This is a genomic window from Streptomyces sp. NPDC041796 (genome assembly GCF_055590785.1).
In genome coordinates, this window is the sequence record NZ_JBVJAH010000001.1 from 625,909 (window position 1) to 682,393 (window position 56,485).

51 protein-coding genes (2 of these 51 running past the window's edge) are annotated in these 56,485 nt (G+C 72.3%); 31 read left to right on the forward strand and 20 right to left on the reverse strand.

Features of this window, described 5'->3' with window-relative positions; translation table 11 throughout:
- Positions 1 to 18 carry the final stretch of an ABC transporter permease gene (locus ACZ6C1_RS02840; RefSeq protein ID WP_469237177.1) on the forward strand. 1,587 nt of this gene lie to the left of the window's left edge, so the window shows 18 of its 1,605 coding nt (coding positions 1,588-1,605); its start codon lies beyond the left edge, outside the window; the stop codon is at positions 16 to 18.
- A gap of 2 nt (positions 19 to 20) precedes the next feature.
- Positions 21 to 1,037, forward strand: coding sequence for an ABC transporter ATP-binding protein (locus ACZ6C1_RS02845; RefSeq protein ID WP_469236981.1), 1,017 nt, complete (start codon positions 21 to 23; stop codon positions 1,035 to 1,037).
- Here ACZ6C1_RS02845 and ACZ6C1_RS02850 read toward each other — a convergent pair.
- From ACZ6C1_RS02850 to ACZ6C1_RS02865, 4 genes are all read right to left on the reverse strand, one after another.
- The gene (locus tag ACZ6C1_RS02850; protein WP_469236983.1) at positions 1,034 to 2,242 is read right to left on the reverse strand and encodes a sensor histidine kinase; all 1,209 of its coding nucleotides are present in this window, start codon (positions 2,240 to 2,242) and stop codon (positions 1,034 to 1,036) included. The genes ACZ6C1_RS02845 and ACZ6C1_RS02850 overlap by 4 nt on opposite strands.
- 36 nt (positions 2,243 to 2,278) lie before the next feature.
- The gene (locus tag ACZ6C1_RS02855; RefSeq protein WP_469236984.1) at positions 2,279 to 3,208 is read right to left on the reverse strand and encodes a DMT family protein; all 930 of its coding nucleotides are present in this window, start codon (positions 3,206 to 3,208) and stop codon (positions 2,279 to 2,281) included.
- 71 nt (positions 3,209 to 3,279) lie between these two features.
- Positions 3,280 to 3,957 (reverse strand): response regulator, encoded by a 678-nt coding sequence (locus ACZ6C1_RS02860; RefSeq protein WP_469236986.1) that lies wholly within the window; start codon positions 3,955 to 3,957, stop codon positions 3,280 to 3,282.
- A complete protein-coding gene (locus ACZ6C1_RS02865) occupies positions 3,951 to 5,117 on the reverse strand; it encodes a sensor histidine kinase (protein WP_469236988.1) in 1,167 nt (388 codons plus the stop codon). The genes ACZ6C1_RS02860 and ACZ6C1_RS02865 overlap by 7 nt, the downstream gene beginning before the upstream one ends.
- 142 nt (positions 5,118 to 5,259) lie before the next feature.
- On the opposite strand from ACZ6C1_RS02865, the gene ACZ6C1_RS02870 reads away from it, so the two are divergent.
- Complete coding sequence (locus ACZ6C1_RS02870; protein ID WP_469236989.1) at positions 5,260 to 6,420, forward strand: glycosyltransferase 87 family protein; 1,161 nt, start codon at positions 5,260 to 5,262, stop codon at positions 6,418 to 6,420.
- Positions 6,354 to 7,493, forward strand: a complete 1,140-nt coding sequence (locus tag ACZ6C1_RS02875) for a glycosyltransferase family 4 protein (protein ID WP_469236991.1) — start codon at positions 6,354 to 6,356, stop codon at positions 7,491 to 7,493. The genes ACZ6C1_RS02870 and ACZ6C1_RS02875 overlap by 67 nt, the downstream gene beginning before the upstream one ends.
- Here ACZ6C1_RS02875 and ACZ6C1_RS02880 read toward each other — a convergent pair.
- The 6 genes from ACZ6C1_RS02880 to ACZ6C1_RS02905 form a co-directional block, all read right to left on the reverse strand.
- Complete coding sequence (locus ACZ6C1_RS02880) at positions 7,487 to 8,695, reverse strand: serine hydrolase domain-containing protein (RefSeq protein ID WP_469236993.1); 1,209 nt, start codon at positions 8,693 to 8,695, stop codon at positions 7,487 to 7,489. The two genes, ACZ6C1_RS02875 and ACZ6C1_RS02880, sit on opposite strands and share 7 nt — an antisense overlap.
- A 131-nt stretch (positions 8,696 to 8,826) precedes the next feature.
- Positions 8,827 to 9,942: an LOG family protein gene (locus ACZ6C1_RS02885; RefSeq protein WP_469236995.1), complete on the reverse strand. Its 1,116-nt coding sequence runs from the start codon at positions 9,940 to 9,942 to the stop codon at positions 8,827 to 8,829.
- Between the two features lie 85 nt (positions 9,943 to 10,027).
- Positions 10,028 to 11,200 (reverse strand): hypothetical protein, encoded by a 1,173-nt coding sequence (locus ACZ6C1_RS02890; protein WP_469236997.1) that lies wholly within the window; start codon positions 11,198 to 11,200, stop codon positions 10,028 to 10,030.
- Positions 11,182 to 11,910 carry an ABC transporter ATP-binding protein gene (locus ACZ6C1_RS02895; RefSeq protein ID WP_469236998.1) on the reverse strand — a complete coding sequence of 243 codons (729 nt, stop codon included), beginning with the start codon at positions 11,908 to 11,910 and terminating at the stop codon, positions 11,182 to 11,184. Before ACZ6C1_RS02895 ends, ACZ6C1_RS02890 begins: the two co-directional genes overlap by 19 nt.
- A gap of 212 nt (positions 11,911 to 12,122) precedes the next feature.
- Entirely contained in the window at positions 12,123 to 13,502 is a 1,380-nt protein-coding gene (locus tag ACZ6C1_RS02900) for an aspartate aminotransferase family protein (protein WP_469237000.1), read from the reverse strand.
- Entirely contained in the window at positions 13,487 to 13,993 is a 507-nt protein-coding gene (locus ACZ6C1_RS02905) for an Lrp/AsnC family transcriptional regulator (RefSeq protein ID WP_351817875.1), read from the reverse strand. Before ACZ6C1_RS02905 ends, ACZ6C1_RS02900 begins: the two co-directional genes overlap by 16 nt.
- 187 nt (positions 13,994 to 14,180) lie before the next feature.
- On the opposite strand from ACZ6C1_RS02905, the gene ACZ6C1_RS02910 reads away from it, so the two are divergent.
- The 3 genes from ACZ6C1_RS02910 to ACZ6C1_RS02920 all read left to right on the forward strand — a co-directional run bounded on the left by ACZ6C1_RS02910 (position 14,181) and on the right by ACZ6C1_RS02920 (position 16,533).
- On the forward strand, positions 14,181 to 15,617 hold the full coding sequence (locus tag ACZ6C1_RS02910) for a gamma-aminobutyraldehyde dehydrogenase (protein ID WP_469237002.1): 1,437 nt from the start codon (positions 14,181 to 14,183) through the stop codon (positions 15,615 to 15,617).
- 98 nt (positions 15,618 to 15,715) lie between these two features.
- Positions 15,716 to 15,916, forward strand: a complete 201-nt coding sequence (locus ACZ6C1_RS02915) for a hypothetical protein (protein ID WP_469237004.1) — start codon at positions 15,716 to 15,718, stop codon at positions 15,914 to 15,916.
- Positions 15,917 to 15,999: 83 nt separating this feature from the next.
- Positions 16,000 to 16,533, forward strand: coding sequence for a hypothetical protein (locus ACZ6C1_RS02920; protein ID WP_469237005.1), 534 nt, complete (start codon positions 16,000 to 16,002; stop codon positions 16,531 to 16,533).
- An 18-nt stretch (positions 16,534 to 16,551) separates the two neighbouring features.
- Here ACZ6C1_RS02920 and ACZ6C1_RS02925 read toward each other — a convergent pair whose 3' ends face one another.
- From ACZ6C1_RS02925 to ACZ6C1_RS02935, 3 genes are read right to left on the reverse strand one after another with little or no spacing between them, the layout of a single operon-like run.
- Positions 16,552 to 17,325: an SAM-dependent methyltransferase gene (locus ACZ6C1_RS02925; RefSeq protein WP_469237006.1), complete on the reverse strand. Its 774-nt coding sequence runs from the start codon at positions 17,323 to 17,325 to the stop codon at positions 16,552 to 16,554.
- On the reverse strand, positions 17,322 to 18,014 hold the full coding sequence (locus tag ACZ6C1_RS02930) for a glycerophosphodiester phosphodiesterase (protein ID WP_469237008.1): 693 nt from the start codon (positions 18,012 to 18,014) through the stop codon (positions 17,322 to 17,324). Before ACZ6C1_RS02930 ends, ACZ6C1_RS02925 begins: the two co-directional genes overlap by 4 nt.
- Positions 18,014 to 19,039 (reverse strand): adenosine deaminase, encoded by a 1,026-nt coding sequence (locus ACZ6C1_RS02935; protein WP_469237009.1) that lies wholly within the window; start codon positions 19,037 to 19,039, stop codon positions 18,014 to 18,016. Before ACZ6C1_RS02935 ends, ACZ6C1_RS02930 begins: the two co-directional genes overlap by 1 nt.
- A 91-nt stretch (positions 19,040 to 19,130) precedes the next feature.
- Here ACZ6C1_RS02935 and ACZ6C1_RS02940 point away from each other — a divergent pair, with 91 nt between their 5' ends.
- Positions 19,131 to 19,751, forward strand: coding sequence for a DUF4190 domain-containing protein (locus tag ACZ6C1_RS02940; RefSeq protein WP_469237011.1), 621 nt, complete (start codon positions 19,131 to 19,133; stop codon positions 19,749 to 19,751).
- A 252-nt stretch (positions 19,752 to 20,003) separates the two neighbouring features.
- On the opposite strand, the gene ACZ6C1_RS02945 is transcribed toward ACZ6C1_RS02940, so the two are convergent.
- The gene (locus tag ACZ6C1_RS02945) at positions 20,004 to 20,564 is read right to left on the reverse strand and encodes an NADAR family protein (protein ID WP_469237012.1); all 561 of its coding nucleotides are present in this window, start codon (positions 20,562 to 20,564) and stop codon (positions 20,004 to 20,006) included.
- Positions 20,565 to 20,738: 174 nt separating this feature from the next.
- Here ACZ6C1_RS02945 and ACZ6C1_RS02950 point away from each other — a divergent pair, with 174 nt between their 5' ends.
- The 7 genes from ACZ6C1_RS02950 to ACZ6C1_RS02980 all read left to right on the forward strand — a co-directional run bounded on the left by ACZ6C1_RS02950 (position 20,739) and on the right by ACZ6C1_RS02980 (position 28,526).
- Positions 20,739 to 22,250: a gamma-aminobutyraldehyde dehydrogenase gene (locus ACZ6C1_RS02950; RefSeq protein WP_469237014.1), complete on the forward strand. Its 1,512-nt coding sequence runs from the start codon at positions 20,739 to 20,741 to the stop codon at positions 22,248 to 22,250.
- A 56-nt stretch (positions 22,251 to 22,306) separates the two neighbouring features.
- Positions 22,307 to 23,554: a polyamine ABC transporter substrate-binding protein gene (locus ACZ6C1_RS02955; protein ID WP_469237016.1), complete on the forward strand. Its 1,248-nt coding sequence runs from the start codon at positions 22,307 to 22,309 to the stop codon at positions 23,552 to 23,554.
- Between the two features lie 44 nt (positions 23,555 to 23,598).
- Entirely contained in the window at positions 23,599 to 24,750 is a 1,152-nt protein-coding gene (locus ACZ6C1_RS02960; protein WP_469237018.1) for an ABC transporter ATP-binding protein, read from the forward strand.
- Positions 24,747 to 25,670 (forward strand): ABC transporter permease, encoded by a 924-nt coding sequence (locus tag ACZ6C1_RS02965; protein WP_469237019.1) that lies wholly within the window; start codon positions 24,747 to 24,749, stop codon positions 25,668 to 25,670. The genes ACZ6C1_RS02960 and ACZ6C1_RS02965 overlap by 4 nt, the downstream gene beginning before the upstream one ends.
- A complete protein-coding gene (locus ACZ6C1_RS02970; protein ID WP_469237021.1) occupies positions 25,670 to 26,464 on the forward strand; it encodes an ABC transporter permease in 795 nt (264 codons plus the stop codon). The genes ACZ6C1_RS02965 and ACZ6C1_RS02970 overlap by 1 nt, the downstream gene beginning before the upstream one ends.
- A 22-nt stretch (positions 26,465 to 26,486) precedes the next feature.
- Positions 26,487 to 27,905, forward strand: coding sequence for an NAD(P)/FAD-dependent oxidoreductase (locus ACZ6C1_RS02975; RefSeq protein ID WP_469237022.1), 1,419 nt, complete (start codon positions 26,487 to 26,489; stop codon positions 27,903 to 27,905).
- A 156-nt stretch (positions 27,906 to 28,061) separates the two neighbouring features.
- Entirely contained in the window at positions 28,062 to 28,526 is a 465-nt protein-coding gene (locus ACZ6C1_RS02980) for a hypothetical protein (RefSeq protein ID WP_469237024.1), read from the forward strand.
- 130 nt (positions 28,527 to 28,656) lie between these two features.
- Here the strand turns inward: ACZ6C1_RS02980 and ACZ6C1_RS02985 are convergent, their stop codons facing one another.
- Positions 28,657 to 29,451 carry a phosphatase PAP2 family protein gene (locus tag ACZ6C1_RS02985; protein ID WP_469237025.1) on the reverse strand — a complete coding sequence of 265 codons (795 nt, stop codon included), beginning with the start codon at positions 29,449 to 29,451 and terminating at the stop codon, positions 28,657 to 28,659.
- Between the two features lie 96 nt (positions 29,452 to 29,547).
- On the reverse strand, positions 29,548 to 30,882 hold the full coding sequence (gene gabT, locus ACZ6C1_RS02990; protein WP_469237026.1) for a 4-aminobutyrate--2-oxoglutarate transaminase: 1,335 nt from the start codon (positions 30,880 to 30,882) through the stop codon (positions 29,548 to 29,550).
- Between the two features lie 251 nt (positions 30,883 to 31,133).
- Here gabT and ACZ6C1_RS02995 point away from each other — a divergent pair, with 251 nt between their 5' ends.
- The 12 genes from ACZ6C1_RS02995 (at position 31,134) to ACZ6C1_RS03050 (ending at position 48,784) form a co-directional block, all read left to right on the forward strand.
- Positions 31,134 to 33,176, forward strand: coding sequence for a type IV secretory system conjugative DNA transfer family protein (locus ACZ6C1_RS02995; protein ID WP_469237028.1), 2,043 nt, complete (start codon positions 31,134 to 31,136; stop codon positions 33,174 to 33,176).
- Positions 33,177 to 33,273: 97 nt separating this feature from the next.
- Complete coding sequence (locus tag ACZ6C1_RS03000; protein ID WP_469237030.1) at positions 33,274 to 34,836, forward strand: PucR family transcriptional regulator; 1,563 nt, start codon at positions 33,274 to 33,276, stop codon at positions 34,834 to 34,836.
- Between the two features lie 303 nt (positions 34,837 to 35,139).
- Complete coding sequence (locus ACZ6C1_RS03005) at positions 35,140 to 36,099, forward strand: EamA family transporter (RefSeq protein WP_469237031.1); 960 nt, start codon at positions 35,140 to 35,142, stop codon at positions 36,097 to 36,099.
- A 109-nt stretch (positions 36,100 to 36,208) separates the two neighbouring features.
- Positions 36,209 to 37,651 carry an aldehyde dehydrogenase family protein gene (locus tag ACZ6C1_RS03010; protein WP_469237033.1) on the forward strand — a complete coding sequence of 481 codons (1,443 nt, stop codon included), beginning with the start codon at positions 36,209 to 36,211 and terminating at the stop codon, positions 37,649 to 37,651.
- Positions 37,652 to 37,810: 159 nt separating this feature from the next.
- Positions 37,811 to 39,748 (forward strand): acyl-CoA dehydrogenase family protein, encoded by a 1,938-nt coding sequence (locus tag ACZ6C1_RS03015; protein ID WP_469237035.1) that lies wholly within the window; start codon positions 37,811 to 37,813, stop codon positions 39,746 to 39,748.
- Between the two features lie 54 nt (positions 39,749 to 39,802).
- Complete coding sequence (aroA, locus tag ACZ6C1_RS03020; protein WP_469237037.1) at positions 39,803 to 41,032, forward strand: 3-phosphoshikimate 1-carboxyvinyltransferase; 1,230 nt, start codon at positions 39,803 to 39,805, stop codon at positions 41,030 to 41,032.
- 47 nt (positions 41,033 to 41,079) lie between these two features.
- A complete protein-coding gene (gene dxr, locus ACZ6C1_RS03025; RefSeq protein WP_469237038.1) occupies positions 41,080 to 42,330 on the forward strand; it encodes a 1-deoxy-D-xylulose-5-phosphate reductoisomerase in 1,251 nt (416 codons plus the stop codon).
- Complete coding sequence (locus ACZ6C1_RS03030) at positions 42,327 to 43,628, forward strand: M50 family metallopeptidase (protein WP_469237042.1); 1,302 nt, start codon at positions 42,327 to 42,329, stop codon at positions 43,626 to 43,628. Before dxr ends, ACZ6C1_RS03030 begins: the two co-directional genes overlap by 4 nt.
- A gap of 136 nt (positions 43,629 to 43,764) precedes the next feature.
- Positions 43,765 to 44,919, forward strand: a complete 1,155-nt coding sequence (ispG, locus tag ACZ6C1_RS03035) for a flavodoxin-dependent (E)-4-hydroxy-3-methylbut-2-enyl-diphosphate synthase (RefSeq protein WP_469237043.1) — start codon at positions 43,765 to 43,767, stop codon at positions 44,917 to 44,919.
- A gap of 694 nt (positions 44,920 to 45,613) precedes the next feature.
- Complete coding sequence (locus ACZ6C1_RS03040) at positions 45,614 to 46,459, forward strand: GNAT family N-acetyltransferase (protein ID WP_469237045.1); 846 nt, start codon at positions 45,614 to 45,616, stop codon at positions 46,457 to 46,459.
- 22 nt (positions 46,460 to 46,481) lie between these two features.
- Entirely contained in the window at positions 46,482 to 47,021 is a 540-nt protein-coding gene (locus ACZ6C1_RS03045; protein WP_469237047.1) for a GNAT family N-acetyltransferase, read from the forward strand.
- A gap of 68 nt (positions 47,022 to 47,089) precedes the next feature.
- Positions 47,090 to 48,784, forward strand: a complete 1,695-nt coding sequence (locus ACZ6C1_RS03050; protein WP_469237048.1) for a proline--tRNA ligase — start codon at positions 47,090 to 47,092, stop codon at positions 48,782 to 48,784.
- Between the two features lie 421 nt (positions 48,785 to 49,205).
- Here ACZ6C1_RS03050 and ACZ6C1_RS03055 read toward each other — a convergent pair whose 3' ends face one another.
- The 4 genes from ACZ6C1_RS03055 to ACZ6C1_RS03070 all read right to left on the reverse strand — a co-directional run bounded on the left by ACZ6C1_RS03055 (position 49,206) and on the right by ACZ6C1_RS03070 (position 52,243).
- Positions 49,206 to 50,150 (reverse strand): slipin family protein, encoded by a 945-nt coding sequence (locus ACZ6C1_RS03055; RefSeq protein WP_469237049.1) that lies wholly within the window; start codon positions 50,148 to 50,150, stop codon positions 49,206 to 49,208.
- Between the two features lie 76 nt (positions 50,151 to 50,226).
- On the reverse strand, positions 50,227 to 51,120 hold the full coding sequence (locus tag ACZ6C1_RS03060) for an aminoglycoside phosphotransferase family protein (RefSeq protein ID WP_469237051.1): 894 nt from the start codon (positions 51,118 to 51,120) through the stop codon (positions 50,227 to 50,229).
- Between the two features lie 47 nt (positions 51,121 to 51,167).
- On the reverse strand, positions 51,168 to 51,590 hold the full coding sequence (locus tag ACZ6C1_RS03065) for a DUF4439 domain-containing protein (protein ID WP_469237053.1): 423 nt from the start codon (positions 51,588 to 51,590) through the stop codon (positions 51,168 to 51,170).
- On the reverse strand, positions 51,587 to 52,243 hold the full coding sequence (locus ACZ6C1_RS03070) for a hypothetical protein (RefSeq protein ID WP_469237055.1): 657 nt from the start codon (positions 52,241 to 52,243) through the stop codon (positions 51,587 to 51,589). Before ACZ6C1_RS03070 ends, ACZ6C1_RS03065 begins: the two co-directional genes overlap by 4 nt.
- 162 nt (positions 52,244 to 52,405) lie before the next feature.
- Here ACZ6C1_RS03070 and rimP point away from each other — a divergent pair, with 162 nt between their 5' ends.
- The 4 genes from rimP to infB form a co-directional block, all read left to right on the forward strand.
- Complete coding sequence (gene rimP, locus ACZ6C1_RS03075) at positions 52,406 to 52,903, forward strand: ribosome maturation factor RimP (RefSeq protein ID WP_469237056.1); 498 nt, start codon at positions 52,406 to 52,408, stop codon at positions 52,901 to 52,903.
- A gap of 2 nt (positions 52,904 to 52,905) precedes the next feature.
- Positions 52,906 to 53,910, forward strand: a complete 1,005-nt coding sequence (nusA, locus tag ACZ6C1_RS03080; RefSeq protein WP_469237058.1) for a transcription termination factor NusA — start codon at positions 52,906 to 52,908, stop codon at positions 53,908 to 53,910.
- A 129-nt stretch (positions 53,911 to 54,039) separates the two neighbouring features.
- Positions 54,040 to 54,318, forward strand: coding sequence for a YlxR family protein (locus tag ACZ6C1_RS03085; RefSeq protein ID WP_469237060.1), 279 nt, complete (start codon positions 54,040 to 54,042; stop codon positions 54,316 to 54,318).
- Between the two features lie 148 nt (positions 54,319 to 54,466).
- A protein-coding gene (gene infB / locus ACZ6C1_RS03090) for a translation initiation factor IF-2 (protein ID WP_469237062.1) crosses the window boundary here: on the forward strand, positions 54,467 to 56,485 show its 5' portion. Its footprint extends 1,044 nt past the window's final position; 2,019 of the gene's 3,063 nt are visible here — the first part of the coding sequence; its start codon is at positions 54,467 to 54,469; its stop codon lies off the right edge, out of view.

Sequence of the window (56,485 nt, forward strand, 5' to 3'; positions counted from 1 at the left end):
CGTGCCGGGGAGCTGTGACCATGCTCGCTCTTCAGGACGTGACCGTACGCTTCGGATCACGCGTCGCCGTCGACGCGGTGTCGCTGGACGTCGCCGACCACGAGATCGTGTGCGTCCTCGGGCCCAGCGGCAGCGGGAAGTCGACCCTGCTGCGGGTCGTGGCCGGGCTCCAGGACGTGGACGCGGGCCGCGTACTGCTCGACGGCGCCGACCAGGCCGGCGTGCCCGTGCACCGGCGCGGCGTCGGGCTGATGTTCCAGGACCACCAGCTGTTCCCGCAGCGGGACGTCGGCGGCAATGTCGCGTTCGGGCTGCGCATGCGCGGCGCGTCGCAGAAGGAACAGGCCGGGCGGGTCGCCGAGTTGCTGGAGCTCGTCGGGCTGCCGGGCGCCGAACGGCGGGCCGTCGCCGCTCTGTCCGGCGGCGAGCAGCAGCGCGTCGCCCTCGCCCGGGCGCTGGCGCCCCGACCCCGGCTGCTGATGCTCGACGAACCGCTCGGCCAGCTCGACCGGGGGCTGCGCGAACGGCTCGTCGTGGAGCTGCGGCAGCTTTTCGGACGGCTCGGTACGACGGTGCTCGCCGTCACGCACGACCAGGGCGAGGCGTTCGCTCTCGCCGACCGGGTCGTCGTCATGCGCGACGGGCGCATCGCCCAGAGCGGTACGCCCCTGGAGGTCTGGCAGCGCCCCGCCTCCGAGTTCGTCGCCCGGTTCCTGGGCTTCGAGAACGTGGTCGCAGCGACGGTGACCGGCGAGGCGGCCGACACCGTGTGGGGCAAGGTCCCCGTGCCGGCCGGGTCCGCGCAGGGGGCCGCCCGGGTGCTGGTGCGCCCCGCGGGCGTCCGGTTCGGCGACCCGGCCGACGGGCTGCGGTGCACGGTCGCGGGGCGGACTTTCCGGGGCCACCACGTGGCGGTACGGCTCCGGCCGGAATCCGGCCCGGCCCTGGAGGCCGAGTGCGCGCTGCGCGACGCGCCCGAGGAGGGGGCGGTGGTCGGCGTGACGTTCACGGCGGACGAGGTCGTGGTCCTCGGCTAGGGCGCGTCCCGGGGACCGGCCAGGTCCTCCCGGACGGCGCCCGACAGGTCCAGCACCGCGCACGCGCCGCCGTCCCGCGGGTTGGTGAACGTCAGGCGGGCGCCCAGCACCCGCGCCTGGCCCGCGGCGATCGTCAGACCCAGGCCCAGCCCCTTGCCCACCGCGCTGGTCTGGAACCTGCGCGGGCCGTGTGCCAGCAGGTGCTCGGGGAAACCGGCGCCCCGGTCGCGGACCCGGACGACGCCACCCTCGACCTCCACCACCACCGGTTCGGCGCCGTGCCGAAGGGCGTTGCTCACCAGGTTCGTCAGGACCCGCTCCACGCGCCGGGAATCGGTCTCCACCAGCGCGTCGGCAACGATGTCGAGACGGACCCCGGTGTGCTCCACCGCGCGCACCGCCCGGCGGGCGAGCCCGCCCAGCTCCACCAGCCGCAGGTCGGCCTCCTCCGCGCCGTTGTCCAGACGGGCGACCTCCAGCACGTCCTCCATCAGGTCCCGCATCCGCGCGACCCGCTCCTTCACCATCGACTCGGCCCGGCCGTCCGGCAGGAGCCCGGCCGCCGCGACCAGCCCCGCCACGGGCGTACGCAGCTCGTGCGCGATGTTCGCCGTCACCTCGCGCTCCGCGCGCAGCCGTTCCGCGAGCGCGTCCGCCATGGTGTTCACCGCCCGGGTGAGCGTGGCGATCTCGTCCCGCCCCGACTGGGGGAGCCGTGCGTCCAGGTCACCGCCGGTGATCTGCTCCGCCCGCCGCGCCGACAACCGCAGCCGCCGCCCCAGCCGCGTGGCGAGCAGCAGACCGATCAGGGTCGCCACCGCCGTACCGACGACACCCGCCCGGAACATGCCCGCCTGGAGCTGGCCCGACAGCGGATCCTCGAACCGCTTGAGCACCAGGACGTCGTCACCGACGCTCGTCGCCGCCCAGATCTGTCGGCGTTCCCCGTACGCCTGCACAAAGGTGGCGCGGCGCCCCGCCCGGACCGTGTCCCGCAGCTCTTCGGGCACGTTGGGCGGATTGACCTGGAGCCCGAAGACGGCCCGCCCGCTTTCCACGTACGTCCGCTCCGCGAACAGCAGCCGCTCCATGGCCTGGTCGCGGGCCCGGTCCTCCATCAGCCGCGGTACCTGCACACCCGTCACCAGTGCGGCGAGCGCGGCGGTCGCGGTGATCGTGGCACCTATCTTGAGCCGTAGCCCCATGTCTCATCTCCCTGGCGGGAGTCTACGAGGGGCACTTCAGCCGATGCGCGCGAGTTCCCTGGGGTCTTCCGCCGCCCGGCCGGACCCGGCGTCGTCCGGCTCGCCGCCCTCCGGCTGCCCGAACCACGCCACCGCGACCGCGCCCGCCACCGCCAGCACGAACCCCACGACCGCCAGCCACGCGAACCCCGGCCGTGACGCGTCCCCCAGCCACCACACGCCGATCATGCCCGGCAGCACCGTCTCACCGACCACCAGCGCCGCCGTCGCCCCGTTCACCGAACCGATCTGCAGCGCGACGGTGTGCAGGTACATCCCGCCCACACCGGCGACGAGGATCGCGTACAGCGCCGGATCCGCCAGCAGCGCGCCCAGGTCGAACGGGTCGACGCCGTTCAGTACGCGTACGCCGACTCCCAGCGCGCCGAAGCCGAGCCCGGACAGCAGACCGGCCAGGATGGCCGCCCGCGCGCCCAGCAACCGCACCACGACCGTCCCGCCCACCATCAGCAGCAACGACACCGCCAGCAGCCACCAGTGCGTCGCGATCGGCGTGTGCCCGCTGCCCTCCGGCCCCGCCGCCGAGGCCAGCAGCACCAGCGCCGAGCAGACCACACCGATCGAGGTCCACTCGGCGCGCGTCAGCCGGATCCCGAGCATCCGCACACTCAGCACGGCCGTGATCACCAGGTTCGCGCTGATCACCGTCTGGGACAGGAACAGCGGCAGCATCCGGGCGGCCAGCGCGCCCAGCCCGAAACCGACGAAGTCGAGGATCGTGCCGACGATGAACTCCCACGTCATCGCCGCCTTGGCGGTCGACGACAGGGACGGCCCGCCGTGCCGGTTCGTCAGGTCCGCCGCCGCCTCGCGGCGGGCGGACTTGCGGGAGCCGACGGCCTGCAGGACCGAGCCCGTGCCGTAGCAGATCGAGGCCGCGACGGCCGTCAACAGTCCTATGAGCACGTCCGGCTCCGTTCATCGGTCGGGTGACTTACGTCTGCCAGACGGGAGAACGGGCCCGGGCGTTGCCTCCGTCAGGCAGGTGTGGCCGAGTCGCGGCCGGGCAGCACCAGGCCCAGCTCGTACGCCAGGATCACCGCCTGCGCACGGTCCCTGAGGCCCATCTTCGCGAACAGCCGGTTGATGTGGGTCTTCACCGTGTGGTCGGTGATGGTGAGCGCGTCCGCGATCTCGGCGTTCGACAGGCCCCTGGCGATCAGCACCAGCACCTCCACCTCCCGGGCGGTCAGCCCGTCGACCGGCCGTGGCGGCAGCACCCCCGCCCGCTGCCGGGCGAACTCCGCGACCAGCCGCCGTGTCACGGCCGGCGCCAGCAGCGCGTCGCCGCGCGCCACCACCCGCACCGCGTGCAACAGTTCCGGGAACGTCGCGTCCTTCAGCAGGAAACCGCTCGCACCCGCCGCCAGCGCGTCGTACACGTACTCGTCCAGGTCGAAGGTGGTCAGCATCAGCACCCTGGTCGCCCCACCGGACGCGGCGAGGATCTCGCGGGCCGCCTGGATGCCGTTCTTCTGCGGCATCCGGATGTCGAGCAGCGCCAGGTCCGGCCGCTGCTCGGCCGCCACCCGGACCGCCTGCGCCCCGTCCTCGGCCTCGCCGACCACCTGGATGTCGTCCTGGGTCGCGAGGAGGTTGACGAACCCGGTGCGGACCACCGCCTGGTCGTCGGCGACGATCGCCCTGATCACCAAGGGAGTTCCGCCTCCACGAGAAAGCCGCCGTTCGGTCCCGGTCCGGTGGTGACGCTTCCCCCGAGCAGCGCGGCCCGCTCGCGCATGCCGGTCAGGCCGTGGCCCGTCCCGTCCGGGGCCGGGGACGGGCCCGGGCCGTCGTCCGCGACACATATCGTCAGCCGGTCCGTCCCGTACACCACGTCCACCACCGTATGCGCTCCCGGCGCGTGCCTGCGCGCGTTGGTCAGCGCCTCCTGCACGATGCGGTACGCGGACAGCTCCCACCCGGCCGGCAGCGCGACCCGCTCACCGCTCACCCGCAGATCCGCGCGGCCGCCCACGGCCCGGTGCTGCTCCACCAGCTCGTCCAGCCCCGCCAGCGTCGGCTGCGGAGCCGTGGCCGCCCTGTCGTCGGGGCGGGTGCGCAACACCCCCAGCAGACGGCGCAGTTCGGCCATCGAGGAGCGGGCGGTGCCCGCGATCTGCTGGAGCGCGTCGCGCGCCTCGGGGGACAGGCCCGGGGTCGTGTACGTGGCGCTCTCCGCCTGTACGGCGATCATCGACACCGAGTGCGCGACGACATCGTGCAACTCCCGTGCGATGGCGGCCCGTTCGGCCTCGGCCGCCTGTCGCCGCTCCATCGCGAGCAACCGCTCCTGCGCGGCGGCCCGTTCGTTGCGCGCCTCCTCGCGGGCGCGTACGGCGTCGCCCGCGCTCACCGCGGCCAGGACCACCACCGTCAGCAGCAGCGTCTCGGCGTACAGGCCCGGGTCCAGCCGGTGGCTCTCGACGAGGGAGGGGCCCGCACCGGGGTTCAGGTCCCCCCACTTGCGGATGTGCACCAGGTTCACCCCCAGCGACGCCAGGGCGCCCGCGCCGACCAGCACCGCCGGATGCTGCACCCGGTGGCGGCCCAGGGTGTACAGGCCCGTCAGGCCGCTGATCACCGTCACGAGATAGAGGCTGGTGTCGGCGCCGAAGCCGATGAACGCGGCGGCGACCGTCACCAGCGCCACCTCCGGCCGGGCGCGACGCCACATCAGGGACGCCGAGGAGACCAGGACCGCCCCCGCCACCCACGGCGTCCCCGGCACCAGCGCCAGCTCCACCACCGTGCAGCCCGTGAGGGCCGCCCCGGTGACCCAGGGGTATGCGGGACTTCCGGCAAGCGCGTGCATGGCCCGATTGTCGCGGGACGCGGGCGGGGCGCGCGTCGGAGCACGGGTTGATCCATGGGCGTGCCCTCATGCCACGGGAGGAGCCGGAAGACCGTATTCACGTGTGACGCCCGGGAGTTCGGGCCTTCCTAGCCTCGACCGCATGATCGAGCGGAGTGGGAGCGGCGTGGTGTGGGCGGGGTGCGCCGCCGTCGCCGGTGGCCTCGCCGTGGTCTCGGACCTGACCCCGCACCGGGTGTGGGGCGTGGCGGCGGCGCTCGGCTACGGGGCGGCGGCGACGCTCGCGGGCCGCCCGGGCGTCGCCTCCGGCGCGGCCCTGCTGGGGGCGGTGGTCGTGCCGTTCGTGCTGCTCGTGGCGACCGGCCGGGGCCAGTTGGAAGTGGCCGTCGTCGAACGGTCCGGCGCGCTGCTGACAGCGACCGGCGTCCCGTACGCCCCGGAACCCGACGGGCTCGCGGACTACAACCCCTACCTGCCGGGGATGGCGGTCCTCGGGGCGCTGCCGGGGGACCCCCGGTGGTGGTCGGGCGCGGTGTTCCTCGCGTCGGTGGCCGCGGTACGGGCTTCGCCCGCGGTGACCGGCCTGGTGGCGGCGTGCCCCCTGGTCGCCCTGCCGCTGGCCGTGGGCGGTGTCGACCTGCCGGTCGCCGGCCTCGTGTGCCTGGGCCTCGCCCTCGCCGGACGGGGCCGGGCCGGGTGGGCCGGGCTCGCCCTGGGTGTCGCGGCGACGCTGAAGTGGACGGCCTGGCCCGCGCTGCCGGTGGCAGTCGCGCTGTTGGCGGGGGTGGGGGGCGGTACCGGTCGGCGGGCCGGTGGCGGCGGGGACGCCGGACGCCGGGTGCGGAGCCGTGGGTGGGGTCGGTGTGCGGCTGTGGCGGTCGGGGTCGCGGGGGTGGGTGTGGTGCCGGTTGCGCTGGTGGATCCCGGCGCCTTCTACGAGCACGTCGTCGCCTTCCCGCTCGGCCTGACCGGCACCGAGTCACCCGCCGCCAGCCCCTTCCCGGGGTGGCTGCTGGCCACGTACGCGCCCGGGGGCGCCGTCGTCGCGGGGGTGCTGCTGGCGGTGAGCGCCCTGCTCCTGGCCGCCTCCCTGCTGGTCAGGCCACCCCGGACCGTGCCCGCGGCGGCCCGGCGGCTGGCTCTCGGGCTGACCCTCGCGATCGCGTTCATGCCCGCGAGCCGGTTCGGCTACCTCGTCGTCCCGTTCGTCCTGCTCACCTGCCTCAGGGAGACCCCGTGCACCGTACGCTCGTCGTCACCAACGACTTCCCGCCCCGGCAGGGCGGCATCGAGACGTTCGTGAAGGCCATGGCGGACCGCTTCCCGCCCGACCGGCTCGTCGTGTACACCTCGGCGGAGGCGGGCGCCGCCGCGCACGACACCGCCCTGCCGTACCGGGTCGTCCGCGACCACACCAGGATGCTGCTGCCCACGCCGAGGGCGACCGCCCGGGCCGTCGCGCTCGCCCGCCGGCACGGTTGCGGCAGCGTCTGGTTCGGGGCCGCCGCCCCGCTCGGGCTGATGGCCGGCCGGCTGCGGCGCGAGGCCGGCGTGCGGCGCCTGGTCGCCACGACGCACGGCCACGAGGTGTGGTGGGCCCGCACGCCCGGTGCCCGGACCCTGCTGCGGCGCATCGGTGCGGAGGTGGACGTCGTCACCTACCTGGGCGCGAGCACCCGCGCCCCCATCGGCGACGCGCTCGGCCCGGACGCCCGGCTGGCGCGGCTCGTTCCGGGCGTGGACACCGGGGTGTTCCGGCCGGGCGGCGACCCCGGCCCCGTACGCCGCCGCTACGGGCTCGGCGACGCGCCCGTCGTCCTGTGCGCCGCCCGCCTGGTCGCCCGCAAGGGCCAGGACACCCTGATCCGTGCCCTGCCGGAGGTCCGCGCGCGGGTACCGGGCGCCCGTCTGCTGCTCGTCGGTTCGGGCCCGTACGAACGCCGGCTGCGGCGCCTGGCCGCCGAGCACGGGGTGACGGGTGCGGTGGTCCTCGCGGGCGGGCACGCGCACGCCGAACTGCCGTCGTTCTACGCGGCCGCCGACGTGTTCGCGATGCCCTGCCGAAGCCGGAAGCGCGGCCTGGAGGTGGAGGGCCTCGGCATCGTGTACCTGGAGGCGGCCGCGGCCGGTCTGCCGGTGGTGGCGGGCGACTCGGGCGGCGCGCCCGACACCGTACGGGACGGTGAGACCGGCCATGTCGTCGACGGCCAGGACGCCGGGGCGGTCGCCCACCGGCTGGTGGACCTGCTGACGGACCGCCGGGCCTCCCGGCTGATGGGGGAGAAGGGCCGTGACCGGGTCCTTCGCGAGTGGACGTGGGACCGGACGTACGACACTCTCGCCGGAATGCTGGGAGGCGGCGGACCGCCTCAGTGACGGAGCAGCGCGCAGACGAAGTCCTCCTGGACGCCGCGCAGCCGCTGGAGGAGCTCCGGGGTGGTGACCTCGTTGATCTGGGAGGTGACCGACACCGTCACCGACCGCTTGCCGTCGGGTGTGGCGGCGGCGAAGTGGGTGTAGCCGAAGATGTTGCCCGTGTGGCCGTGGACCACGCCGCAGCGGGTCGAGTACCGGAAGAGCGCCAGACCGGCCTCGTTGTGTCCGGGGCCGGGCGGCCCGGAGATCCCGTCGACCCACCGCGTCTGCTGTGTACGGGTCTTGGGCGACAGCAGCCGCCCGCCCGCGTACGCGCGCATGAAGACGTTCAGCTCGTGCGGGGTGGAGACCACCCCTCCCGACGCCCACACGGCCGACGCGCTGAGGATGGTGCTCACGTCCTCCGGCGGCTGCCCCGGCTCGACCGCGTAGCCGTGCAGGTACGGCCTGGGGAGCTGGTACCCGCGCGGCAGGCTGGTCTGACGCAGGCCGAGCGGGCGGTACACCAGGCGGCGCAGCAGTTCCTCGTACGGGACTCCCGTCACCGCCTCCGCCATGAGAGCCACCGCGATGTTGTCGGAGTTGTCGTAGCGGTAGCGCGATCCCGGCGGGAACATCAGGGGCTGGCCGGCGACGATGTCCAGCAGGGTGTGCGGGTCGAACTCACGGCGGGGGTCGGACGCCAGCAACTCCTGGAACTCCGGGTCCTCGGTGTAGTCCGGCAACCCGCTCCGGTGCTGCAGCAGGTGGCGGAGCGTCACCTTGTGCCACGCCTTGGGCAGGTGCGGCAGCCGCTTGCCGATCGTGTCGTCGAGCCGGAGCTTGCCCCGGTCCACGAGCTGGAGCGCCACCGCGCCGCTGTACGCCTTGGAGACACTGGCCAGACGCATGTGGTCGTCGGGCCGGGGCGGCCGTCCGGACTCCACGTCGGCCACACCGGCACGGTAGACCTTCACGTCCCGCCCCCGCTGGAGCAGGGCGATGGCCCCGGGCGGCCCGTCGGGCAGCCGCACGAGTTCTTCCAGGGCGTTCCGGAGGTCGCGGTCACCCGGGCCGTCGGGACGGCTGCCGGGGCGGTGCCCATCCGCCTGCGCCGGCCCGGTGAGCAGGGCGGCGGCACACGCTCCGGCCGCCAGAAGAGCGGCGGTGAGTCTCAGCCGGGTACGGAAGGGGCGTCGGCGGTGGGTGGGCGCTGCACGCATACCGGTGTACCTCCTGGGGGTTCGGGGGCGCCCGGCCGGGCCGGGTCGCTCAGGCCCCAGCATCCGGCGACCCCCCGGGCAGCGCCCGCCCGGTGGGCCATCCGGCGTCACAGGAGGGAACGGGTGAGCCGTTACCGCGCGCCGAGCCGCCGCAGCGCCTCCGGGGCCTCGTCCACGCTGTCGACGAGGGCGATGTACGGCTCCATCGAGCGGCCCGCGGCCAGGGCCTTGAGCAGCGGCCAGGTGGGCAGGTGCTCGGTCCAGTGGGCCCGGTTGACCAGGACCATGGGGGTCGGTTCGCCACGGGACTCGTAGTAGTTGGGGGTGGCGTTGTCGAAGATCTCCTGGACGGTGCCGGCGGCGCCGGGGAGGAAGACGACGCCCGCGGTGCAGCGGGCCAGCAGGCCGTCCTCCCGGGTGGCGTTCGCGAAGTACTTGGCCATGTGGGACGCGAAGGCGTTCGGCGGCTCGTGGCCGTAGAACCAGGTCGGGATGCCCACCGAGTCGCCGCCTCGCGGCCAGCGGGACCGTACCTCGAACGCCACCCGCGCCCAGTCGCCCACCGACGGCACGAACGACGGCTCCTTGCCGAGCAGCAGCAGCGCCTCCTCCAGCATGGCGTCGTCATGGGGGGCGGCGTACGCGCCCAGGTTGGCGGCCTCCATGGCACCGGGCCCGCCGCCCGTCGCGACGGTCAGCCCGGCGCGGGCGAGGCTCCGGCCGAGACGGGCGGCACCGGCGTACGCGTCCGTGCCGCGCGCCATGGCGTGCCCGCCCATCACGCCGACCACCCGCGCACCGGCGAGGTGCTCGTCCAGCGCGTCGGAGACGGCGTCGTCGTGCACGGCGCGCAGCATCGACCCGAAGATGTCGCCGTCCGTCTTCGTCCGCTGGAACCAGGCGTACGTGAGCGCGTCCGGCGTCCGCTCGTACCCCTGCTCGGCGAGGCCCGCGAAGAGTTCGTCGGGGGAGTACAGCAGCCCCCGGTACGGGTCGAACGGCAGATCGGGGACGGGTGGGAAGACGAGCGCCCCCTCGGCCCGCACCTTCGCGGCCGCGTCCGGCTCCATGCGGCAGCCGAGGAAGACGGCGCCCGTCACCGGAAGGGCGAGCAACGCGCCCGTACGGCCCGTCAGGTCGACGGACTGCAGGCGGTGCCCCACGAGACTGCCGCGCGCGGCCACCTCGTCGAACTCCTGAAGCGTCTCGATCTCTCGGTCGTGGCCGTGCCGGGGTGTGTGCGCCATGCCGCCACGATAGCCACCCCCGTCCGGCCCCCGGCCCGGCAGTCCGTCCGGCCCCGGCCTCTGAGGGTCCGGCGGTCCGGCCGTCCTACCGTCGCAGCGGCAGCGCCGCGAGCTCCGCCACCGCCCACGTCAGCGGGGCGAACACCACCAGCAGCGCCAGGGCGCGCAGGGCCACCGCCGCCCGGAGCATCGAGGCCGAGGCGCCCAGCCGCAGCAGCGCGTCCTTCGTGGTGACGCGGGTCTGCCGGGACTCCAGCGCCGCGGTCAGCAGCGTCGCGGTGGTGCACGTCATGACGAGCGCCGCGCCCAGCCCCGTCAGCGGGCCGAACGGATGGTCACCGGCCCGCTCGTACAGCGTCGTCGCCCCGATCGTCGCCGAGGCCACCGCGCAGGCCACGCCCAGCGGGCGGCCGATGCGCCGCGCCTCGTCCATCAGCGCGCGCCCCGCCAGCAGCCGGGTCACTCCCGGCCGGAACGTCTGGAGCAGCCGCCCGGTCAGGTGGGTGAGGCCCGGCCCGGCGACGGCGAGGCCGACCGCGGTGAGCGCCCAGCCGACCAGGACGCCCACCGGGCCGCCGCCGAAACCGCCCGGCAGCGGCAGGGCCGCCGCACCGCCGCCCCCGCCCCGGGAGGCGTACGTCTCGATCGCCACGCCCAGCGCGACCAGGGCCACGCCCCACGGCAGCCCGGCCGGCGGGCTCGCCGGGGCGGGCTCGGCGGTGTCCGGGTCGTCGTCCAGGACGGCCTTGCGGCGCGGCCGCAGGGTCAGGGCGGCGGAGGTGGACGCGACGACCGGCACGATCGCCAGCAGTGTGAGGGCGGCCGCCAGGGGCAGCGGCCGGCCGGCTCCGAGCAGTTCGGCGGAGGCCCCGTCGAACGGCAGGCCGGTGAGGTCGCCGCGCAGGTGCAGGAAGACGAGCAGGGCGACCATCGAGCCGAGGGTGCAGGACACGGCGGTCGACGCGGCGGCGACGGCGGCGAGCCGGGCCGGTCCCAGGCCGATCGCCGACAGTCCCGGGCGCGGCCGGGTGGCGGGGTCGGTACGGGCGACGGCGACCGCGAAGTGCACGGTCGCCGCGAGCGGCAGGGCGCACCAGGCCAGCCGGGTCAGGGCGGCCCCCGACTCGCCGGGGTGCCCGATCGCGTACCCCAGGGCGCACAGCAGCAGGAAGCCGACCCCGGCGGACGCGGCCGCGACGAGCAGCCGGCGCAGCAGCACCAGGGGGTGGGCGCCGCGGGCTAGACGGAGAGCGAGCACGCGTCGCGGCCCTCCGCTCCGTTGAGCTGTACGGAGTTGACGCGCCGTCCGTCGAGCAGGTGCGCCGTGCGGTCGGCGAGTGCCGCCACCTCCGGGTCGTGCGTGGCGAGCAGCACCGTGATGCGGTGCGAGCGGGCCGCGGCCGTCAGGGTGCGCAGCACCTGCGCGCCGTCGGCGCGGTGCAGGGGCGCGGTCGGTTCGTCGGCGAAGAGCAGCGAGGGCATGGTGACCAGGGCGCGGGCGATGGCGACGCGCTGACGCTGGGCCTGCGGGAGGGCGCGCGGCCGCAGGCGCGCGCAGTCGCCGGCGTCGAGGCGCTCCAGCCAGTCGAGTGCGGCGGCCTTGGCGGCGCGGCGGGAGGTGCCCCGCAGCATCAGCGGCAGGGCGGTGTTCTCCCAGGCGGTCAGTTCGGGGACGAGGTCGGGCTCGGGGCCGATCCAGCCGAACCGGTCGCGGCGCAGCCGCTCGCGCTGGAGGGAGGTCATGGTGTGCACCGGGGCGCTGTTGAACCAGACTTCGCCCTCGCGTGGGACGAGCCGGCCGGACAGGCAGCGCAGGAGGGTCGTCTTGCCGCTTCCGCGTGGCCCGCTGACGGCGAGGATCTCGCCCTCGCGCACGCCGAGGGAGACACCTTGAAGCGCGGGGGAGCCGTTGTGGGAGTGGTGCAGGGCGCGTGCCCAGAGCACGTCGTTGTCCGGCGGGGCCACCATGGCGTACACCTCGGTATCGGTTCTGATGTGTCGTTTCCCCGTACGTTGTTCCCCCGTACGGCGGAACGATGGTAGGGCGGATCGGTCACAGGAACCGTAGGGAGTGCCGAGCCGGGTGTCAGGACAGCACACGGCCCGGGTCCGCCCATCTCACTCGGATGGGGCAGGACCCGGGCCGCGGTCAGCCTACGATCGGACGATCACGTCGAGGGTTACAGCTTCGTCCAGGCCTCGGTGAGGGTGGCCCGGAGGATCTGCTCGATCTCGTCGAACGTGGACTGGTCGGAGATCAGCGGCGGCGCCAGCTGGACGACCGGGTCGCCGCGGTCGTCGGCACGGCAGTACAGGCCGTTGTCGAACAGCGCCTTGCTGAGGTACCCGTACAGGACGCGCTCGGTCTCCTCGTCGTTGAACGACTCCTTGGTGACCTTGTCCTTGACGAGCTCGATGCCGTAGAAGTAGCCGTTGCCCCGGACGTCGCCGACGATCGGCAGGTCGTGCAGCTTCTCCAGCGTGGCGCGGAAGGCGCCCTCGTTGTCCAGCACGTGCTGGTTGAGGTTCTCGCGCTCGAAGATGTCGAGGTTGGCGAGGCCGACGGCCGCGGAGACCGGGTGGCCACCGAAGGTGTAGCCGTGCAGGAAGGTGTTGTCACCCTTGTAGAACGGCTCCGCCAGACGGTCGGAGATGATGCAGGCGCCGATGGGGGAGTAGCCCGAGGTCATGCCCTTGGCGCAGGTGATCATGTCCGGGACGTAGTCGAACTTGTCGCACGCGAACATGGTGCCGAGGCGGCCGAAGGCGCAGATGACCTCGTCGGAGACGAGCAGCACGTCGTACTGGTCGCAGATCTCGCGCACGCGCTGGAAGTAGCCGGGCGGCGGCGGGAAGCAGCCGCCGGCGTTCTGCACCGGCTCCAGGAACACGGCGGCCACGGTGTCGGGACCCTCCATGAGGATCTGCTGCTCGATCTGGTCGGCGCACCAGCGGCCGAAGGCCTCGGGGTCGTCGCCGAAGAGCGGGGCGCGGTAGATGTTGGTGTTCGGCACCTTGTGCGCGCCGGGGACCAGCGGCTCGAAGGGGGCCTTCAGGCCGGGCAGGCCGGTGATGGACAGGGCGCCCTGCGGGGTGCCGTGGTAGGCGACCGCCCGGGAGATGACCTTGTGCTTGGTGGGCTTGCCCACCAGCTTGAAGTACTGCTTGGCCAGCTTCCAGGCGGTCTCGACCGCCTCGCCGCCGCCGGTGGTGAAGAAGACCTTGTTCAGGTCACCGGGGGCGTGGTGGGCGATGCGCTCGGCCAGCTCCACGGCCTTCGGGTGGGCGTAGGACCACACCGGGAAGAAGGCGAGCTCCTGGGCCTGCTTGTAGGCGGTCTCGGCGAGCTCCGTACGGCCGTGTCCGGCCTGGACCACGAACAGGCCGGCGAGGCCGTCGAGGTAGCGCTTGCCCTTGTCGTCGAAGATGTAGGTGCCCTCGCCGCGGACGATGGTCGGGACGGGGCTGTTCTCGTACGACGACATGCGGGTGAAGTGCATCCACAGGTGGTCGTAGGCGGTCTTGGAGAGGTCCTTGCTCACGGCTATCGGGTTCCCCACATATAGGTCTGCTTCTTGAGCTTGAGGTAGACGAAGCTCTCGGTGGAGCGCACGCCGGGGAGAGTGCGGATGCGCTTGTTGATCACATCCAGGAGGTGGTCGTCGTCCTCGCAGACGATCTCCACCATCAGGTCGAAGGAGCCCGCGGTCATCACCACGTACTCGCATTCGGCCATGGCCGTCACCGCGTCCGCCACCTGCTCCACATCGCCCTCGACGTTGATCCCGACCATCGCCTGACGGCGGAAGCCGACGGTGAGGGGGTCGGTGACGGCGACGATCTGCATGACGCCCTGATCGAGGAGCTTCTGGACGCGCTGTCGCACCGCCGCTTCGGACAGGCCCACGGCCTTGCCGATGGCGGCGTACGGACGGCGCCCGTCCTCCTGGAGCTGTTCGATGATCGCCAGGGATACGGCGTCGATCGTCGGTGACGATCCGTTCCCGGCCCTGGGGTCTGCGCTTCGACTGGCCACGTCTTCACTCTGCACCGAGTCTCGTCACTCGCGCAACCCCAGATCGAGGAAATTCGTTGTTCAGGAGATCCAATCCCACTGAATCCGAAGTTGTGGGGCGTCGGGCCTGTCGGAATCGTCGCATCAGCGATTAGGGTGGGGCTGTCCACTCCTTGGACACATGAGTTACCGAGAACCACGAGACCGACAGGAGGGGTGGCAAGTGACCACCGAGCTGCGTCGTCTGCGCAACTACATCAACGGGGAGTTCCGGGACGCCGCCGACGGACGGACCATCGACGTGGTCAACCCGGCCACCGGCGAGGTGTACGCCACTTCTCCGCTCTCCGGCCAGGCCGACGTCGACGCTGCCATGGAGGCCGCCGCGGCCGCCTTCCCCGCCTGGCGCGACACCACGCCGGCCGAGCGCCAGAAAGTCCTCCTGAAGATCGCCGACGCCTTCGAGGAGCGCGCCGAGGACCTCATCGCCGCCGAGTCGGAGAACACCGGCAAGCCGATCGAGCTCACCCGCACCGAAGAGATCCCGCCGATGGTGGACCAGATCCGCTTCTTCGCGGGCGCCGCCCGGATGCTCGAGGGCAAGTCCGCCGGCGAGTACATGGAGGGCATGACCTCGATCATCCGCCGCGAGCCGGTCGGCGTCTGCGCGCAGGTCGCGCCGTGGAACTACCCGATGATGATGGCCGTGTGGAAGTTCGCCCCGGCGCTCGCCGCGGGCAACACCGTCGTCCTCAAGCCGTCGGACACCACCCCGGCCTCCACCGTGCTGATCGCCGAGATCATCGGTTCCATCGTCCCCAAGGGCGTCTTCAACGTCATCTGCGGCGACCGCGAGACCGGCCGCGCCATGGTCGAGCACCCGACCCCCGCGATGGCCTCCATCACCGGCTCCGTACGCGCCGGCATGCAGGTCGCCGAGTCCGCCGCCAAGGACGTCAAGCGCGTCCACCTGGAGCTCGGCGGCAAGGCGCCGGTCGTCGTCTTCGAGGACACCGACATCGCCAAGGCCGTCGAGGACATCTCCGTCGCCGGCTTCTTCAACGCCGGCCAGGACTGCACCGCCGCCACGCGCGTCCTCGTCCACGAGTCCATCCACGACGAGTTCGTCTCCGCGCTGGCCAAGGCCGCCTCCGAGACCAAGACCGGTCAGCCGGACGACGCGGACGTGCTGTACGGCCCGCTCAACAACGCCAACCAGCTCAAGCAGGTCACCGGCTTCATCGACCGCCTCCCCGCCCACGCCAAGGTCGAGGCGGGCGGCCACCGGGTCGGCGACAAGGGCTACTTCTACGCCCCGACCGTCGTCTCCGGCCTCAAGCAGGACGACGAGATCGTGCAGAACGAGGTCTTCGGCCCCGTCATCACCGTCCAGTCGTTCCGCGACGAGGAGCAGGCCGTCACGTACGCCAACGGCGTCGAGTACGCCCTGGCGTCCTCCGTGTGGACCAAGGACCACGCCCGTGCGATGCGCATGTCCAAGGCGCTGGACTTCGGCTGCGTCTGGATCAACACCCACATCCCGCTCGTCGCGGAGATGCCGCACGGCGGCTTCAAGAAGTCCGGCTACGGCAAGGACCTCTCGGCGTACGGCTTCGAGGACTACACGCGTGTCAAGCACGTCATGACCTCGCTGGCCTGACCCCCGACGCACCGCACGCGGGCGGGCCGGGTCTCCCCGGTCCGCCCGCGGCCTTTCCCGCCGCGTATGACCGCGCCGCCCACGGGTACCCGCCGGCCATGAACGACAAGAAGCCACAGGAACGCGCCCGCGAACGCAGCGAGGAAGAGCCCGGAGCCCACTCGGGCGCCGAGCGCCAGGCCGGCCGCCGCACCGTCCCCGGCACCGCGAGCGCCGCGGAGGGCTACCGGCCCAAGGAGGGCACCGAGGGCGGCGAACCGCTCAAGGGAGTGGAGGCCGAGGAGGACGACACCCAGTAACGCCGCGCCCCGCACGGCCGGCGCCCGAAGCGGTGCCGGGGCCCTGTGCAAACGCGCGGTAAACCCCGGCGTACGCTGCGGATATGAGCGAGACACGCGCCCTGCTGCGGCGCATACGTGTGTGGTTGGTGGTTTTCATCGTCTGCCTGGTGCTGAGCGGGGTCACGGCTTTCCCCCTCGTCACCGAACTGCACCTCGCCCAGGACGCACTGAACAGCTGGGCGTCCCCCGTCGCCGACGCCTTCCCGGGCCTCCAGGAGTGGATCGCGCGCGTACGCGTCGGCCTCGACACCGCCGACGAGCAGTACCCCTTCCTGCTCTACGGGACCGATTGGCTCGCCTTCGCCCACCTCGTCATCGCGGTCGCCTTCTACGGGCCGTACCGGGACCCCGTGCGCAACATCTGGGTGATCGAGTTCGGGATGATCGCCTGCGCGGGGATCATCCCCCTCGCCCTCATCTGCGGCCCCATCCGGGGCATCCCCTTCTGGTGGTCCGTGATCGACATGTCCTTCGGCGTCTTCGGTGTGCTACCGCTGCTCGTCGTACGCCGCATGATCAAGCGCCTGGAGTCACTGACCGCCCCGGTCGCCGGCGCCCGGACGCTCGCCGCCTGACCGGGCCGGACGGCCGGGTCACGGCTTGCGGGCGACCGCGCCGAACTGTGCCACCTCCGTGGCCGCCGCGAACCGCCAGCTCGCGCACGACACGATGCCCGGCTCCAGCACCTCCAGACCGTCCAGGAACGACGCGAACTCCGCCCGGCTGCGGGCGGTGATGGGCGGCGTGGCGTTCTTGTTCCAGAACTCCATCGCCTCCGCGTTGCCCTCGCCCCCCAGCTCCAGGGTCGGGTGCGTCAGCACCAGATGACTGCCGGACGGCACCGCGTCCATCAGCGTCCGTACGATCGAACGGGCCTCGTCCGTGTCCAGGACGAAGTTGAGGATGCCGAGCATCATCACGGCGACCGGCCGGTCCAGGTCCAGGACCGGCCGCACTGCCTCCAGGATCCGCTCCGGCCGGTGCGCGTCCGCGTCGACGTACTCCGTGACGCCCTCCGGGGAACCGGTGAGCAGCGCACGGGCGTGGGAGAGGACGATCGGGTCGTTGTCGACGTACACGACCCGCGCGTCGGGGGCGATCCGCTGCGCGACCTCATGGGTGTTGTCGGCGGTCGGCAGGCCGGTGCCGATGTCCAGGAACTGCCGTACGCCCGCCTCGCCCGCCAGGTACGTCACCGCCCGGCCGAGGAACGCCCGGTCGGCACGCGCCACCTCGCCGATGCTCGGATACATCGCCACGACCTGGTTGCCGACCGCGCGGTCGACGGGGTAATTGTCCTTGCCGCCCAGCCAGTAGTTCCAGACGCGGGCGTTGTGCGCGATGTCGGTGCGGATCCTGTCGTTCACGTGCCGCTTCCCCTCAGTACGGTGCTCAGCGCGTCCACACGGTTGGTGGTGATCGAGTCCACCCCGTCGGCGATCAACCTACGCATGGTTCTGCGGGTGTCGGCCGTCCACGCGGAAACCAGCAGCCCGTCCCGGTGAATCCGGTCCGTCAGGGCCCGGCCGACCAGCCCGAAACGGTAGTTGAGCCAGCGCGGCGCCACCGCCGACAGCAGTACCGGACGCGGCGGGGCCAGCGTCGTCCAGGTCAGGGCGATCTCGGCGCCCGGCTCGGCGGCCCGGACCAGCAGCATGGCGGCCGCGCTGGAGCAGTAGTACACCCGGTCGCCGGCGCCGCACTCGCGGACCGTGCCGACGATGGTGCGCACCGACCGCTCCGTGGCGCCCGGAAGGTCGATCATCACCCGGTGCCCGCCCACCGCGTCGAGCGCCTCGGCCAGCGTCGGCACGCCCTCCGCACCGGTCAGCGCCCGCAGCTCGTCCAGCGTGACCCGCGCCAGCGGCCGGTCGACGCCCCACAGGCGCTTCAGCGTCTCGTCGTGAAGGAGGACCGGCACGCCGTCGCGGGTGAGCCGTACGTCGATCTCGACCGCGTCCGCGCCGCGCGCGATCGCCGACCGGAGTGACGCCGCCGTGTTCTCACGGACGCGGTACGGGTCGCCCCGGTGCCCCACCACGGTGACGGCACGCATCAGCGGCGGAGCCACTCGGTGGTGTACCCGTCGATCTCGGCGGCGATCCTGGCCTTGCCGGCCGGGTCGAGGAACGAGGCCTTCACCGCGTTCTTGGCGAGCTCGGCGACCCCCTGCTCGTCCAGCCCCAGCAGCCGGGCGGCGACCTCGTACTCGTTGTTGAGGTCGGTGCCGAACATCGGCGGGTCGTCGGAGTTGATGGTCACCAGCACTCCGGCGGCAACCATCTCCTTGAGCGGGTGCTCGTCGATGTCCAGGACCGCCCGGGTGGCGATGTTGGAGGTCGGGCACACCTCCAGGGCGATGCGGTGCTCCGCGAGGTGGGCCAGCAGGCCGGGGTCCCGCGTGGAACTGGTGCCGTGGCCGATGCGCTCCGCGCGCAGCTCGGTCAGGGCGTCCCACACGGTCTGCGGGCCGGTCGTCTCGCCGGCGTGCGGCACGGAGTGCAGACCGGCGGCGATGGCCCGGTCGAAGTACGGCTTGAACTGCGGGCGCGGTACGCCGATCTCCGGGCCGCCCAGCCCGAACGACACGAGGCCCTCGGGGCGCAGGTCCACCGCGAGCCGGGCGGTCTCCTCGGCCGCCTCGAGGCCGGCCTCGCCGGGGATGTCGAAGCACCAGCGCAGGACGACTCCCAGCTCCCTCTCGGCGGCGAGGCGGGCGTCCTCGATGGCGGCCATGAACGCCTTCTCGTCGATGCCGCGCCGGGTGGAGCTGAACGGTGTGACGGTCAGCTCCGCGTACCGGATGTTCTGCCGAGCCATGTCCCTGGCGACCTCGTACGTCAGCAGCCGGACGTCCTCCGGTGTCCTGATGAGGTCCACCACCGACAGGTACACCTCGATGAAGTGCGCGAAGTCGGTGAAGGTGAAGTAGTCGACGAGGGCCTCGGGGTCCGTGGGGACCTTCGAGTCGGGGTGGCGGGCGGCCAGTTCGGCGACGATCCGCGGCGAGGCCGAGCCGACGTGGTGGACGTGCAGTTCGGCCTTGGGCAGCCCCGCGATGAAGGGGTGGAGATCGGTCATCGGGTCCTCCGAGTGCGGTTCGCTCGCCGGGCTGGTCAAGGATCATCGTAGGGCGGCCGTTAGCATGACCGGACACGATGGGGGAGGGCCCATGACAGAGAAGAGCGATCCGAACGATCCGTGGGCTCCGCCGGAGAGCAGGTCGCCCCAGGGCGCGGCCGAACCGTCGCCCTACCAGCCGCCGTCGCCGGGGGTGCACGACCAGCCGACGATGACGTCGGTACCGGGCGCCGACCTGCCGCCGCCCCCGATAGCCCCGGGCGGCCCCGCCCAGGCCTCCCCGGGCCTGTACGGCTACCCCGCCCCCACCCCGCCCACCGGGACGTACGGCTACCCCGGTTACCCCGGCTACGGCGCCTACGGCCAGCCCGGCTGGCAGCAGGCCCCGGCCAACGGCATGGGCATCGCCGCGCTCGTCCTCGGCATCATCTCGGTGGTGTTCTTCTGCCTGTGGGGCCTGGGGATCATTCTGGCCGTCCTGGCGCTGATCTTCGGCATCATCGGCCGCAAGAAGGCACAGCGGGGAGAGGCGAACAACCACGGTATGGCCCTCGCCGGGATCATCCTCGGCGCGGTGGGCATCGTCGCCGGCGGTGCGTTCCTGGCGTTCCTGATCTGGACGGTCGTGACCGACGAGGGCCGGTCCACCTACGAGGACGAGCACGGCCACGACCCCTTCGACACGTCCCTGGTCGTCCCGGCCCGCACCTGACGCACCGGGGCTCCGCCCCGAACCACCCCGTCCCGCCCTGCGGCCACCCCCGCCCGCCGGGCAGGCACCGTGCCACGGCCACCGCCAACGGGACCGCCCTTTGGGGCCCACCGGGCAAGGGCGCCGCCCGTGGGCGGGGCCGGCGCCCACCGCGGGTGCGGCACCGCCCCGTGGGCGGGACCGGCGAACCCCGCGGGAACAGGACCGCCCCGTGGGCGGGACCGGCGAACCCCGCGGGAACAGGACCGCCCCTCAGCCGCCCGCCGCCGCGCCCCGCAGCCGGGTCCTGGCCTCCATCAGGGCGAAGCCCAGGAGGTTCAGGCCCCGCCAGTGGGCCGGATCGTGGGCGCGCTCGTCGTCGGCGGCGAGGCCGATGCCCCAGACGCGGTCCACGGGGCTCGCCTCCACCAGGACGCGGTCACCCGTCGACAGCAGGAACTCCCGCAGCTCCGGGTCCGCGGCGAACTTGTGCTCGCTGCCCGCGACCACGATGCCGAACCGCTCCCGCTTCCATATCGCCTCGTCGAAGCCGCGCACCAGCCGGCCCGCCTTCTTGGCGAGCGCGGGGTTCGGCGCCTCGACGGCCTGTCGCTCGGCGTCCGCGTCGCCGAAGAGCCGGGCCTTGGACGCCATCATCCAGTGCTCCGCCGTCGCGTACTCCACGCCGTCGACCGTGAACGGCGACGGCCACCACTGACTCAGACAGCTCGCCCCGATCCTGCCGTCCCGCCTCGGCGTGTGCCCCCAGAAGTGCAGGAATCTCACGCGCTCACCCGCGCTGACCTGCCCGATCAGCTCGTGGATCTTTTCCATGCACGCCAGTCTGGCAGTCACCACTGACACAACGTACGGAGATTCCGGCGGCCACCCGACACATGGTCGACCGATTCCGTCGCGTAACCAAAAGGCAACAACGGAATCCCTTGTTGCTCCGCACCTCCTCTGTCAGGATCGGCACTCAATTCGAGCCGGGACAACGGAGACGTCATGGGCAACTCCTTCCAGGGACTCGACCGCTTCGCGGCCGGGGCGCAGTACATCGGCGGTCGACTGCGGTCCGGCACCTCGGGGCGCGGACACACCGTCGTCGACCCCGCGACCGGTGAGGACGTCCTCACGTACGCGCTCGCCGGAACCGCCGACGTGGACGCGGCCGTCGCCGCCGCCCGCGACGCGCTGCCCGGCTGGGCGGGCGCGACGCCGGGCGAACGCTCCGACGCGATGCACCGGTTCGCCGCGCGCCTGGCCGAACAGGCCGAGGACTTCGCACACGCCGAGTCCCTCCAGTGCGGCAAGCCCATCAAGCTGACGCGGGAGTTCGACGTCCCCGGGACCGTGGACAACACCGCCTTCTTCGCGGGGGCCGCCCGCCACCTCCAGGGCCAGTCGGCAGGCGAGTACAGCGGCGACCACACCTCGTACGTCCGCCGCGAACCCATCGGCGTCGTCGGCTCCATCGCACCCTGGAACTACCCCCTGCAGATGGCCGCCTGGAAGGTCCTCCCCGCCATCGCCGCGGGCAACACGATCGTCCTCAAGCCCGCCGAACTCACCCCGCTCACCTCGCTGATGTTCGCGCAGGCCGCCACCGACGCCGGCATCCCCGACGGTGTCGTCAACATCGTCACCGGCGCCGGCAGGGACGCCGGGGAGCACCTCGTCGGGCACCCGGACGTCGCCATGACGTCCTTCACCGGTTCCACCGCCGTCGGCAGGCGCGTCGCCGAGATCGCCACCTCCACCGTCAAGCGCCTCCACCTCGAACTCGGCGGCAAGGCGCCCTTCGTCGTCTTCGACGACGCCGACCTCGAGGCCGCCGTCCATGGCGCGGTCGCCGGTGCCCTGATCAACACCGGCCAGGACTGCACCGCCGCCACCCGCGCCTACGTCCAGCGCCCGCTGTACGACGCCTTCGTCTCGGGCGTCGCCGACCTGATGGCGACCGTCCGCATCGGTGACCCCTTCCAGGAGGACACCGACCTCGGCCCGCTCATCAGCCACGCCCAGCGCGACCGCGTCGCCGCCTTCGTCGACCGGGCCCGGGCGTACTCCACCGTCGTCACCGGCGGCGTGGCGCCCCACAACGACGGCGCCTACTACCGGCCCACCCTGATCACCGGCGCCCCGCAGGAGAGCGAGATCGTCCAGGCCGAGATCTTCGGCCCCGTCCTCGTCGTGCTGCCCTTCGACACCGACGACGAGGGCATCCGGCTGGCCAACGACACCCCCTATGGCCTCGCCGCCTCCGCCTGGACCCGCGATGTGTACCGGGCCGGCCGTGCCACCCGGGAGATCAAGGCCGGCTGCGTGTGGGTCAACGACCACATCCCGATCATCAGCGAGATGCCGCACGGCGGGTACAAGGCGTCCGGCTTCGGAAAGGACATGTCAACCTTCTCCTTCGAGGAGTACACGCAGGTCAAGCATGTGATGTACGACAACACGGCGGTCGCCAGGAAGGACTGGCACCGCACGATCTTCGGGGACCGACAGCCGTAAGAGCGTCAGGCCGCCCGACCAGCGGCCCGCCGCCCCACACCCGAAAGGCACAGCGCATGGAGCAGTACGAGCCCGACAGCCTGTCAGCGGCCCAGGTCGCCGCGATGCGGCGCAGCATGACGAACGGCAGGGGAGCCCTCACCCGCCGTTCGATGCTGCGCGCCACGGGCGTCGGCGCGCTCACGATCGGCGGCATCGCCTCCCTGAGCGCCTGCGGGATCCCGCCCGCCAAGCGGGAGGGCGACGGCCCCGCCTCCACCGACTTCTCGGCGAAGGAGAAGCGACTCAGCTTCTCCAACTGGACCCAGTACATCGACATCAGCGAGGACGAGAAGCACCGCCCCACCCTGGAGGCGTTCACGAAGCGCACCGGGATCCAGGTCAAGTACACCGAGGACATCAACGACAACGTCGAGTTCTTCGGGAAGATCAAGCCGCAGCTCGCCGCCGGCCAGGACACCGGCCGCGACCTGATCTGCGTCACCGACTGGCTCGCCGCCCGCATCATCCGCCTCGGCTGGGCACAGAAACTCGACCCGGCCAACCTGCCCAACGCGTACGCGAACCTGTCCTCCCAGTTCCGCCGCCCCGACTGGGACCCCGGCCGCTCCTACTCGTACCCCTGGACCGGCATCTCCACGGTCATCGCGTACAACAAGAAGGCCACCGGCGGCCGCAAGGTCGACTCCGTCACCCAGCTCCTGGACGACCCCAAGCTCAAGGGACGGGTCGCGTTCCTGTCCGAGATGCGCGACTCGATCGGCATGACGCTCATCGACATGGGCAAGGACCCGGGGAAGTTCACCGACGCCGACTTCGACGCGGCCCTCGGCCGCCTCCAGAAGGCGGTCGACACCCAGCAGATCCGCCGCTTCACCGGCAACGACTACACCGGCGACCTCGCCAAGGGCGACATCGCCGCGTGCCTCGCCTGGGCCGGTGACGTCATCCAGCTCCAGGCCGACAACCCCGACATCCAGTTCGCGATCCCGAACGCCGGCTACATCACCTCCAGCGACAACCTCCTGGTCCCCGCCAAGGCCCGCCACAAGACCAACGCCGAGAAGCTCATCGACTACTACTACGAGCTTCCGAACGCCGCCCAGCTCGCCGCGTACATCAACTACGTCTGCCCGGTCGAGGGCGTACGCGACGAACTCGCCAAGATCGACCCGGCGCTGGCGGCGAACACCCTGATCCTCCCGGACAAGGCGATGGCCGCGAAGTCCCGCGCGTTCCGCTCCCTCACCGGCGAGGAAGAGACGGCGTACGAGGAGAAGTTCGCCAAGCTCATCGGTGCCTGAGCCCCACCGCCGCCCGCCCCTCGACACACCTGGGATCGCAACCCATGACTGACAGCACGAACACCGGCGGCGACGTCCGCCTCTCCGGGATCAGCAAGACCTACGGCTCCTTCACCGCCGTCCACCCCCTCGACCTGACCGTCCCGCAGGGCTCCTTCTTCGCCCTCCTCGGCGCCTCCGGCTGCGGCAAGACCACCACCCTGCGCATGATCGCGGGCCTGGAGGAGCCCACCACGGGCACCGTCTTCCTCGGCGACAAGGACGTCACCGACCTGCCCCCGTACAAGCGGCCCGTCAACACGGTCTTCCAGTCGTACGCCCTCTTCCCGCACCTGAACATCCACGAGAACGTCGCCTTCGGCCTGCGCCGCCGGGGCATCAAGTCGGTCAAGAAGCAGGTCGGCGACATGCTGGACCTCGTACAGCTCGGCGACAAGGCCGGCCACAAACCGCACCAGCTCTCCGGCGGCCAGCAGCAGCGCGTCGCCGTCGCCCGGGCGCTCATCAACCACCCCCAGGTGCTCCTCCTCGACGAGCCGCTCGGCGCCCTCGACCTCAAGCTGCGCCGCCAGATGCAGCTTGAGCTCAAGCGCATCCAGACCGAGGTCGGCATCACCTTCGTCCACGTGACCCACGACCAGGAGGAGGCCATGACCATGGCCGACACGGTCGCGGTGATGAACGGCGGCCGCGTCGAACAGCTCGGCGCGCCCGCCGACCTCTACGAGAACCCCCGCACCACGTTCGTCGCCAACTTCCTCGGCACGTCCAACCTCATCGAGGCCGAAGTGGTGGAAGCGGGCTCGGACGTCACCGTCACGGCAGGCGGCGGCAAGCTGCGGCTGCCCGCGGACCGGTGCTCCGCCGACACCCGCGGCGGCGGCAAGCTGCTCGTCGGCATCCGCCCGGAGAAGATCACGCTCGCTCACGCCGACGACGCGGGCGCGATCGCCGACGGGCGCAACCGGGTCACCGGCCGGATCGTCGACACCTCCTTCATCGGCGTCTCCACCCAGTACGTCGTCGACAGCCCCGCCGGCACCGGCCTCCAGGTGTACGAGCAGAACATCGAGCGCGACTCCCGGCTCGCCCCCGGCGCCGAAGTGGTCCTCCACTGGAACCCGGCCCACACCTTCGGCCTGGACGCCGCCCAGGACATCGAGGCGGGCATCGAAAAGGTGGAGGACGGAGCGTGACGATCACCGAAGCGCCGCCCGCGTCCGAAGCGCCACCCGCCGTGCGCAAGACGGCCACCCGCAAGCGGCTCGTCCCGTACTGGCTGCTCCTGCCCGGCATCCTCTGGCTGCTCGTCTTCTTCGCGCTGCCGATGGTCTACCAGGCCTCCACCTCCGTGCAGACCGGCTCCCTGGAGCAGGGTTTCCAGGTCACCTGGCACTTCCCGACCTACTGGGAGGCCTTCACCGAGTACTGGCCCCAGTTCGTCCGGTCCCTGCTGTACGCCGGTACCGCCACCGTCCTGTGCCTGCTGCTCGGCTATCCGCTCGCGTACCTCATCGCCTTCAAGGCGGGCCGCTGGCGCAACCTGCTCCTCGTCCTCGTCATCGCGCCGTTCTTCACCAGCTTCCTCATCCGGACGCTGGCGTGGAAGACGATCCTCGCGGACGGCGGGGCCGTCGTCGGCGCCCTGGACGCGCTGCACGTCCTGGACGTCACCAACTGGCTGGGCTGGACCCAGGGCGACCGCGTCCTGGCCACGCCCATGGCGGTGGTCTGCGGCCTCACGTACAACTTCCTGCCGTTCATGATCCTGCCGCTCTACACCTCACTGGAGCGCATCGACGGCCGGCTGCACGAGGCCGCGAAGGACCTGTACGCGTCGCCCGCCACCACCTTCCGCAAGGTGACCTTCCCGCTGTCGATGCCGGGCGTCGTGTCGGGCACGCTCCTCACCTTCATCCCGGCGAGCGGTGACTACGTCAACGCCGAGCTGCTCGGCTCGACCGACACCAAGATGGTCGGCAACGTCATCCAGTCGCAGTTCCTGCGGGTGCTCGACTACCCGACGGCCGCCGCGCTGTCGTTCATCCTGATGGCCATCGTGCTGATCATGGTCACCGTCTACATCCGCCGGGCCGGAACGGAGGACCTGGTCTGATGCGCTGGCTCCGCAAGAACCTCGTCGTCATCGCGGGTCTGCTGACCCTCGCGTACATGATCCTGCCGAACGTCGTCGTGATGGTGTTCTCGTTCAACAAGCCGGCGGGACGCTTCAACTACTCCTGGCGCGAGTTCTCCACCGACGCTTGGCGCGACCCGTGCGGCGTCGCCGACCTGTGCGGCTCGCTCGCACTGTCGCTCCAGATCGCCGCCTGGGCGACACTCGGCGCCACCCTGCTCGGCACGATGATCGCCTTCGCGCTCGTCCGCTACCGCTTCCGGGCCCGCGGCGCGATCAACTCGTTGATCTTCCTGCCGATGTCCATGCCCGAGGTCGTCATGGCCGCCTCGCTGCTCACGCTGTTCCTCAACATGGGCGCCGAGCTGGGCTTCTGGACGGTCCTCATCGCCCACATCATGTTCTGCCTGAGCTTCGTCGTGGTGGCGGTCAAGGCACGCGTGATGTCCATGGACCCACGCCTGGAGGAGGCCGCCAGGGACCTGTACGCCGGTCCCGTGCAGACCTTCCTGCGGGTCACCCTGCCCATCGCCGCCCCCGGTATCGCGGCCGGCGCGCTGCTCGCCTTCGCGCTGTCGTTCGACGACTTCATCATCACCAACTTCAACGCGGGCTCGACCGTCACCTTCCCCATGTTCGTGTGGGGCTCGGCGCAGCGCGGCACGCCCGTACAGATCAACGTCATCGGTACGGCCATGTTCGTCATCGCCGTGCTGGTGGTCGTCGCCGGGCAGGTCGCTGCCACCCGGCGCAAGCGCACAACGATCCAGTGAGTTCCTGAGGGAGTTGGAAACCATGGCCCCAGCTGCCATGCGTACTGCTGCACAATCACTCTCGGACGCCCAGCCCGTCCCCTTCTGGCTGGAAGACCCCGGCAAGCCCGCCGCGCTGCCCGCGCTCACCGGCACCGAGCACTGCGATCTGCTCGTCGTCGGCGGCGGTTACAGCGGCCTGTGGACCGCGCTCCTGGCCAAGGAGCGGGACCCCGCGCGGGACGTCGTCCTCATCGAGGGCCGGGAGGCGGGCTGGGCCGCCTCCGGCCGCAACGGCGGCTTCTGCGCCGCCTCCCTCACCCACGGCTTCGGCAACGGCCTCGCCCGCTGGCCCGGTGAACTGGCCACCCTCGAAGAGCTGGGCATCCGGAACCTCGACGCCATCGAGGCGGCCGTGTCCACGTACGGCATCGACTGCGACTTCGAACGCACCGGCGAGATCGACGTCGCCACCGAGCCCCACCAGATGGCGGAGCTGACCGCGATGTACGAGGCGGCCGACCGCCTCGGCCTCGCGGACGACCTGGAGCTCCTCGACCGGGACGCCGTACGCGCCCAGGTCGACTCGCCCACCTTCCTGGGCGGCCTGTGGGACCGGCGCGGTGTCGCGATGCTGAACCCGGCCAAGCTGGCCTGGGGCCTCAAGCGGGCCTGTACCGACCGCGGCGTACGCGTCCACGAGAACACCCGTGGCCTCGAGCTCGCCCGCGCGGGCGCCGGAATGGCCGTACGCACTCCCTATGGCAGGGTTTTCGCCCGTCAGGTCGCGCTCGGAACCAACGTCTTCCCGTCGCTGGTCAAGCGTGTGCGCGCGTACACGGTGCCGGTCTACGACTACGCGCTGATGACCGAGCCCCTCACGGACGAGCAGCTTGCGTCCATCGGCTGGAAGAACCGCCAGGGCCTCGGCGACAGTGCCAACCAGTTCCACTACTTCCGGCTCTCCGCCGACAACCGCATCCTCTGGGGCGGTTACGACGCCGTCTACCCGTTCGGCGGGCGGGTCAGCGCCGAGCACGACCACCGCCCCGAGACCTACCTGAAGCTCGCGGAGCACTTCTTCCGCTGCTTCCCGCAGTTGGAGGGCGTGCGGTTCAGCCATGCCTGGGGCGGCGCCATCGACACCTGCTCCCGCTTCTCCGCGTTCTTCGGCACGGCACACGGCGGACGGGTGGCGTACGCGGCGGGCTTCACGGGGCTCGGTGTGGGCGCGACGCGGTTCGGGGCGGACGTGATGCTCGACCTGCTGTCGGGCGAGCGGACCGAGCGGACGGAACTGGAGATGGTGCGCACCAAGCCGCTGCCGTTCCCGCCTGAGCCGATCGCCTGGGCCGGCATCGGGCTGACCAAGTGGTCGCTGGCCCGCGCCGACGCCAACGGCGGCCGGCGGAACGTGTGGCTGAAGACGCTGGACCGGCTCGGTCTCGGCTTCGACAGCTGATCGTCATCCGGTTGCGCCGGGCGTGCGCCCCCGGTGAGCCGGTTCACCACCAGGTCGGCGCCGAAGCCGCGTAATGATCTATACGGACCCCTCTCTCCCCGTGTGAACGCACTGCCCGCCGGGGCAGTGACAGACACGGACGGGAGGCAGCGGGCGATGACTGGTTCGGGGGCCAAGGCCGCGGTGGAGTGGCTGGCCGGGGTGGCGCCGGATCCGGACGCCTGTCGGTGGGAGTGGGAGCGCAACCCCCTCGGGGTCGCGCTCCTGCCCGCCGGCCGGCGCTGGGACGTGCTGATCACCCCGGCCGGGCTCGGCCACGCCACGCTCGACGTCCTGTGGCGGCTCGTCGACCGCCCCGGCCCGGTGCTCGCCGACGTGTGCGACGCGCGCCTGGGCTTCTTCGTCCCCGTGGGCACCGCCGCGCGCTGGGTCGGCACCGGTGTGAGGGCCGCCGGCCGCGGCACCTGGATCGTCGTGCCGTACCCGGGCCGGGCGACGGGCGCGGCACGCTGGCTGGTGGTGCCGGACGGCAGCGGCACGCTGAACGACCCGGCGCTGCTGGAGCTGGCGATGCACGAGGCGGTGGCGTTCCTGGCGCGGCGGCAGCGGCCGGAGGCCTGACCGGGCGCCGCCGAAGACCTGACGGGACGCCGCCGGAGGCCTGGCGGGGCGCCGCCGGAGCGGCGACGGGGTGCCGCCGGGGGTGCGACGGAGTGCCACCGGGGGCCACCGGGGGTGCGACGGGGTGCCGCTACCGCGACGGCGATTCCGCCCGCGGCCGCGGCCGCTCACGCCCGGACAGCCACAGGGCGGGCAGCCACAGGAGGGGCCCGAACAGGCACGCGGAAGCGAGCACGTCCAGCGGCCAGTGGTAGCCGCGCAGTACCAGCCCCGCGCCCGTGGCCACCGTCAGCAGGAGGGCGATGGGCAGCAGGCGCCGATGGACCAGGACGGCCGCGCAGCAGTACGCCACGAGGGCGGTCGCCGTGTGCCCGGACGGGTAGTAGCCGGTCTCGGGTGTGAGCGGGCCGGCCCGGTCCACGAGGAGCTTCAGTGGTACGACCAGGGCCGGGACGAGTGCCATGGCGAGCCCCGCGTACAGCGCCTCGGCGCGCCGGCCTCGCCACACCGCGTAGGCCATGGCGGCGGCCAGGACGGGGAGGGCGACCTGCATGTTGCCGAGGTCGGCGAGGAGCTCGGTCAGCGGTTGGGGGCCCCGGTGCGTCAGGGCACGGCTCGCGCGCTCGTCCAGGCGGGCGAGGGGGCCGTGGACGGCGACCTGCCAGGTGATGACCGCGAAGAGGGCGGTGGCGAGGAGGGAGAGAAGAGCCGGCCGCCCCGGAACAGGGGGGGTGGTTCCGGGGCGGCCGCCTGGACCGGTGCGCCGCGCGCCCCGGGGGGTGTGGGGCGGGCGACTGTCCGATCGGTGAGGAGATCCGGAGCCAGAGGCTCCGGTGGTGTGCGCGAGGGCACGACCAGGACGAGGCTGGGGAGGCTCCGTCCCGGAGCCGTCCGCAGTCCCCTGCGGACGGGGTGTTTCTCTCATCTGCAGAAACCGTACGGCAGAGAAAGGGGGGCCGGCAGCCGGATCCCCATCCCGCCATCGGCCCCCCACGGCTTCTTCACAACCGGTCGCTGTGCGTCACACGCCCGCGAACGCGCTTTCGATGATGTCGAGGCCCTCGTTCAGCAGTTCCTCGCTCATGACCAGCGGCGGCAGGAAACGCAGCACGTTGCCGTAGGTGCCACAGGTCAGGACCAGTACGCCCTCGGCGTGGCAGGCCTTGGCGAGCGCGCCGGCGGCCTCCGGGTTCGGCTCCTTGGTCGCCGGGTCCTTCACCAGCTCGATCGCGATCATGGCGCCGCGGCCACGGATGTCGCCGATGATCTCGTACTTCTCCTGCATGGCGGCGAGGCGGCCCTTCATGACCTCCTCGATGCGCTTGGCCTTGCCGTTGAGGTCGAGCTCCTTCATCGTCTCGATGGCGCCGAGCGCACCGGCGCAGGCCACCGGGTTGCCGCCGTAGGTGCCGCCCAGGCCACCACCGTGCACGGCGTCCATGATCTCGGCGCGGCCGGTGACGGCGGCGAGCGGCAGACCGCCCGCGATGCCCTTGGCGGTGGTGATCAGGTCCGGGACGACACCCTCGTCCTCGCACGCGAACCACTGGCCGGTGCGGCAGAAGCCGGACTGGATCTCGTCGGCGACGAAGACGATGCCGTTGTCGTTGGCGAACTTCACGATCGCGGGGAGGAAGCCCTTGGCGGGCTCGATGAAGCCGCCCTCACCGAGCACCGGCTCGATGATGATCGCGGCGACGTTCTCGGCGCCGATCTGCTTGGTGATCTGGTCGATCGCCTGCGCGGCGGCCTCCGGGCCGCAGTTCTCGGGCCCGGTCGGCCAGCGGTAGCCGTACGCCACCGGCACACGGTAGACCTCGGGCGCGAACGGACCGAAGCCGTGCTTGTACGGCATGTTCTTGGCGGTCAGCGCCATGGTGAGGTTCGTACGGCCGTGGTAGCCGTGGTCGAAGACGACGACGGCCTGGCGCTTGGTGTACGAACGGGCGATCTTGACCGCGTTCTCGACGGCCTCGGCACCGCTGTTGAACAGCGCGGACTTCTTGGCGTGGTCGCCCGGCGTCAGCTCGGCCAGCGCCTCGCAGACCTCGACGTAGCCCTCGTACGGCGTGACCATGAAACAGGTGTGCGTGAACTGCTCAAGCTGGGCACTCGCCCGGCGCACCACGGCCTCGGCGGAGGCACCCACGGACGTCACGGCGATACCGGAACCGAAGTCGATCAGGCGGTTGCCGTCGACGTCCTCGATGATGCCGCCACCGGCGCGGGTCGTGAAGACCGGCAGCACGGAGCCCACGCCACCCGCGACCGCGGACAGACGACGGGCCTGAAGCTCCTGCGACTTCGGGCCGGGAATGGCGGTGACGACGCGGCGCTCCTGCGGGATTTCGGTCATGCGGGGCTCCTGGGGTGGGGTCTTTCGGACGCTACTTCTCTTTCTTCCGCAGGCTAGGCGTGGGGGAGCGGGGTAGGCATGCTCCGTTAGGGAGTGGTCGGGGGTGTGTCCTTGTCCGGGACGGACATAGCAGCCGTCCGGCACCCCGCTGCTCCGGACTTGTCCACAGGTCGGTGAACCGCCCCGCCCGGACGGCTAGATTGACGGAGGCACAGACGCGCGGGACCTGGCTGGTCAGGGGGCAGGGGTTCATGGACACCGACGGTACGTACGAGGCACGGCGCAGCCATGTCGGGAAGCCGCCGGTGCCGCCCCCGCCCCGGCACGCTCCGCCGCCCGCGGGCGGCGGCACCGCGCAGTGGCTGCGTACGCCCCGGCCGGCGGCCGAGCCCGGGGTGTGGCGGTTCGGGCACCGGCCACGCCCGGAGGAGGAACCGGAGACGGTGCCCGCGCGACGGCTGTTCGCCGGCGCGGTGATCGCCCTGCTCAGCGGCTGGCTCCTGTGGTCCCTGCTGTGGAACGGGTACCTCGGCTACTACTGGCTCTGGCCGCTCCTGGCGTTCACCCCTGACGAGTGGCGCACGCAGCCGGACACCTGGGCCACGGCCAGCTATGTGTACTACGCGATCGTCGGCGGCGGCCTCCTCGTCTTCTTCGCCCGGATCGGCCACATCCCCGAGATCTGGCGCCGGTACGCCAAGAAGAAGGACACCCCGCCCCCGCCGCCGCCCCCCGACGCCGACCCCGTCGACTGGCCCGAGCTACGGGACGCCGGGCTGACCGAGGCCGCGCAGCGGCTCGCCGAGGCCACCCGGTCCGGGGCGCTCCGCGATGTGGACTACGCCCGCATCCGGCGCGCCTGGCAGGGCGTACGGACCCATCCGAGCCGGCTCGCCGCGTTCACCGACGCCGTCCGCGCCCATGGGCCCGCCGCCTGCGCGCACCCCTCGGGAGTGCGCGACCTGCCCGTCCGCACCGCCGCGCACGACCTCGCCACCTCCCAGGTCCGGATCGGCACCGCCGCCGACCACCCCCGCAACCCGTACGCCCGGCGGACCACCGGGGTCGCCCTGGAGCCCGCCGTGCTCGGCACCTCCCTGCTCGCCGTCGGCCCCGCCGGGTCCGGGAAGACGGTCCGGCTGGTCCGTCCCGTCGTGGAGTCCCTGTGCCTCCAGGCCCTGGCCAACCGGGCCGCCGTCGTCGCCGTGACGGCCCACGGCACCGCCCTCGCCCCTGACGAGGCGTTCGACGTGATCATCTCCGTGGGCCGCCCCGACTCCCGCCACGACCTCGACCTGTACGGCGGCGCCGACGACCCCGACGAGGCCGCCCGGATGCTCGCCGAGGCCCTCGTCGGCGACCTCGTCCCCGACAGCCGCCGCGCCGCCACGGCGCTCGCCCAGCTCATCGGCCCCTACCGTGCCGCGCACGGCCACTTCCCCGCCGTACCCGAGCTGCGCGAGCTGCTCGGCGGGGCGCCCGAGGCGCTGGCCCGGTTGCGCGCCGCCGTGTCCGACGACCCGGCGCAGCTACGGGAGCTGGACGCGCGGCAGCGGCAGGCCGACCGCGGCGACGACGTCGGGGTGCTGCTGGCGGAGCGGATCGCGTTCCTCGACCGGCCCGCGTTCGCCCGGTTCTTCCGCACCGACGCCGAAGGGCACCGCTTCTCGCTGAACGCCATCGAGCACCCGCTGCGCGTCCGCGTCGACCTGCCGGAGCGCGGGCACGCGGAGGCGTCCCGGATCGTGGCCCGGCTGCTGCTGGCCCAGTTCACCGAGGCGGCGCTGGGCCGGGCGGACCGGTCGCTGTTCGCCTGTCTGGTCCTCGACGACGCCACGTACACGGTCACCGCCGACTCCGTGCGCGCCATCCAGCGGCTGCGCTCGGCCCACGCCGGAGTCGTCCTGGCGCTGCGCACCCTGGAGGACGTGCCGGAGGCGCTGCGCGGACCGCTGCTGGGCGCGGTCGGGTGCAGGATGGCGTTCGCCGGGATCGCGTCCTGGGACGGCGGGCGGTTCGCCGAGACCTGGGGCACCGAGTGGGTGCAGACGCGGGACGTGACCAACCGGCAGATCATCTCCGACGAGCCGCTGACCAAGGCCCTGCACTTCCTCCGCCGCCTGGTCACGGGCAAGGCGGCGACCGCCGAGGCGGTCACCGTACGGGAGGTCGAGCGGCAGCGCTGGTCCGCCTCCGACCTCGCCCACGCTGTGCCTCCCGGGCATGCCGTACTGTCCCTGACGGGCGTCCGGGGGGAACACGTGCCTCCGCTCCTCGTCGACCTGCGCACCTGATGTGACATGACAACCTGGCAGAATTGACGGGAGTCGTTCATACGGGACGGCGAAAAACCCTCCGCGCTCCCCTCCCGAAAGTCCGACGGTCATCGCCATGCCGCTCACGCTCGCCTCGCTCGTCCAGCACTCGGCGCTGAAGCTCACCGTCCGCGCCGGGGAGGACCGGCTCGACACGCCCGTCCGCTGGGCGCACGTCAGCGAGCTCGCCGACCCCGTCCCGTACATGGAGGGCGGCGAGCTGCTCATGGTCACCGCCATGAAGCTGGACGCCGAGAACCCCGAGGCCATGCGCCGCTACGTCAAGCGGCTGTCCGACGCCGGTGTCGTCGGGCTCGGCTTCGCCGTCGGCGTCAATTACGACGAGACTCCACAGGCGCTCGTGGACGCCGCGCGCGACGAGGGCCTGCCGCTGCTGGAGGTGCCCCGCCGCACCCCGTTCCTCGCGATTTCCAAGGCCGTGTCGGCGGCGGTCGCGGCGGACCAGTACCGGGCGGTGACGGCCGGGTTCGAAGCCCAGCGGGAGATGACCCGGGCGGCCCTCGCCGAGGGTCCGGCGGCGGTCGTGGCACGGCTGGCCGCCCACGTCGACGGCTGGGCGGCCCTCTATGACGCGTCCGGCGCCGTGCTGGCCGCCGCTCCGGAGTGGGCGGCGCGCCGGGCCGCCCGGCTCACCCCCGATGTACAGCGGCTCCGGGAGCGGTCGGCGCCCGCCAGCGCGGTGGTCGGCGGCACCGACGACCGGGTGGAGCTCCAGTCCCTGGGCAGCGGGCGCCGGGTGCGCGGTGCTCTGGCGGTCGGCACGGGCGCGCCGCTCGGGACGGCGGAACGTTACGCCGTCCATTCGGCCATCGCCCTGCTGACGCTCACCACCGAGCGGTCGCGCTCGCTCCAGGCGGCCGAGCAGCGGCTCGGCGCGGCCGTCCTGCGGATGATGCTGGCCGGGCAGCCGGACCACGCCAGGGCGGTGGCGGGTGACCTGTACGGCGGGCTGCTCGACGCCCCGTTCCGGCTGCTGATCGCGGAGCCGGCCACGGCGGAGCGGGACCCGGCCGCGGAGGCGCCGCTGCCCGCGCTCGCCGAGTCCCTGGAGGCGGCGGCCGCGCGTACCGGCGAGGCCGTGCTGACGGTGCCGGAGGGCGACGAGCGGCTGGTGGTGCTGGCCGGGGACGGCGGCTCGGTGGCGGCCGCATGCGAGGGGTACGCCGAGAAGGAGGCCGAGGAGGCAGGGGTCGTCATCGGCCTGTCCGCCCCGACGGGCCCCATCGCGGCAGCCGCCGCGTACAAGCAGGCGGAGCAGGCCCTGTCGGTGGCCAGCCGGCGCGGCCGGGCGCTCGTGGAGCACGAGGACCTGGCGGCCGGCTCGGTCCTGCCCCTGCTCGCGGACGATGCCGTACGCGCCTTCGCCGACGGCATGCTCCGCGCCCTGTACGAGCACGACGCGACCGGCCGCGGCGACCTGGTCGCCTCCCTGCGCGCCTGGCTCTCCCGCCACGGCCAGTGGGACGCCGCGGCGGCGGACCTGGGCGTCCACCGTCACACCCTGCGGTACCGGATGCGCCGCGTCGAGGAGATCCTGGGCCGCTCACTGGACGACCCGGACGTCCGGATGGAGCTCTGGCTCGCCCTGAAGGCCACCGGCGACGCCCCGACGCCCTGACCCGACCGGTGTGCCGCCGGCCCCCGCCGGACGGCACCCCCGCGGGGGGCCGGCCCAGACGCCACGGCACCCGCTTCCCGCCGGGGGAGCCACCCGGTCCCCGGACTGCCCGCCCCCCGGGCGCCACCCGCCCGAACCACCCGCCCCGGCCCCGAGCGCCCACCCCCCAGGCGCCCCACCGCCCAGCGCGCGGCCGGGCCCCCAGAGCCACGCCCTCGCGAAATCGCCGACAAGCACCCACCCCTGCCCGCTTCCGGGCAAAATTGTTGATGTTTCGCCCCGCGGATCCATAGTCTCCGGTGCATGACAAGCCGCGCCGGAGACTCCGCCCCCGCCACCTCCGCCCTCGCCGACCGCCCCGGACCACGACCCGCCCGCCGTATCACCGGCGCGGTATGGGCCGCGCTGGGGATCGTCTACGTGGTGTGGGGCTCCACCTACCTCGGCATCCGCGTCGTCGTCGAAACCATGCCGCCCTTCCTCTCCGCCGGCGTCAGGTTCGTCGTCGCAGGCGTCCTCCTCGCCGCCCTCCTCGCCTGGCGAAAGGGGATCGGCGTCCTCAAGGTCAGCCGCCCGCAGCTCGCGTCCGCCGTCGTCGTCGGGCTCCTGCTGCTCCTCGGCGGCAACGGGCTCGTCGTCCTCGCCGAGACCTCCGTCCCTTCCGGCCTCGCCGCCCTCCTCGTCGCGATCGTCCCCGCCTGGGTCGTGCTCCTGCGCACCGCCTTCGGCGACCGGCCCGGTCCCGGCGCCTACGCGGGCGTCCTGCTGGGCCTCGCCGGGCTCGCCGTCCTCACCCTCCCCGGCCTCAGCGGCGACGTGCGGATCGGCGGCGTCCTCACCGTGATCGTGGCGTCCCTGCTGTGGTCGACCGGGTCGTTCTCCGCCTCGCGCATACCGATGCCCGCCAACCCCTTCACGGCGAGCGTGTACGAGATGATCGCCGGTGGTCTCGGCTGCCTGCTCCTGGGGCTGATCCGCGGCGAGCAGCGCGGCCTGGACGTCGCCGCCGTCTCAACCCGCTCCTGGGTCGCCCTCGCCTACCTCGTCCTCTTCGGCTCGCTGCTGGCCTTCACCGCGTACGCCTGGCTCCTGCAGACCGCGCCGCTCTCCCTCGTCGCCACGTACGCCTACGTCAACCCCGTCGTCGCCGTCGTCCTCGGCGCACTGATCCTCGACGAGGCCCTGAGCTGGCCGATCGCCCTCGGCGGTGCGGTCGTCGTGGCCGGGGTGTGGCTCATCGTCAGTACGGAACGGCGAAACTGAGACCGGGTACTACTCCATCCCGGACAAGCGACCACGCGCCGGACCGGCCCTACCGTGTGAGCAGAGGAACCCCCCACCCCGCACAGCTTCGAAAGGGCCGGATTCACTCATGACTGCCACCGCCTTCTGGCTCGCCGGCCGCCAGGCCACCGGCGAGACCACCTTCGACGTCACCTCCCCCTGGGACGGCCGCACCGTCGGCCAGGTGAGCGTGCCCACCGAGGCCCAGGTCGAAGAGGCCGTGGCCGCCGCCCACGCGGTGATCGACGAGTTCGCCGCCACGCCGGCCCACGTGCGTGCCGCCGCCCTCGACCACGTGTCGAAGCGGCTCGTCGAGCGCACCGAGGAGATCGCCCAGCTGATCTCCGCCGAGAACGGCAAGCCCATCAAGTGGGCCCGCGGCGAGGTCGGCCGTGCCGTCTCCGTCTTCCGCCTCGCCGCCGAGGAGGCCCGCCGTTTCAACGGCGGCGACGCCCAGCGCCTCGACACCGACGCCGGCGGCACCGGCCGCCTCGGCCTGACCCGCCGCTTCCCCAAGGGCGTCGTCCTCGGCATCGCGCCGTTCAACTTCCCGCTCAACCTGTGCGCCCACAAGGTCGCCCCGGCCATCGCCGTCGGCGCCCCCATCATCCTCAAGCCCGCCCCGGCCACCCCGCTGTCCGGCCTGATCCTGGGCGAGCTGCTCGCCGAGACCGACCTGCCGGCCGGTTCCTGGTCGATCCTCCCGGTCACCAACGACCGCATGCCCGCCCTGGTCAAGGACGAGCGCCTGCCGGTGATCTCCTTCACCGGTTCCGACAAGGTCGGCTACGCCATCCAGGAGTCCGTGCCGCACAAGCACTGCACCCTGGAGCTCGGCGGCAACGCCGCCGCCGTCGTCCTCGGCGACTGGTCCTCCGAGGAGGACCTGGACTGGGCGGCGACCCGTATCGCCACCTTCTCCAACTACCAGGGCGGCCAGTCCTGCATCTCCGTGCAGCGCGTGATCGCCGACGCCTCCGTCTACGACCGCCTGGTCGCCAAGGTCACCGCCGCCGTCGAGGCGCAGGGCACCGGTGACCCGTCCGACGACACCACCGACGTCGGCCCGCTGGTCAGCGAGGACGCCGCCAAGCGCGTCGAGGCCTGGGTCGACGAGGCCGTGGCGGCCGGCGCCAAGCTGCTCACCGGCGGCAAGCGCGACGGCGCGACCTACGCCCCGACCGTGCTGGAGAACCTCCCCGCCGATGTCACCCTCGCCTGCGAGGAGGTCTTCGGCCCGGTCCTCACCCTCCACAAGGTCGACGGCGAGGCCGAGGCGTTCGCCAAGGTCAACGACTCGAAGTTCGGCCTCCAGGCGGGCGTGTTCACCCACGACCTCCAGACCGCCTTCCGCGCCCACCGCGCCCTCGAGGTCGGCGGCGTGATCATCGGCGACGTCCCGTCCTACCGCGCCGACCAGATGCCGTACGGCGGCGCCAAGCAGTCCGGCGTGGGCCGCGAGGGCGTGCGGTACGCGATGGACGACTACACCTACGAGCGCGTGCTGGTCCTCACGGGCCTGGCCCTGTAACAGCGCGTCACTCGTACGGCCCAGACCGGCGGCCGGAGCCCACTGTGCGGGGGCTCCGGCCGCCTTTTCGTACGCGACGTAATCGGGTAATACGGTCGGGTAGCACCGGTCGGTAGGACCACCGGCCGGCCGCCCCCCAACGCGGCGAGGTGAGCCCACATGTCCGGCCCCCACCACAAGCCCAAAGTCTCCGAGCGCGAAGCCCGCCAGGTCGCCGAGGCCGCCCGCGAACAGGACTGGCGCAAGCCCAGTTTCGCCAAGGAGCTGTTCCTGGGCCGCTTCCGGCTCGACCTGATCCACCCGCACCCCATGCCCGCCACCGAACAGGCCCAGAGGGGCGAGGAGTTCCTCGCCAAACTGCGCGACTTCTGCGAGACGAAGATCGACGGCGCCCTGATCGAGCGGGAGGCCCGCATCCCCGACGCCGTGATCGACGGCCTCAAGGAGATCGGCGCCCTCGGGATGAAGATCGACACGAAGTACGGCGGCCTCGGCCTCACCCAGGTGTACTACAACAAGGCCCTCGCCCTGGTCGGCTCCGTGAGCCCCGCCGTCGGCGCCCTGCTCTCCGCCCACCAGTCGATCGGCCTACCGCAGCCGCTCAAACAGTTCGGCACGCCCGAGCAGAAGGAGACCTACCTCCCGCGCCTGGCCCGTACCGACATCTCCGCGTTCCTCCTCACCGAGCCCGACGTCGGCTCCGACCCCGCCCGCCTGGCCACCACCGCCGTCCCGGACGGCGACGACTACGTCATCGACGGGGTCAAACTGTGGACCACCAACGGCGTGGTCGCCGACCTGATGGTCGTCATGGCCCGCGTACCGAAGTTCGAGGGACACAAGGGCGGCATCACGGCCTTCATCGTCGAGGCCGGCTCGGACGGCGTCACCGTCGAGAACCGCAACGCCTTCATGGGGCTGCGCGGCCTGGAGAACGGCGTCACCCGCTTCCACCAGGTCCGCGTCCCGGCCGCCAACCGCATCGGCCCCGAGGGCGCCGGCCTGAAGATCGCGCTCACCACCCTCAACACCGGACGCCTGTCCCTGCCCGCCATGTGCGTGGGCGCCGGCAAATGGTGTCTGAAGATCGCCCGTGAGTGGACCTCCGTACGCGAACAGTGGGGCAAGCCGGTCGCCCACCACGAGGCCGTCGGCGCGAAGATCTCCTTTATCGCCGCCACCACCTTCGCCCTCGAAGCCGTCGTCGACCTCTCCAGCCAGATGGCCGACGAGGACCGTAACGACATCCGCATCGAAGCGGCCCTCGCCAAGCTGTACGGCTCCGAGATGGCCTGGCTCATCGCCGACGAACTGGTCCAGATCCGCGGCGGCCGGGGCTACGAGACCGCCGAGTCCCTCGCCGCCCGCGGCGAACGGGGCGTACCCGCCGAGCAACTCCTGCGCGACCTGCGGATCAACCGCATCTTCGAGGGCTCCACCGAGATCATGCACCTGCTGATCGCCCGCGAGGCCGTCGACGCCCACCTCGCGGTCGCCGGCGACATCATCGACCCCGACAAGACGTTCGGCGACAAGGCGAAGGCGGGCGCCCAGGCCGGGGTCTTCTACGCCCGCTGGCTGCCCAAACTCGTCGCCGGACCCGGCCAGCTGCCCCGCGCGTACGGGGACTTCCACCCCGCCGGCCACCTCGACCTGTCCACCCACCTCCGCTACGTCGAGCGCACCTCCCGCAAGCTGGCCCGCTCCACCTTCTACGCCATGTCCCGCTGGCAGGGCCGTATGGAGACCAAGCAGGGCTTCCTCGGGCGGATCGTCGACATCGGCGCCGAACTGTTCGCCATGAGCGCCGCCTGCGTACGGGCCGAGCTGCTGCGCTCCACCGGCGACCACGGCCGCGAGGCGTACCAGCTCGCCGACGCCTTCTGCCGCCAGTCCCGCATCCGCGTGGAGGAGCTGTTCGGCCGCCTCTGGAACAACACCGACGACCTCGACCGCAAGGTGGTCAAGGGCGTCCTGTCCGGCACTTACACCTGGCTCGAGGAGGGCGTCCTCGACCCCAGCGGCGACGGCCCCTGGATCGCCGACGCCACCCCCGGCCCCTCCACCCGCGAGAACGTCCACCGTCCCATCCGCTGACCAGCACCTGAGACACCCGGCGCCCGTCCCGCCACGAACGGCAGGATGGGCGCCGTGACCGTCATCGACATCCCCGGCTCCAAGTCCGTCACGGCCCGCGCCCTCTTCCTCGCCGCCGCGGCCGACGGCACCACCACCCTCCTGCGCCCGCTCGTCTCCGACGACACCGAAGGGTTCGCCGAAGGGCTCATCGCCCTCGGGTACGAGGTCGAGCGGGCACCCGGCGTGTGGCGCGTCCAGGGCCGCCCCGCCGGGCCCGCCGCCCCCACTGCCGACGTCTACTGCCGTGACGGCGCCACCACCGCCCGGTTCCTGCCCGCGCTCGCCGCCGCCGGACACGGCGACTTCCGGTTCGACGCCTCCGCGCAGATGCGCCGCCGCCCCCTCGGCCCCCTCACCGAAGCCCTCCGCACCCTGGGCGTCGACTTGCGCCACGAAGAGGCCGAGGGCCACCACCCGCTGCGGATCGCCGCCTCCGGCATCAAGGGCGGCACGCTCACCCTGGACGCCGGCCAGTCGTCCCAGTACCTCACCGCCCTGCTGATGCTCGGCCCGCTCACCGCCGAGGGCCTCACCATCACCGTCACGGACCTGGTCTCGGAGCCGTACGTCGAGATCACCCTCGCGATGATGCGCGCCTTCGGCGCCGCGCCCACCCGAGACGGCGACGTCTTCACCGTCCCGCCCACCGGCTACCGCGCCACCACCTACGCGATCGAGCCCGACGCCTCCACCTCCAGCTACTTCTTCGCCGCCGCCGCGCTCACCGGCCGCGAGGTCACCGTCGAGGGCCTGGGCACCGGCGCCCTCCAGGGCGACCTCGCCTTCGTCGACGTCCTTCGCCGTATGGGCGCCGACGTCACGATCACCGCCCACGGCACCACCGTGCGCGGCACCGGCCGCCTCCAGGGCCTCACCGTCAACATGCGGGACATCTCCGACACCATGCCCACCCTCGCCGCCCTCGCCCCGTACGCGGACGGCCCGGTCCGCATCGAGGACGTCGCCAACACCCGGGTCAAGGAGTGCGACCGCCTCCAGGCGTGCGCCGACAACCTCCGCCGCCTCGGCGTCACCGCCACCACGGGCCCCGACTGGATCGAGATCCACCCGGGCACCCCGGCTCCCGCCGAGATCACCACCCACGGTGACCACCGCATCGTGATGTCGTTCGCCGTCACCGGACTGCTCACCCCTGGCATCTCCTTCGACGACCCCGGCTGCGTACGCAAGACCTTCCCGGACTTCCACGCCCATTGGGGAAGGTTCACATCCCCGGCTTAGGGGATGCCGGGTCGGGGCACGGCCCGGATGCGGCAAGAATGGGGGGCATGAGCGACAGCCCAGCCCCTCTCGCAGACCCGCACATCGCCTTCGATCCGGCCGAAGGCCGCCGGGACATCGTCGTCCTCGGCTCCACCGGGTCCATCGGCACCCAGGCCATCGACCTGGTGCTGCGCAACCCCGACCGCTTCCGCGTCACCGCCCTGTCCGCCGCCGGCGGCCGGGCCGGGCTCCTGGCCGAGCAGGCGCGCCGGCTGCGGGTGCGTACGGTGGCGGTGGCGCGCGAGGAGGCGGTTCCCGCGCTGCGGGAGGCGCTGAAGGAGAGCTACGGCTCCGAGCCGCTGCCGGAGATCCTCGCGGGACCGGACGCCGCCACCGAGCTGGCGGCCTCCGACTGCCACACCGTGCTCAACGGCATCACCGGCTCCATCGGCCTCGCACCGACCCTCGCCGCCCTCGAAGCGGGCCGCACCCTCGCCCTCGCCAACAAGGAGTCGCTGATCGTCGGCGGCCCGCTGGTGAAGGCCCTCGCCAAGCCGGGCCAGATCATCCCCGTGGACTCCGAGCACGCCGCGCTCTTCCAGGCCCTGGCCGCCGGCACGCGCGCCGACGTCCGCAAGCTGGTCGTCACCGCTTCCGGCGGCCCGTTCCGCGGCCGTACGAGGGAAGAGCTGGCCCACGTCACCCGCGAGGACGCCCTCGCGCACCCCACCTGGGCCATGGGACCGGTGATCACGGTCAACAGCGCGACGCTCGTCAACAAGGGCCTGGAAGTCATCGAGGCGCACCTGCTCTACGACATTCCCTTCGACCGCATTGAGGTGGTCGTCCACCCGCAGTCGTATGTTCACTCGATGGTTGAATTCACCGACGGGTCCACCCTCGCCCAGGCCACCCCGCCCGACATGCGCGGGCCGATCGCCATCGGCATCGGCTGGCCCGAGCGCGTCCCGGACGCGGCCCCGGCCTTCGACTGGACCAAGGCGTCCACCTGGGAGTTCTTCCCGCTCGACACCGAGGCCTTCCCGGCCGTCGGCCTCGCCCGGCACGTCGGCGAACTGGGCGGCACGGCCCCGGCCGTGTTCAACGCCGCGAACGAGGAGTGCGTCGAGGCGTTCCTCGCCGGGCGCCTGCCCTTCAACGGCATCATGGACACGGTAACGGCGGTCGTCGCCGAGCACGGCACGCCCGCCGAGGGAACCTCCCTCACCATGCCGGACGTCCTGGAAGCGGAGACCTGGGCCCGCGCCCGGGCTCGTGAACTGACGGCGAAGGCGACCGCGGAGGCTCGCGCATGACGATTCTGTTGACGGTCCTCGGCATCGCGCTCTTCGCGGTCGGCCTGCTCTTCTCCATCGCCTGGCACGAACTGGGGCACCTCTCCACGGCCAAGCTCTTCGGCATCCGCGTGCCGCAGTACATGGTGGGCTTCGGCCCCACCATCTGGTCGCGGAAGAAGGGCGAGACGGAGTACGGCCTCAAGGCCATCCCGGCCGGTGGCTACATCCGCATGATCGGCATGTTCCCGCCCGGCGACGACGGCCGCATAGAGGCCCGCTCCACCTCGCCGTTCCGCGGCATGATCGAGGACGCCCGGTCGGCGGCGTACGAGGAACTCCAGCCGGGCGACGAGACACGGCTGTTCTACACGCGCAAGCCGTGGAAGCGCGTGATCGTGATGTTCGCCGGACCGTTCATGAACCTGGTCCTGGCCGTCGCGATCTTCCTCGGCGTCTCCATGACGTTCGGGTACGCGACCCAGACGACCGAGGTCGCCGGCGTACAGAAGTGCGTCATCGAGCAGAGCGAGAAGCGCGACACCTGTGCCAAGGGCGACCCGGTGTCCCCGGCACACGCCGCCGGACTCAGGACCGGTGACAAGATCGTGGCCTTCGACGGCAGGCCCGTCGACGACTGGGCGACGCTCTCCGAGCGCATCCGCGACACGATCGGCCCCGCCGACCTCACCGTCGTCCGCGACGGGCAAGAGGTGACCCTCCACCCGACCCTGATCAAGAACGAAGTCGTCCAGAAGGACGAGGACGGCGAAGTCGTCGAGGGCAAGTTCGTCCCCGCCGGCTACCTGGGCTTCGCCGCCAAGACCGAGATCATGCCGCTCAGCTTCGGCCAGTCCGTGGACCGTATGGGCGACATGATCGAGAACGGCGCCGAGTCCATCGTCGCCCTGCCCTCCAAGGTCCCGGACCTCTGGAACGCGGCATTCAGCGACGGTGAGCGCAAGGCCGACTCCCCGGTGGGCGTCGTCGGTGCCGCCCGGATCAGCGGCGAGGTGATGAACCTGGACATCCCCACGCAGAACATCATCGCGACGTTCCTGACCCTGCTGGCAGGCTTCAACCTCTCCCTCTTCCTGTTCAACATGCTGCCCCTGCTGCCCCTCGACGGTGGACACATCGCCGGCGCGCTCTGGGAGTCGGTGCGCCGCAACCTGGCGAAGGTCTTCCGCCGGCCCGACCCGGGCCCCTTCGACGTCGCCAAGCTGATGCCGGTGGCCTACGTGGTGGCGGGAATCTTCATCTGCTTCACGCTGCTCGTGCTGGTCGCGGACATCGTCAACCCGGTGAAAATCTCGTAGACGCGGCGTACGTACGCGTGAACGACGACGGCCGGACACCCCTTGGTGTCCGGCCCCGTCATTGGGGGGCTGTAATCTCGAAGCTGGAGCCCGCCGATCTCGGGACCTCGATCCACTCCTTGGGGTTGCACAGCAGATGACCGCGATTTCTCTCGGTATCCCGTCCGTTCCGACCAAGCTGGCCGACCGCCGCGTCAGCCGCAAGATCCAGGTCGGCTCGGTGGCCGTGGGCGGCGACGCGCCCGTGTCGGTGCAGTCGATGACGACGACGCGCACCTCCGACATCGGTGCCACGCTCCAGCAGATCGCCGAGCTGACCGCGTCCGGCTGCCAGATCGTGCGGGTCGCCTGTCCCACGCAGGACGACGCCGACGCGCTGGCGACGATCGCGCGGAAGTCGCAGATCCCGGTGATCGCGGACATCCACTTCCAGCCGAAGTACGTCTTCGCCGCCATCGACGCGGGCTGCGCGGCGGTCCGGGTGAACCCGGGCAACATCAAGCAGTTCGACGACAAGGTCAAGGAGATCGCCAAGGCCGCGGGCGACGCGGGTACGCCGATCCGCATCGGCGTGAACGCGGGCTCCCTCGACCGGCGGCTGCTGGAGAAGTACGGCAAGGCCACCCCCGAGGCGCTGGTCGAGTCGGCCCTCTGGGAGGCGTCCCTCTTCGAGGAGCACGGCTTCCGCGACATCAAGATCTCGGTCAAGCACAACGACCCGGTGGTGATGGTCAACGCCTACCGCCAGCTCGCCGCCCAGTGCGACTATCCGCTGCACCTGGGCGTCACGGAGGCGGGCCCGGCCTTCCAGGGCACCATCAAGTCGGCCGTGGCTTTCGGCGCGCTGCTCTCCGAGGGCATCGGCGACACCATCCGGGTCTCCCTCTCCGCGCCGCCGGCGGAGGAGGTCAAGGTCGGTATCCAGATCCTGGAGTCGCTCAACCTCCGCCAGCGCCGCCTGGAGATCGTTTCCTGCCCGTCCTGCGGGCGGGCCCAGGTGGATGTCTACAAGCTGGCCGACCAGGTCAGCGCCGGTCTCGACGGCTTGGAGGTCCCGCTGCGGGTGGCGGTCATGGGCTGTGTCGTCAACGGCCCGGGCGAGGCCCGCGAGGCCGACCTGGGTGTGGCGTCCGGCAACGGCAAGGGCCAGATCTTCGTCAAGGGCGAGGTCATCAAGACCGTTCCCGAGTCCAAGATCGTGGAGACGCTCATCGAAGAGGCGATGAAGATCGCCGAGCAGATGGAGAAGGACGGCGTCATGTCGGGCGAACCCGAGGTCTCCGTCAGCTGACCGGGCTCCGGCCCGAGGCGGGGGCCGTGCCCGCCTCCCCCCGTCCCGCACTCCGGCTCCGGCCCGAGGCGGGGGCCGTGCCCGCCTCCCCCCGTCCCGCACTCCGGATCCGGCCCGAGGCGGGGCCGTGCAGGGTCGCCCCCGCAGGGGTTGGCGGCTACGGACGGGCTCCCTTGCCCGTACCCAAGGCCGCCGGCCCCGAGGAGGCGAGCCCGGAGGGGCCCCGCCGCCCCCACCACCGCGCCCCCGGCCGGACCGTACCCGGGGGCACCGTAAAGGGCACCGCCCCGCGCCGTTGTGCCCACCCGTCCCGCCCTGCGGGACGACTGCCCACAACGGCGGTCCGTCCCCCCCCTGGCACGGTAGACGGCACCGCCCCGCGGCCGTTGTGCCCACCCGTCCCGCTCTGCGGGACGACTGCCCACAACGAAGGTCCGTCCCCTCCGGGCACGTAGACGGCACCGCCCCGCGCCGTTGTGCCCACCCGTCCCGTCCTGCGGGACGACTGCCCACAACGGGGGTCCGTCCCCTCCCTGGGCACGGTAAACGGCACCGCCCCGCGCCGTTGTGCCCACCCGTCCCGTCCTGCGCGACGACTGCCCACAACGGGGGCCCTCATCGGTGTCCTGCCGCTTCGCCCGTGCCGCCAGGTACAGTGCCAGGACCCGTATGGAACGCATGGTGAGGCCCCCTCGTGTTGACGCAGACCACCACCCGGGTCCTCGAGCCCAGCGACCTCGGCGCCGCGCTCGCCGTTCTGGAGAGCGAGCCCGTCGCCAACGCGTTCGTCACCTCCCGTGTCCAGGTCGCGGGGCTCGACCCCTGGCGCCTCGGCGGCGAGATGTGGGGCTGGTACGCGGACGGGCGGCTCCGCTCGCTCTGTTACTCCGGCGCCAACCTCGTCCCCATCTGCGCCACACCCGAAGCCGTCCGCGCCTTCGCCGACCGCGCCCGCCGGGCGGGCCGCCGCTGCTCGTCGATCGTCGGCCCCGCCGAGCCCACCGCCCAGCTGTGGCGGCTCCTCGAACCGAGCTGGGGCCCCGCCCGGGACGTCCGCGCCCACCAGCCGCTGATGGTCACCGACCGGCCGTCCCCGGACGTCGAGCCGGACCCGCTCGTCCGCCGCATCCGCAAGGACGAGATGGACGTGATCATGCCGGCGTGCGTGGCCATGTTCACCGAGGAGGTCGGCGTCTCGCCCATGGCCGGCGACGGCGGCCTGCTCTACCAGGCCCGCGTCGCCGAACTGGTCGGCACGGGCCGCTCCTTCGCCCGCATCGACGACGGCAAGGTCGTCTTCAAGGCCGAGATCGGCGCGGCGACGCCGCAGGCCTGCCAGATCCAGGGCGTCTGGGTCGACCCCGAGTACCGTGGCCGCGGCCTGTCCGAGACGGGCATGGCCGCCGTACTGCGCTACGCCCTCGCCGATGTGGCGCCGGTGGTGTCGCTGTACGTCAACGACTACAACCTCCCGGCGAGGGCCGCGTACCGCCGCGTCGGTTTCCAGGAGGTCGGGGCCTTCATGAGCGTCCTCTTCTGATCCGCTTGTAAGGTTCGGTCGCATGGATGACGTCGTGGTCCGACCGGTCGACCTCGCCGCACGCGTGGACGACGCCCTCGCCGTACAGGCCCTCGCCTTCGGGCTGACCGAGGACGAGGTCGCGGTACGTCACCACATCGTGCTGCGCCACCTGCGGAACCCGGGCGCGTGCGCCTATGGCGCGACGACGGCCGCCGGGCGGCTCGTCGGGTTCGTGTACGGAATGCCCAACGACCGTACGCACTGGTGGTCCACGGTCGTCCAGCCCTACCTCGTGCGGGAGGGCAACGACGCCTGGCTCGACGACTCCTTCGTGATCACAGAGCTCCATGTGCACCCCGACTTCCAGGGCCGGGGCATCGGCCGTGAGCTGATCACCACCATCACGGACGCCGCGGAGCAGCCGCGCTCCATCCTGTCCGCCATCGACGTCGAGAATCCCGCCCGGCTGCTCTACCGCGCCCTGGGCTACCGCGACCTGGCCCGCAGGGTCCACTTCCCGAGCGCCGCGAAGCCCTACGCGGTGATGGGCGCGCCGCTGCCGCTGTTGCGGCGGAACTGATTTCCTTCGGCAGCCGCCCCGGAGCTAACCTCCTAGCCATCACACTTTTCACCGCAGGAGAGTTCCTCATGGCCCAGGTCCAGCGCATGTCCCGGTTGATGGTCAAGACACTGCGCGACGACCCGGCGGACGCCGAGACGCTCAGCCACAAGCTGCTCGTCCGCGCCGGTTACGTCCGCCGCAACGCCGCGGGCATCTGGTCCTGGCTGCCGCTGGGCATGAAGGTCCTGGAGAACGTCTCCCGCGTGGTGCGCGAGGAGATGGACGCGATCGGCGCGCAGGAGGTCCTGCTGCCGGCGCTGCTGCCCAAGGAGCCGTACGAGGCGACGGGCCGCTGGGAGGAGTACGGCGCCGAGCTGTTCCGCCTCAAGGACCGCAAGGGCGGTGACTACCTCCTCGGCCCCACCCACGAGGAGATCTTCACCCAGCTGGTCAAGGACCAGTGCACGTCCTACAAGGACCTGCCGGTGATCCTGTACCAGATCCAGACGAAGTACCGCGACGAGGCGCGTCCCCGTTCCGGCATCCTGCGCGGCCGTGAGTTCCAGATGAAGGACTCGTACTCCTTCGACACCACGGACGAGGGCCTCGCCGAGTCGTACGCGCTGCACCGCGAGGCGTACATCAAGATCTTCGACCGGCTCGGCCTCAAGCACAAGATCGTCTCGGCGATCTCGGGCGCCATGGGCGGTTCCGCGTCGGAGGAGTTCCTGGCCCCGGCCGCCGCGGGCGAGGACACCTTCGTCTACTGCCCGAACTGCGACTACGCCGCCAACACCGAGGCCGTCACGTTCAAGCAGCAGCCGGAGGACCCCACCGCGCACGGCCCGGTCGAGGAGCTGGACACCCCCGACACGCCGACCATCGAGACGCTCGCCGCGCACCTGGACGTCCCGGCCTCCCACACGCTGAAGAACCTGCTGGTCAAGGTCGACGGCGAGATCGTGGCCGTCGGCGTGCCCGGTGACCGCGAGGTGGACCTCGGCAAGCTGGAGGACCACCTGGCCCCGGCCACCGTCGAGCTGGTCGCCGCGGAGGACTTCGAGGGCCGCGACGACCTGGTACGCGGTTACGTCGGCCCGCAGGGCCTGGACAAGGTCCGGTACATCGCCGACCCGCGCGTCTCGCCCGGCACGGCGTGGATCACCGGCGCCAACAAGCCCGGCAAGCACGCGAAGAACGTCGTCGCCGGCCGTGACTTCGAGGTCGACCAGTACCTGGACGTCGTCGTGGTGGAGGAGGGCGACCCCTGCCCCAACTGCGGCTCCGACCTCAAGATCGACCGGGCCATCGAGATCGGCCACATCTTCCAGCTCGGCCGCAAGTACGCCGACGCCTTCCAGCTCGACGTCCTGGGCCAGAACGGCAAGCCCGTCCGCGTCACCATGGGCTCGTACGGCATCGGCGTCTCCCGCGCGGTCGCGGCTCTGGCCGAGCAGCACGCCGACGAGCAGGGCCTGTGCTGGCCCCGCGAGATCGCCCCGGCCGACGTCCATGTCGTCGCGGCCGGCAAGGCGCTCCAGACCGAGCTGGCGCTCGACGTCTCGGAGAAGCTGAAGGCGGCCGGCCTGCGTGTCCTGGTCGACGACCGGGCCGGGGTGTCGCCGGGCGTGAAGTTCACGGACGCGGAGCTCATCGGCGTACCGAAGATCCTGGTCGCGGGCCGCCGCTCGGGCGAGGGAGTCGTCGAGCTGAAGGACCGCCGCACGGGTGAGCGCGAGGAGCTGACGGTCGACGAGGCGATCGCCCGCCTCAGCGCCTGACGCCCCCGGGGCTCCGCCCCAGGTCGTCGGGCCTGCCCCCGGTGCCTCCCGTTGTGGGCAGTCGTCCCGCTGGGGCGGTGCCCTCCCCGTTGTGGCCCGGTGCCTCCCGTTGTGGGCAGTCGTCCCGCTGGGCGGGACGGGTGGGCACAACGGGACGGGGCGGTGCCCTTTCGGCGGTGACCCCTGGGGCGGTGCCTGTTTCCGGTGCCCACGTTCGCGGTGCCGTTCCGGCGGGCACCGCCGGTGGGTGGAGGGCGTGGCCCCTCCGGGCTCGCCTCCTCGAGGCCGGCGGCCTTGGCCACCGGAAAGGGAGCCCGCCCGTCGCCGCCAACCTCTGCGGGGGCGACCCTGCACGGCCCCACCCCGGCCGGATGCCGTCTGCGGATCGTGGGTGGGAGGGGCACGGGTCCGCCCGGGGACGTCAGATACAGCCCGCCGTGCCGGCGTCGTCGTCGCGGGTGTGGGGCGCCCGTTCGGTGAGGGGCGGGTCGGGCGCCGGATGAGAGGCGCGGAAGGCGTCGAGCGGGTCGTGCAGGTGCGGGTCGTGGACGTGCAGGGCCGTCGGCTGGGGGGCCGCCGCCGGCCGGTCGGCCGAGGGGGGCGGGTTCTGTGCGGCCCGCTCCAGGAAGCGCAGCAGCTCCACGGGGAACGGCAGCACCAGGGTCGAGTTCTTCTCGGCCGCGACGGCCACGATCGTCTGGAGCAGCCGAAGCTGGAGCGCGGAGGGCGTGTCCGACATGACTCCCGCGGCCTCGGCCAGCTTCTTCGACGCCTGGAGTTCCGCGTCCGCGTTGATGACGCGGGCGCGCCGCTCGCGGTCGGCCTCGGCCTGGCGGGCCATCGAGCGCTTCATCGTCTCCGGCAGTGAGACGTCCTTGATCTCGACCCGGTCGATGGTCACGCCCCACTCGACGGCCGGGTTGTCGATCATCAGTTCCAGCCCCTGGTTGAGCTTCTCCCGGTTGGAGAGCAGGTCGTCCAGGTCGCTCTTGCCGATGATCGAACGCAGGGAGGTCTGTGCGATCTGAGAGACGGCGAACCGGTAGTCCTCGACGCGGATGATCGCCGCGGCCGCGTCGACCACCTTGAAGTAGATCACCGCGTCGACCCGTACCGTGACGTTGTCGCGGGTGATGCCGTCCTGGGCGGGCACGGGCATGGTCACGATCTGCATGTTCACCTTGTGCATGCGTTCGATGAACGGGACCACCATGGTGAAGCCCGGTCCGCGGACGCCGCTGCGGAGCCGGCCGAAGCGCAGGACCACGCCCTTCTCGTACTGCTTGACGATCTTGGCGGCGGCCGCCACGTACACCGCGGCGGTCAAGCCCACCGCCGCTGCCGCTGCCAGCAGTTCCTCGACCATGACAGCCCTCCCGTCCTAGCCGGGTGTTACGGGTGCGTATGCCCAATATCGCACCTGTGGGGCCATTCGGGGAGTTCTAGAGCCAGCTTGCGAACTCCAGCAGCAGCTCCCCGTCCTGCCGCCGCCCGGCCGCCAGGGCCCGTGTGCCGGACTCCACGGCCCGGAACAGCGTCCAGCCGCGCAGTCGCTCCCGGTCGACGTCGAGGGAGTCGGCCAGCTTGTTCACCCGGCGGCGCCCGGACGTCGGCCCCGACGCCGCCGCGACGAGGTCCTCGACCCGGTCGCGGACCAGCCGCGCCAGGTCGTACGCGCGTTCGCCCACGAGCGGGTCCGGGCCGACCGCCAGCCAGGGCGCCCGCTCTCCGGCGAGCACCTTGCCCTGCCGGAAGTTGCCGTGCAGGAGCAGCTCCTCAGGGGCGTCGGCGACCAGTTCGTCCCGGGCGCCGAGCGCCGCCGACACCAGGTCGGCCGTCCCGGCGTCCTTCACGGCCCGCATGGCCTCCGCCTGCCGCCCGGTGCGCTCGGCGACCGACTCGAAACCGTGCCCCTCCGGCGGGGCCACCCACAGGCGCCGCACGGTGCCCGCGGCCTCCAGCAGCGCCTTGGCCTCCGGCAGCGAGCGCAGGCCGACCTCGGTGTGCAGCCGCTCCAGGAGCAGGTCCGGGCCGTCGGTGTCCAGCAGCCGCACCGCGCCCCAGCCGTTCCAGTGCGCGAGCGCCGCCCGCTCCAGGTCCGGCGCGGCGAACGGCGGCGCCACCTTCAGGGCCGCCGGGGTGCCGTCCGACAGCCGTACGAGGAGGACGAGGCTGCTGCGGCCGCCGGGCGCGATCACCCGTTCGACGTCGAGGTTCCGCAGGTCCACCGCCTGCCGGGCGAGCTCCGGAAGCCGGGCGAGCCAGTCGCCGGCGGCAGCGTCCCCGTACGTCTCGCCGAGAGCCCGCACCAGTCGCTGCGGCGGTTCGAAACCCATGCGTGCGTTGTTCCCTCTCGTAAGCCGGGGCTCAGAGTAGCCCGGGCTCACAGTCGCTCGGCGAGCCCAGGAAAGGCTACGCCGCTGCCCCGCCAGCGCACGGCCCGCACCGCGGCCTCCCGCAGCGCGCTCGCCGCCTCCCGCCGCAGCGGCCCTTCGGCGGCCCGTACGAGGTCGGAGTAGACGCCCGCCACCCGGTCCTCCAGCTCGGCGGCCAGCCGCACGGCGGCGGCCGCGTCCGGCACCGGGAAGGGCAGGGCGTAGGCGGCGGCGGACGCGGCGGGTTTGCCGCCCAGGTCGCGCACCGCGCGGGTCAGCGCGTCCCGCCGGGCGCGGTGCGCGTCGTACGCGGCCGCCGCCTCCGCCGCCCGCCCGTCGCCGACCCGGCCGCCGACGACCCCGTACCCGTACACCGCGGCGTGTTCGGCGGCGAGCGCCGCCTGCGCGGCTTCCAGGGCGGCCTCGCTCATGACCGGGTCCCTTCGCTGGTGAGCAGGTACGCGTGCGCGGCTGCCGCGGCCGCGACGGACGCCAGGAGCCGCGCGTACTCGGCGGGAGCGTTGATCAGGGTCGCGGCGTGCGTGTCGGCGGCCTGCCGCGCCGCGACCGCGAGCTCCGCCACGGCGACGCCCGGGTCGGCGGGCACGCCGCTCTCGGGCACGCCCGGCGTGCCGGGGGCGACCGGGGCTCCCGCCGGGGGCGGTCCGGCCGGAGTGCCCGGAGTCGGCCGCGTCGTACCGGCCGGCGCTCCCGCCCGGGCCGGGGCGTCCGGAGGGACGGGCGCGCCGGGAGTGGCCGGGGCGGTGGGGGCCGGCGGGGCGGGGGAGGCGCCCACCGGGCCCAGCGCCGCGACGTGCGCCGCCGTCGCCGCGCGCAGCGGGGTCAGCCGGGCGGCCAGCGAGGGGTGCGCGGCGAGGACCTCGTCGTACCGGGCCAGCATCGCCGCGCTCGTCGCGGCCGACCGGCGCCGCAGCGCCGCCTCCGCACGAGCCGCGCGTTCCGCCGCCGACGCGGACGGCGCGGCGCCCGGACCGTCCGGGGTGCACGCGCCGAGCACACCGGCCGCGGCCACCGCGCCCGTCGTGATGAGCGCGCGTCTGCGTGTCGTTCCCGTGCGCCCCACGCGTCACTCCCTCAGCCAGGCCGTCCGCAACCGAAGATCATCGCACGCGAGCGTACCTGCGGCTCGTTGCGAGGTGGACGGCAACACCCCCCGCGACCGGATACCCTTTGGTCTGACACGCGACGATCCCACAACAGCACACGCGGCCGAGGAGTCACCCGGATGAGCACCACCCAGAGCGAAAGGCTGCGCGGGCTGCTGGAACCGCTGGTCAGCGCCAAGGACCTGGACCTCGAGGAGATCGAGGTGTCCCGGGCGGGCCGGCGGCGGATGCTGAGGATCATCGTCGACTCGGACGAGGGCGTGGAACTCGACGCCTGTGCCGAGCTGAGCCGCGCCATCTCCGACAAGCTCGACGAGACGGACGCGATGGGCGACGAGGAGTACGTCCTCGAAGTGAGCTCGCCGGGCGCCGACCGCCCGCTGACCGAGCACCGCCACTATGTACGCGCCACCGGCCGCCTGGTGAAGCTGCAGCTCCACGAGGACGGTGAGCTGGTGGCCCGCATCCTCTCCGTGGACGACGAGGGCCTCGATCTCGAGGTGCCGGGTGTGAAGGGGCGCAAGCCCACCGCCCGCCGGGTCGCGTTCGCGGACATCGCGAAGGCGCGCGTGGAGATCGAGTTCAACCGCAAGGACAAGAAGGAAGAGGAGGCGTAGCCGTGGACATCGACGTGAAGCTCCTGAGGGGCTTGGCACAGGAGAAGGAGATTCCCTTCGACCTGCTGGTCGAGGCGATCGAGTCGGCCCTCCTCATCGCCTACCACCGCACCGAGGGAGCCCGCCGTCACGCCCGTGTCGTGCTGGACCGGCAGACCGGTCATGTGACGGTGTGGGCGAAGGAGGACCCGGCCGACCTGGAGGAGGGGCAGGAGCCCAAGGAGTTCGACGACACGCCGTCGGACTTCGGCCGCATCGCGGCGAGCACCGCCCGCCAGGTCATCCAGCAGCGGCTGCGGGACGCCGAGAACGACGTCACGTTCGGCGAGTACGCCCGCCGCGAGGGCGACATCGTCGCCGGCATGGTGCAGCAGGGCAAGGACCCCAAGAACGTCCTGGTGAAGCTGGACGACAAGCTGGAAGCGATCCTTCCGGTGCAGGAGCAGGTGCCCGGCGAGGAGTACACGCACGGCCTGCGGCTGCGCACCTACGTCGTCCGCGTCGCCAAGGGCGTGCGCGGTCCGTCGGTCACCCTGTCGCGGACGCATCCCAATCTGGTGAAGAAGCTGTTCGCGCTGGAGGTCCCGGAGATCGCGGACGGTTCGGTCGAGATCGCGGCGATCGCCCGTGAGGCCGGCCACCGCACCAAGATCGCGGTCCGGTCCACCCGTTCGGGCCTGAACGCCAAGGGCGCCTGCATCGGCCCGATGGGCAGCCGGGTGCGCAATGTCATGGCCGAGCTGCACGGCGAGAAGATCGACATCGTCGACTGGTCGGACGACCCGGCCGAGATGGTGGCCAACGCGCTGTCCCCGGCCCGTGTGTCCAAGGTGGAGGTCGTCGACCTCGCCGCCCGGTCCGCCCGGGTGACCGTGCCGGACTACCAGCTTTCGCTGGCGATCGGCAAGGAGGGGCAGAACGCCCGCCTCGCCGCGCGGCTGACCGGCTGGCGGATCGACATCCGCCCGGACACCGAGCAGCAGCAGCCCGCCGACGACCAGGGCTGACGCGCGTTCCCCGGCTGCCCGGGGAATAGAACCCGCCATCGTCACGTTGTGCGATGGCGAGATCACGACAACAACCGTTCGATTTTTGCCCCAAAGGGGTGAGGTCGGTGCGGGGAGGTAGACTTAACCGTGTCTGGCCGGACGCATGCCCGCGCATGCCCTGAGCGAACCTGTCTGGGATGCCGGGAGCGAGCGGCCAAGCGTGATCTGCTGCGCATCGTGTTGATCAAGGGCGAGTGCGTCCCCGATCCACGCGGTACGCTGCCCGGCCGGGGTGCTTACGTGCATCCCGCCTCGGTCTGTCTCGACCTGGCGGTCCGCCGCCGGGCGTTCCCGAGGGCCCTCAGGGTCCAGGGGCCGCTCGACGTCGCGGACGTCCGCCGGTACGTCGAGCAGTCGGCACCGTAAGAAGAAGTACGGCACGGAACACCGTGCGGTCAGGTACCTCGCGAGTTGGAAGTAGGTCGAGATTGCGATGAGCACTCGATGAGTACGCGATGAGTACGCCCATGAAGTAGCGACGGTCCGGCGGTAACCCGGACCTAAAAGGAGCGAAGTGGCTAAGGTCCGGGTATACGAACTCGCCAAGGAGTTCGGTGTAGAGAGCAAGGTCGTCATGGCCAAGCTCCAGGAACTCGGTGAATTCGTCCGTTCGGCGTCTTCCACCATCGAAGCGCCGGTTGTACGCAAACTGACTGACGCGCTGCAGGGGCCCGGCGGCAACGCCGGCAAGTCCGCAGCCAAGCCCGGCGCGCCCCGCAAGGCCGCGCCCGCGAAGCCCGCCGCCCCCGCGCCCTCCCCGGCGCAGGCGGCACGTCCCGCCGCCCCGAAGCCCGGCGCCCCCGCGCCGAAGCCCGCGGCGGCCGAGAAGCCCGCGGCGCCGGCCCCCGGCCCGCGTCCCACCCCGGGTCCGAAGCCCGCGGCGGCGCCCAAGCCGGCGCCCGCCTCGCCGGCTCCGGCGAACCCGGAGTTCACCGCGCCCCCGTCGGCCCCGGCCGCCGGTCCCCGGCCCGGTGCCACCCCCGGTCCCCGTCCCGCCGGCCGCCCCCAGGGCGAGCGCGGTCAGGGCGGCGAGCGCGGTGGCCGTCCCGGTGGCGCCCCGCGCCCCGGTGGCGAGCGTCAGGCCCCCCGTCCGGGTGCCCCGCGTCCCGCGGGTCCGCGTCCGGGCAACAACCCGTTCACCTCTGGTGGCTCCACCGGCATGGCGCGCCCGCAGGCGCCCCGTCCGGGCGGTGCCCCGCGTCCCGGTGGCGCCGGTGCCCCGGGCGGTCCGCGTCCGCAGGGCGCCGGTCAGGGCGGTCCCCGTCCGCAGGCCGGTCCCGGTGGACCGCGTCCCACTCCCGGCGGCATGCCGCGTCCCCAGGCCCCGCGCCCGGGTGGCGGTCCCGCTGGTAACCGCCCGAACCCGGGCATGATGCCGCAGCGTCCGGCTGCCGGTCCCCGCCCCGGCGGTGGCCCCGGTGGTGGCCGCGGTCCCGGTGGTGGCGGTCGTCCCGGCGGTGCCGGCGGCGGCGGTCGTCCCGGCTTCGCCGGCCGTCCGGCCGGTCCCGGCGGCGGTGGCGGCGGTTTCGCCGGCCGTCCCGGTGGCGGTGGCGGCGGCGGTCGTCCCGGTGGTCCCGGTGGCGGTGGCGGCGGCTTCGGCGGTCGTCCCGGCTTCGGTGGCCGTCCCGGTGGCCCCGGTGGCCGTGGTGGCACGCAGGGCGCCTTCGGTCGTCCCGGCGGTCCGGCGCGTCGTGGCCGCAAGTCGAAGCGGCAGAGGCGCCAGGAGTACGAGGCCATGCAGGCCCCGTCGGTCGGCGGCGTGATGCTGCCTCGCGGCAACGGCGAGACCGTTCGCCTGTCGCGCGGTGCGTCCCTCACCGACTTCGCGGAGAAGATCAACGCCAACCCGGCGTCGCTCGTCGCGGTCATGATGAACCTCGGCGAGATGGTCACCGCCACGCAGTCCGTCTCCGACGAGACGCTGCAGCTGCTCGGTGACGAGATGAACTACCAGGTTCAGATCGTCAGCCCCGAGGAGGAGGACCGCGAGCTGCTCGAGTCCTTCGACCTCGAGTGGGGCGAGGACGAGGGCGGCGAGGAGTACCTCACGCCGCGTCCGCCGGTCGTGACCGTCATGGGTCACGTCGACCACGGTAAGACCCGACTGCTGGACGCGATCCGCAAGACGAACGTCGTCGCGGGCGAGGCCGGCGGTATTACGCAGCACATCGGTGCGTACCAGGTCGCCACCGAGGTCAACGGCGAGGACCGCAAGATCACCTTCATCGACACCCCGGGTCACGAGGCGTTCACCGCCATGCGTGCCCGTGGTGCGAAGTCCACCGACATCGCGATCCTCGTGGTCGCGGCCAATGACGGTGTGATGCCCCAGACGATCGAGGCGCTGAACCACGCCAAGGCGGCCGACGTGCCGATCGTGGTCGCGGTCAACAAGATCGACGTCGAGGGCGCCGACCCGGTCAAGGTGCGCGGTCAGCTGACCGAGTACGGCCTGGTGGCCGAGGAGTACGGCGGCGACACCATGTTCGTCGACATCTCCGCCAAGCAGGGTCTGCACATCGACTCCCTGCTG

Excerpts from the sequence above, each read along its gene's own strand:
- ispG (WP_469237043.1), top strand. The coding sequence starts at position 43,765 with ATGACCGCGATTTCTCTCGGTATCCCGTCCGTTCCGACCAAGCTGGCC.
- ACZ6C1_RS02850 (WP_469236983.1), bottom strand. The coding sequence starts at position 2,242 with ATGGGGCTACGGCTCAAGATAGGTGCCACGATCACCGCGACCGCCGCG.
- ACZ6C1_RS02935 (WP_469237009.1), bottom strand. The coding sequence starts at position 19,039 with ATGACCGATCTCCACCCCTTCATCGCGGGGCTGCCCAAGGCCGAACTG.
- ACZ6C1_RS03045 (WP_469237047.1), top strand. The coding sequence starts at position 46,482 with ATGGATGACGTCGTGGTCCGACCGGTCGACCTCGCCGCACGCGTGGAC.
- ACZ6C1_RS02980 (WP_469237024.1), top strand. The coding sequence starts at position 28,062 with ATGACTGGTTCGGGGGCCAAGGCCGCGGTGGAGTGGCTGGCCGGGGTG.
- ACZ6C1_RS03065 (WP_469237053.1), bottom strand. The coding sequence starts at position 51,590 with ATGAGCGAGGCCGCCCTGGAAGCCGCGCAGGCGGCGCTCGCCGCCGAA.
- ACZ6C1_RS03050 (WP_469237048.1), top strand. The coding sequence starts at position 47,090 with ATGGCCCAGGTCCAGCGCATGTCCCGGTTGATGGTCAAGACACTGCGC.
- ACZ6C1_RS02845 (WP_469236981.1), top strand. The coding sequence starts at position 21 with ATGCTCGCTCTTCAGGACGTGACCGTACGCTTCGGATCACGCGTCGCC.
- ACZ6C1_RS02915 (WP_469237004.1), top strand. The coding sequence starts at position 15,716 with ATGAACGACAAGAAGCCACAGGAACGCGCCCGCGAACGCAGCGAGGAA.
- ACZ6C1_RS03015 (WP_469237035.1), top strand. The coding sequence starts at position 37,811 with ATGTCCGGCCCCCACCACAAGCCCAAAGTCTCCGAGCGCGAAGCCCGC.
- ACZ6C1_RS03060 (WP_469237051.1), bottom strand. The coding sequence starts at position 51,120 with ATGGGTTTCGAACCGCCGCAGCGACTGGTGCGGGCTCTCGGCGAGACG.
- gabT (WP_469237026.1), bottom strand. The coding sequence starts at position 30,882 with ATGACCGAAATCCCGCAGGAGCGCCGCGTCGTCACCGCCATTCCCGGC.
- ACZ6C1_RS02930 (WP_469237008.1), bottom strand. The coding sequence starts at position 18,014 with ATGCGTGCCGTCACCGTGGTGGGGCACCGGGGCGACCCGTACCGCGTC.
- ACZ6C1_RS03030 (WP_469237042.1), top strand. The coding sequence starts at position 42,327 with ATGACGATTCTGTTGACGGTCCTCGGCATCGCGCTCTTCGCGGTCGGC.
- ACZ6C1_RS02895 (WP_469236998.1), bottom strand. The coding sequence starts at position 11,910 with ATGGTGGCCCCGCCGGACAACGACGTGCTCTGGGCACGCGCCCTGCAC.
- ACZ6C1_RS02955 (WP_469237016.1), top strand. The coding sequence starts at position 22,307 with ATGGAGCAGTACGAGCCCGACAGCCTGTCAGCGGCCCAGGTCGCCGCG.
- ACZ6C1_RS02865 (WP_469236988.1), bottom strand. The coding sequence starts at position 5,117 with ATGCACGCGCTTGCCGGAAGTCCCGCATACCCCTGGGTCACCGGGGCG.
- ACZ6C1_RS02975 (WP_469237022.1), top strand. The coding sequence starts at position 26,487 with ATGGCCCCAGCTGCCATGCGTACTGCTGCACAATCACTCTCGGACGCC.
- ACZ6C1_RS02985 (WP_469237025.1), bottom strand. The coding sequence starts at position 29,451 with ATGAGAGAAACACCCCGTCCGCAGGGGACTGCGGACGGCTCCGGGACG.
- ACZ6C1_RS02950 (WP_469237014.1), top strand. The coding sequence starts at position 20,739 with ATGGGCAACTCCTTCCAGGGACTCGACCGCTTCGCGGCCGGGGCGCAG.
- ACZ6C1_RS02940 (WP_469237011.1), top strand. The coding sequence starts at position 19,131 with ATGACAGAGAAGAGCGATCCGAACGATCCGTGGGCTCCGCCGGAGAGC.
- ACZ6C1_RS03010 (WP_469237033.1), top strand. The coding sequence starts at position 36,209 with ATGACTGCCACCGCCTTCTGGCTCGCCGGCCGCCAGGCCACCGGCGAG.
- ACZ6C1_RS02970 (WP_469237021.1), top strand. The coding sequence starts at position 25,670 with ATGCGCTGGCTCCGCAAGAACCTCGTCGTCATCGCGGGTCTGCTGACC.
- ACZ6C1_RS03000 (WP_469237030.1), top strand. The coding sequence starts at position 33,274 with ATGCCGCTCACGCTCGCCTCGCTCGTCCAGCACTCGGCGCTGAAGCTC.
- ACZ6C1_RS02995 (WP_469237028.1), top strand. The coding sequence starts at position 31,134 with ATGGACACCGACGGTACGTACGAGGCACGGCGCAGCCATGTCGGGAAG.
- ACZ6C1_RS02920 (WP_469237005.1), top strand. The coding sequence starts at position 16,000 with ATGAGCGAGACACGCGCCCTGCTGCGGCGCATACGTGTGTGGTTGGTG.
- ACZ6C1_RS03005 (WP_469237031.1), top strand. The coding sequence starts at position 35,140 with ATGACAAGCCGCGCCGGAGACTCCGCCCCCGCCACCTCCGCCCTCGCC.
- dxr (WP_469237038.1), top strand. The coding sequence starts at position 41,080 with ATGAGCGACAGCCCAGCCCCTCTCGCAGACCCGCACATCGCCTTCGAT.
- ACZ6C1_RS03055 (WP_469237049.1), bottom strand. The coding sequence starts at position 50,150 with ATGGTCGAGGAACTGCTGGCAGCGGCAGCGGCGGTGGGCTTGACCGCC.
- ACZ6C1_RS02960 (WP_469237018.1), top strand. The coding sequence starts at position 23,599 with ATGACTGACAGCACGAACACCGGCGGCGACGTCCGCCTCTCCGGGATC.
- ACZ6C1_RS02885 (WP_469236995.1), bottom strand. The coding sequence starts at position 9,942 with ATGGCGCACACACCCCGGCACGGCCACGACCGAGAGATCGAGACGCTT.
- rimP (WP_469237056.1), top strand. The coding sequence starts at position 52,406 with ATGAGCACCACCCAGAGCGAAAGGCTGCGCGGGCTGCTGGAACCGCTG.
- ACZ6C1_RS02945 (WP_469237012.1), bottom strand. The coding sequence starts at position 20,564 with ATGGAAAAGATCCACGAGCTGATCGGGCAGGTCAGCGCGGGTGAGCGC.
- ACZ6C1_RS02870 (WP_469236989.1), top strand. The coding sequence starts at position 5,260 with ATGATCGAGCGGAGTGGGAGCGGCGTGGTGTGGGCGGGGTGCGCCGCC.
- ACZ6C1_RS02880 (WP_469236993.1), bottom strand. The coding sequence starts at position 8,695 with ATGCGTGCAGCGCCCACCCACCGCCGACGCCCCTTCCGTACCCGGCTG.